The organism is Micromonospora sp. NPDC048887 (assembly GCF_040649715.1).
Lineage (GTDB): Bacteria > Actinomycetota > Actinomycetes > Mycobacteriales > Micromonosporaceae > Micromonospora.
Genome location: NZ_JBEZGA010000003.1, coordinates 274158 through 331828 on the forward strand (window position 1 = coordinate 274158; position 57671 = coordinate 331828).

Annotated in this window: 50 protein-coding genes, 1 tRNA gene and 1 pseudogene (2 of these 52 cut by a window edge); 34 read left to right on the forward strand and 18 right to left on the reverse strand. The window is 72.0% G+C overall.

The window, feature by feature from the left end; all coding sequences use genetic code 11:
- Window positions 1–812 carry the 3' end of a glycoside hydrolase family 48 protein gene (locus tag AB0C17_RS06820; protein WP_357477284.1) on the forward strand. 2086 nt of this gene lie to the left of the window's left edge, so the window shows 812 of its 2898 coding nt (coding positions 2087–2898); the start codon falls outside the window, past its left edge; the stop codon is at window positions 810–812.
- 287 nt (window positions 813–1099) lie between these two features.
- Here the strand turns inward: AB0C17_RS06820 and AB0C17_RS06825 are convergent, their stop codons facing one another.
- Window positions 1100–1780, reverse strand: coding sequence for a DUF3159 domain-containing protein (locus tag AB0C17_RS06825; protein ID WP_357386605.1), 681 nt, complete (start codon window positions 1778–1780; stop codon window positions 1100–1102).
- A gap of 92 nt (window positions 1781–1872) precedes the next feature.
- Between AB0C17_RS06825 and AB0C17_RS06830 the strand changes: the two genes are divergently transcribed.
- Window positions 1873–2754, forward strand: a complete 882-nt coding sequence (locus AB0C17_RS06830) for a phosphatase PAP2 family protein (protein ID WP_357477106.1) — start codon at window positions 1873–1875, stop codon at window positions 2752–2754.
- Between the two features lie 6 nt (window positions 2755–2760).
- Window positions 2761–3432, forward strand: a complete 672-nt coding sequence (locus AB0C17_RS06835; RefSeq protein ID WP_357386609.1) for a maleylpyruvate isomerase N-terminal domain-containing protein — start codon at window positions 2761–2763, stop codon at window positions 3430–3432.
- 2 nt (window positions 3433–3434) lie between these two features.
- Here the strand turns inward: AB0C17_RS06835 and AB0C17_RS06840 are convergent, their stop codons facing one another.
- A complete protein-coding gene (locus AB0C17_RS06840) occupies window positions 3435–4274 on the reverse strand; it encodes a DUF1028 domain-containing protein (protein WP_357477109.1) in 840 nt (279 codons plus the stop codon).
- A 125-nt stretch (window positions 4275–4399) separates the two neighbouring features.
- Here AB0C17_RS06840 and AB0C17_RS06845 point away from each other — a divergent pair, with 125 nt between their 5' ends.
- Complete coding sequence (locus tag AB0C17_RS06845; protein WP_357477287.1) at window positions 4400–5374, forward strand: LLM class F420-dependent oxidoreductase; 975 nt, start codon at window positions 4400–4402, stop codon at window positions 5372–5374.
- Between the two features lies 1 nt (window position 5375).
- Entirely contained in the window at window positions 5376–6176 is an 801-nt protein-coding gene (locus tag AB0C17_RS06850; protein WP_357477112.1) for an SDR family oxidoreductase, read from the forward strand.
- 96 nt (window positions 6177–6272) lie between these two features.
- On the opposite strand, the gene AB0C17_RS06855 is transcribed toward AB0C17_RS06850, so the two are convergent.
- From AB0C17_RS06855 to AB0C17_RS06880, 6 genes and pseudogenes are all read right to left on the reverse strand, one after another.
- Window positions 6273–8624: a DUF3488 and transglutaminase-like domain-containing protein gene (locus AB0C17_RS06855; protein WP_357477115.1), complete on the reverse strand. Its 2352-nt coding sequence runs from the start codon at window positions 8622–8624 to the stop codon at window positions 6273–6275.
- Window positions 8618–9772 (reverse strand): DUF58 domain-containing protein, encoded by a 1155-nt coding sequence (locus tag AB0C17_RS06860; RefSeq protein ID WP_357477117.1) that lies wholly within the window; start codon window positions 9770–9772, stop codon window positions 8618–8620. Before AB0C17_RS06860 ends, AB0C17_RS06855 begins: the two co-directional genes overlap by 7 nt.
- A 2-nt stretch (window positions 9773–9774) precedes the next feature.
- Window positions 9775–10770 carry a MoxR family ATPase gene (locus AB0C17_RS06865; protein WP_357386619.1) on the reverse strand — a complete coding sequence of 332 codons (996 nt, stop codon included), beginning with the start codon at window positions 10768–10770 and terminating at the stop codon, window positions 9775–9777.
- A gap of 19 nt (window positions 10771–10789) precedes the next feature.
- The gene (locus tag AB0C17_RS06870; RefSeq protein ID WP_357477289.1) at window positions 10790–13354 is read right to left on the reverse strand and encodes a fibronectin type III domain-containing protein; all 2565 of its coding nucleotides are present in this window, start codon (window positions 13352–13354) and stop codon (window positions 10790–10792) included.
- A 204-nt stretch (window positions 13355–13558) separates the two neighbouring features.
- On the reverse strand, window positions 13559–14995 hold the full coding sequence (locus tag AB0C17_RS06875) for a hypothetical protein (protein ID WP_357477292.1): 1437 nt from the start codon (window positions 14993–14995) through the stop codon (window positions 13559–13561).
- A gap of 1695 nt (window positions 14996–16690) precedes the next feature.
- A pseudogene (locus AB0C17_RS06880) lies at window positions 16691–16906 on the reverse strand (hypothetical protein); the annotation flags it as partial.
- 158 nt (window positions 16907–17064) lie between these two features.
- Here AB0C17_RS06880 and AB0C17_RS06885 point away from each other — a divergent pair.
- Window positions 17065–17148, forward strand: a tRNA-Leu gene (locus tag AB0C17_RS06885).
- Between the two features lie 5 nt (window positions 17149–17153).
- On the opposite strand, the gene AB0C17_RS06890 is transcribed toward AB0C17_RS06885, so the two are convergent.
- Window positions 17154–17750 carry a hypothetical protein gene (locus tag AB0C17_RS06890; RefSeq protein WP_357477120.1) on the reverse strand — a complete coding sequence of 199 codons (597 nt, stop codon included), beginning with the start codon at window positions 17748–17750 and terminating at the stop codon, window positions 17154–17156.
- A 224-nt stretch (window positions 17751–17974) separates the two neighbouring features.
- Between AB0C17_RS06890 and AB0C17_RS06895 the strand changes: the two genes are divergently transcribed.
- The 4 genes from AB0C17_RS06895 to AB0C17_RS06910 all read left to right on the forward strand — a co-directional run bounded on the left by AB0C17_RS06895 (window position 17975) and on the right by AB0C17_RS06910 (window position 23973).
- Window positions 17975–18361, forward strand: coding sequence for a hypothetical protein (locus AB0C17_RS06895; RefSeq protein WP_357477123.1), 387 nt, complete (start codon window positions 17975–17977; stop codon window positions 18359–18361).
- Complete coding sequence (locus tag AB0C17_RS06900) at window positions 18358–18885, forward strand: DUF6036 family nucleotidyltransferase (protein WP_357477126.1); 528 nt, start codon at window positions 18358–18360, stop codon at window positions 18883–18885. Before AB0C17_RS06895 ends, AB0C17_RS06900 begins: the two co-directional genes overlap by 4 nt.
- A gap of 1066 nt (window positions 18886–19951) precedes the next feature.
- Window positions 19952–21145 (forward strand): hypothetical protein, encoded by a 1194-nt coding sequence (locus AB0C17_RS06905; RefSeq protein WP_357386636.1) that lies wholly within the window; start codon window positions 19952–19954, stop codon window positions 21143–21145.
- The gene (locus AB0C17_RS06910; RefSeq protein WP_357386638.1) at window positions 21142–23973 is read left to right on the forward strand and encodes a right-handed parallel beta-helix repeat-containing protein; all 2832 of its coding nucleotides are present in this window, start codon (window positions 21142–21144) and stop codon (window positions 23971–23973) included. The genes AB0C17_RS06905 and AB0C17_RS06910 overlap by 4 nt, the downstream gene beginning before the upstream one ends.
- A gap of 39 nt (window positions 23974–24012) precedes the next feature.
- Here the strand turns inward: AB0C17_RS06910 and AB0C17_RS06915 are convergent, their stop codons facing one another.
- The 4 genes from AB0C17_RS06915 to AB0C17_RS06930 form a co-directional block, all read right to left on the reverse strand.
- On the reverse strand, window positions 24013–25446 hold the full coding sequence (locus AB0C17_RS06915; protein WP_357477128.1) for a GH1 family beta-glucosidase: 1434 nt from the start codon (window positions 25444–25446) through the stop codon (window positions 24013–24015).
- The gene (locus AB0C17_RS06920) at window positions 25443–26222 is read right to left on the reverse strand and encodes a carbohydrate ABC transporter permease (protein WP_357386747.1); all 780 of its coding nucleotides are present in this window, start codon (window positions 26220–26222) and stop codon (window positions 25443–25445) included. Before AB0C17_RS06920 ends, AB0C17_RS06915 begins: the two co-directional genes overlap by 4 nt.
- Window positions 26223–26352: 130 nt before the next feature.
- Window positions 26353–27285, reverse strand: a complete 933-nt coding sequence (locus tag AB0C17_RS06925; protein ID WP_357386642.1) for a sugar ABC transporter permease — start codon at window positions 27283–27285, stop codon at window positions 26353–26355.
- A gap of 64 nt (window positions 27286–27349) precedes the next feature.
- Window positions 27350–28621 (reverse strand): ABC transporter substrate-binding protein, encoded by a 1272-nt coding sequence (locus AB0C17_RS06930; protein ID WP_357468167.1) that lies wholly within the window; start codon window positions 28619–28621, stop codon window positions 27350–27352.
- 267 nt (window positions 28622–28888) lie between these two features.
- Between AB0C17_RS06930 and AB0C17_RS06935 the strand changes: the two genes are divergently transcribed.
- Entirely contained in the window at window positions 28889–29902 is a 1014-nt protein-coding gene (locus AB0C17_RS06935; protein WP_357386646.1) for a LacI family DNA-binding transcriptional regulator, read from the forward strand.
- Between the two features lie 149 nt (window positions 29903–30051).
- Here AB0C17_RS06935 and AB0C17_RS06940 read toward each other — a convergent pair whose 3' ends face one another.
- Complete coding sequence (locus tag AB0C17_RS06940; protein WP_357477131.1) at window positions 30052–31467, reverse strand: PLP-dependent aminotransferase family protein; 1416 nt, start codon at window positions 31465–31467, stop codon at window positions 30052–30054.
- A gap of 1007 nt (window positions 31468–32474) precedes the next feature.
- On the opposite strand from AB0C17_RS06940, the gene AB0C17_RS06945 reads away from it, so the two are divergent.
- The 6 genes from AB0C17_RS06945 to AB0C17_RS06970 are packed head-to-tail and all read left to right on the forward strand — an operon-like array spanning window position 32475 to window position 37031.
- Entirely contained in the window at window positions 32475–32777 is a 303-nt protein-coding gene (locus AB0C17_RS06945) for an urease subunit gamma (RefSeq protein WP_357477134.1), read from the forward strand.
- Window positions 32774–33139: an urease subunit beta gene (locus AB0C17_RS06950; RefSeq protein WP_357477136.1), complete on the forward strand. Its 366-nt coding sequence runs from the start codon at window positions 32774–32776 to the stop codon at window positions 33137–33139. The genes AB0C17_RS06945 and AB0C17_RS06950 overlap by 4 nt, the downstream gene beginning before the upstream one ends.
- On the forward strand, window positions 33136–34839 hold the full coding sequence (locus tag AB0C17_RS06955; RefSeq protein WP_357386652.1) for an urease subunit alpha: 1704 nt from the start codon (window positions 33136–33138) through the stop codon (window positions 34837–34839). Before AB0C17_RS06950 ends, AB0C17_RS06955 begins: the two co-directional genes overlap by 4 nt.
- Entirely contained in the window at window positions 34839–35531 is a 693-nt protein-coding gene (locus AB0C17_RS06960; protein WP_357477138.1) for an urease accessory UreF family protein, read from the forward strand. The genes AB0C17_RS06955 and AB0C17_RS06960 overlap by 1 nt, the downstream gene beginning before the upstream one ends.
- Window positions 35521–36291 (forward strand): urease accessory protein UreG, encoded by a 771-nt coding sequence (gene ureG / locus AB0C17_RS06965; RefSeq protein WP_357386656.1) that lies wholly within the window; start codon window positions 35521–35523, stop codon window positions 36289–36291. The genes AB0C17_RS06960 and ureG overlap by 11 nt, the downstream gene beginning before the upstream one ends.
- Window positions 36291–37031 carry an urease accessory protein UreD gene (locus AB0C17_RS06970; protein WP_357386658.1) on the forward strand — a complete coding sequence of 247 codons (741 nt, stop codon included), beginning with the start codon at window positions 36291–36293 and terminating at the stop codon, window positions 37029–37031. Before ureG ends, AB0C17_RS06970 begins: the two co-directional genes overlap by 1 nt.
- Before the next feature lie 8 nt (window positions 37032–37039).
- Here AB0C17_RS06970 and AB0C17_RS06975 read toward each other — a convergent pair whose 3' ends face one another.
- Window positions 37040–37504 (reverse strand): MarR family transcriptional regulator, encoded by a 465-nt coding sequence (locus AB0C17_RS06975; protein ID WP_357386660.1) that lies wholly within the window; start codon window positions 37502–37504, stop codon window positions 37040–37042.
- 96 nt (window positions 37505–37600) lie between these two features.
- Here AB0C17_RS06975 and AB0C17_RS06980 point away from each other — a divergent pair, with 96 nt between their 5' ends.
- The 15 genes from AB0C17_RS06980 to AB0C17_RS07050 all read left to right on the forward strand — a co-directional run bounded on the left by AB0C17_RS06980 (window position 37601) and on the right by AB0C17_RS07050 (window position 52204).
- Entirely contained in the window at window positions 37601–38683 is a 1083-nt protein-coding gene (locus AB0C17_RS06980) for a substrate-binding domain-containing protein (RefSeq protein WP_357386662.1), read from the forward strand.
- Between the two features lie 404 nt (window positions 38684–39087).
- A complete protein-coding gene (urtA, locus tag AB0C17_RS06985) occupies window positions 39088–40332 on the forward strand; it encodes an urea ABC transporter substrate-binding protein (protein ID WP_357386664.1) in 1245 nt (414 codons plus the stop codon).
- A 77-nt stretch (window positions 40333–40409) separates the two neighbouring features.
- Entirely contained in the window at window positions 40410–41297 is an 888-nt protein-coding gene (gene urtB, locus AB0C17_RS06990; protein WP_357386666.1) for an urea ABC transporter permease subunit UrtB, read from the forward strand.
- Window positions 41294–42424 carry an urea ABC transporter permease subunit UrtC gene (urtC, locus tag AB0C17_RS06995; protein WP_357386668.1) on the forward strand — a complete coding sequence of 377 codons (1131 nt, stop codon included), beginning with the start codon at window positions 41294–41296 and terminating at the stop codon, window positions 42422–42424. The genes urtB and urtC overlap by 4 nt, the downstream gene beginning before the upstream one ends.
- Window positions 42421–43197 (forward strand): urea ABC transporter ATP-binding protein UrtD, encoded by a 777-nt coding sequence (gene urtD / locus AB0C17_RS07000; protein ID WP_357386670.1) that lies wholly within the window; start codon window positions 42421–42423, stop codon window positions 43195–43197. Before urtC ends, urtD begins: the two co-directional genes overlap by 4 nt.
- Entirely contained in the window at window positions 43197–43889 is a 693-nt protein-coding gene (urtE, locus tag AB0C17_RS07005) for an urea ABC transporter ATP-binding subunit UrtE (RefSeq protein ID WP_357468146.1), read from the forward strand. Before urtD ends, urtE begins: the two co-directional genes overlap by 1 nt.
- A 182-nt stretch (window positions 43890–44071) precedes the next feature.
- Window positions 44072–45139 (forward strand): lytic polysaccharide monooxygenase, encoded by a 1068-nt coding sequence (locus AB0C17_RS07010; protein ID WP_357386674.1) that lies wholly within the window; start codon window positions 44072–44074, stop codon window positions 45137–45139.
- A 91-nt stretch (window positions 45140–45230) separates the two neighbouring features.
- A complete protein-coding gene (locus AB0C17_RS07015; RefSeq protein ID WP_357386676.1) occupies window positions 45231–45812 on the forward strand; it encodes a hypothetical protein in 582 nt (193 codons plus the stop codon).
- Between the two features lie 111 nt (window positions 45813–45923).
- Window positions 45924–46223: a DUF2277 domain-containing protein gene (locus AB0C17_RS07020; RefSeq protein WP_357386678.1), complete on the forward strand. Its 300-nt coding sequence runs from the start codon at window positions 45924–45926 to the stop codon at window positions 46221–46223.
- A gap of 567 nt (window positions 46224–46790) precedes the next feature.
- Complete coding sequence (locus AB0C17_RS07025; protein ID WP_357386679.1) at window positions 46791–48254, forward strand: AMP-binding protein; 1464 nt, start codon at window positions 46791–46793, stop codon at window positions 48252–48254.
- A complete protein-coding gene (locus AB0C17_RS07030; protein ID WP_357386681.1) occupies window positions 48251–48511 on the forward strand; it encodes a phosphopantetheine-binding protein in 261 nt (86 codons plus the stop codon). The genes AB0C17_RS07025 and AB0C17_RS07030 overlap by 4 nt, the downstream gene beginning before the upstream one ends.
- A 20-nt stretch (window positions 48512–48531) precedes the next feature.
- Window positions 48532–48909, forward strand: a complete 378-nt coding sequence (locus AB0C17_RS07035; RefSeq protein WP_357386683.1) for an ectoine synthase — start codon at window positions 48532–48534, stop codon at window positions 48907–48909.
- An 8-nt stretch (window positions 48910–48917) separates the two neighbouring features.
- On the forward strand, window positions 48918–50099 hold the full coding sequence (locus AB0C17_RS07040) for an acyl-CoA dehydrogenase family protein (RefSeq protein WP_357386685.1): 1182 nt from the start codon (window positions 48918–48920) through the stop codon (window positions 50097–50099).
- The gene (locus tag AB0C17_RS07045; protein WP_357386687.1) at window positions 50096–50809 is read left to right on the forward strand and encodes a transglutaminase domain-containing protein; all 714 of its coding nucleotides are present in this window, start codon (window positions 50096–50098) and stop codon (window positions 50807–50809) included. The genes AB0C17_RS07040 and AB0C17_RS07045 overlap by 4 nt, the downstream gene beginning before the upstream one ends.
- A 240-nt stretch (window positions 50810–51049) precedes the next feature.
- Complete coding sequence (locus AB0C17_RS07050) at window positions 51050–52204, forward strand: aminotransferase class I/II-fold pyridoxal phosphate-dependent enzyme (protein ID WP_357386689.1); 1155 nt, start codon at window positions 51050–51052, stop codon at window positions 52202–52204.
- 66 nt (window positions 52205–52270) lie between these two features.
- Here AB0C17_RS07050 and AB0C17_RS07055 read toward each other — a convergent pair whose 3' ends face one another.
- From AB0C17_RS07055 to AB0C17_RS07065, 3 genes are all read right to left on the reverse strand, one after another.
- Complete coding sequence (locus AB0C17_RS07055) at window positions 52271–53059, reverse strand: methyltransferase domain-containing protein (protein WP_357386691.1); 789 nt, start codon at window positions 53057–53059, stop codon at window positions 52271–52273.
- Between the two features lie 126 nt (window positions 53060–53185).
- Window positions 53186–54418 carry an MFS transporter gene (locus AB0C17_RS07060; RefSeq protein WP_357386693.1) on the reverse strand — a complete coding sequence of 411 codons (1233 nt, stop codon included), beginning with the start codon at window positions 54416–54418 and terminating at the stop codon, window positions 53186–53188.
- Complete coding sequence (locus tag AB0C17_RS07065) at window positions 54415–55446, reverse strand: GNAT family N-acetyltransferase (RefSeq protein ID WP_357386695.1); 1032 nt, start codon at window positions 55444–55446, stop codon at window positions 54415–54417. Before AB0C17_RS07065 ends, AB0C17_RS07060 begins: the two co-directional genes overlap by 4 nt.
- A gap of 162 nt (window positions 55447–55608) precedes the next feature.
- Between AB0C17_RS07065 and AB0C17_RS07070 the strand changes: the two genes are divergently transcribed.
- Window positions 55609–57210 (forward strand): PLP-dependent transferase, encoded by a 1602-nt coding sequence (locus AB0C17_RS07070; protein WP_357468134.1) that lies wholly within the window; start codon window positions 55609–55611, stop codon window positions 57208–57210.
- A gap of 11 nt (window positions 57211–57221) precedes the next feature.
- Window positions 57222–57671, forward strand: the 5' end (the start) of a protein-coding gene (locus AB0C17_RS07075; RefSeq protein ID WP_357468131.1) for an FAD-binding oxidoreductase. Its footprint extends 879 nt past the window's final position; 450 of the gene's 1329 nt are visible here — the first part of the coding sequence; its start codon is at window positions 57222–57224; the stop codon falls past the right edge of the window.

Below are 57671 nucleotides of genomic sequence, written 5' to 3' on the forward strand. Positions count from 1 at the left end.
AGTCCGCCGAGGGCGGCATCGCCGGTGGTGCCACGAACAGCTGGGACGGCAGCTACGCCCAGCCGCCGGCCGGCACCGCCACCTTCTACGGCATGTACTACGACGTCGACCCGGTCTACAACGACCCGCCGTCGAACCAGTGGTTCGGCATGCAGGCCTGGTCGATGCAGCGCATCGCCGAGCTCTACCTGGAGACCGGCAACGCGAAGGCCAAGGCGCTGCTGGACAAGTGGGTGCCGTGGGCGATCGCGAACACCACGCTGGGCACCAACTGGTCGATCCCGTCGGACATGAAGTGGACGGGCCAGCCGGCCAACTGGAACCCGAGCAGCCCGCAGCCGAACAGCAACCTGCACGTCGAGGTGACGGTCAAGGGCCAGGACGTCGGCGTCGCCGGCGCCTACGCCCGCACGCTCATCGCGTACGCGGCCAAGTCCGGCAACACCGCGGCGAAGGACACCGCCAAGGGCCTGCTGGACGCGCTCTCGGCGTCCGCCGACAGCAAGGGCGTCTCGACGCCGGAGAAGCGCGGCGACTACAAGCGCTTCGACGACGTCTACAACGCCGCCGACGGCCAGGGTCTCTACGTGCCCAACGGCTGGACCGGGAAGATGCCCAACGGCGACGCGATCGCCCCGGGCAAGAGCTTCCTGGACATCCGGTCGTTCTACAAGAACGACCCGGACTGGCCGAAGGTGCAGGCGTACCTGGACGGCGGTCCCGAGCCGGTCTTCAACTACCACCGGTTCTGGGCGCAGGCGGACATCGCCATGGCGTACGCCGACTACGGCACCTACTTCCCGCAGGGGTGAGGTGACCCCTCCTCCGCGGGCGGGCGCGAGCCCGCCCGCGGAGGAGGCCGACCCGGCCGATGGGGGAACGGAGCGGCCGGGTCGGCGAACGGCCTGACGCCCACGGTCAGGCCGGGTGGGCCGGCCGTCCGGCCGACGCAGCGGACCGGCCGGCCCACCACTCCGCCCGGCGACGACCCATGGCGCGAAAAGGCACGCGAAATTCAGCGGTCCAGGGATCACATCCGGGCCGTGGACGGAGTAACGTATTTGACGGAGAGGCCGCTCCCCCCGTGGCGGCCTCTCCATTATTCTGTGCGCGGCGCTCTACGGTCCGTGTCCATCGGGTGCCGCAGCCCCGGATGCCCGGCCGGCAGTGAGCGCCGGATCACCACCCAGCTCCCCGCCAGCGCCGCCGCGATCAGCGGCCAGGTCAGCGCTGCCCGCGCCACCGTCAGCGCGACCACCTGCCCGGACAGCCACAGCGGCACGAACACCGCGACGCGCAGCACGTAGCTGGCGGTCCACACCCAGCTGCCCCGGCCGTACGCCCGCAGCAGCGCCGGGTCGCGCCGCCACCGGGTCCGCTGGCCCAGCGCCGTGCCGACCACCACACCCAGCAGCGGCCACCGCACCACGATGCTCACCGCCCAGGCCAGCGCGCTCGCCGCGTTGGCGGCGATCTGGAGCAGGAAGAAGTCGGCGGCCCGGCCGGTCCGCAACGCGATCAGCGCGGCCACGCAGACCGCGAGCAGCCCGACCAGCACCGAGCGGGGCCGGTCGCCGCGTCGCCACCGCCAGCCGGCCACCGCCGTGCCGGTCAGCACCGCCGCGAGCACGCCGCCGCCCAGCCCGCCGAGCGCCCAGCCGAGCCCGAACGCCAGCGCGGGAAGCGTCGCGTCCACCGCCCCGCGCCGGCCGCCGAGCAGGTCGGCCAGCGACTCCGGCCGGGGCTCGCCCTCCGGTCGCGGCCCTGGCGTGCCGGTCACGGCCCACCTCCTCACATCGCCCGCCTCACCGTACGCCGCCGCCGCTGGCGCTCCGCCGCGCGCCGGAGCGGACCTACCGTTAAGTTGTCCGGGTGCGTGAGACGGCGAGGGGTTGGACGGCGGTCTGGTTGGTCGTACTGGCCCTACTCCAGACAGCCGCGTTCGGGCTGGTGTGGCGCTTCGCCGTACACACCGAACTGGGGCAGTGGCTGGACACGGTGGCGTTGACCGGCAACCGGATCGGCCAGGACCGCATCGACGGTCCGGTGGACACGATCCTCAACGCCATGTCGGTGGTGTCGCTGCTGGCCGCGACCGCCGTGATCGGTTTCATCGCGCTGATCCGGGGCCGCAAGGCGCTCGCCGTCACCGCGACGCTGCTGATCGCCGGCGCGAACGTGACCACGCAACTGCTCAAGCACTACCTGGTCCGGCCCGACTTCGGCATCGACCCGGAACGGGCCGCCGCCGGCAACAGCCTGCCCAGCGGGCACACCGCCGTGGCGGCCTCGGTGGCGATCGCGCTGATCCTGGTGCTGCCGCGCAAGGTGCGGGCGGCCGGTGCGTTCCTCGGCGCCGGGTACGCCGCCGCCGCCGGCGTCGCCACGCTCTCCGCCGGCTGGCACCGGCCCAGCGACGCGGTCGCCGCGTACCTGGTGGTCGGCGCCTGGGCCGCGGTCGCCGGACTGGTGCTGCTGTTCTTCCAGCGGGAGCAGGCGGTGGTCGAGCCGGGCGACGCGCACCGGGTGGCCGGCGCCGTGCTCGGCGGCATCGGCGTGGTGGCCCTGCTGGCCTGCGCGGTGGCGCTGTCCTGGCTGGTCGACCGCTCCACCGTCCCGGTCGAGGCGCTGGGCCGCCGCCCGCTGTTCGTCGGGTACGCGGGCAGCGCGGCCGGCATCGGCGGCACGGTCGCCGTGGTGGCCGCGCTGGTGCTGGTCGTGGTGCACCGGCTGGTGCCCCGCTGGAAGGGCTGACCCGCCGTGAGCGACGTACCGGCGGCGTTCCGGTCCGAGTGCGAGCGCCTGGAACGGGTGCTGCGCGACCTGGACGACGCCGCGCTGGACCGGCCCACGCCGTGCCCGCCCTGGTCGGTACGGGACCTGGTCGCGCACGTGAGCACCGGAGCCGGACGCCTGGCGGGGATGCTCGCCGAGCCCGCGCCGCCCCGGGCCGAGGTCGACGCGGCCGCCTACTTCGGCGCGGCCAAGTTCAGCCCGCCGGTCGACCTCGACCGCGTCGAGTCCGCGCGGCGGGCGGCGCGGGAGCACCCGGGCGCGGCCGCCGTGGCCGGGGAGTTCGGCCGGGCCTGGCGGGCCACCGGCGAGGCGGTCGCCGTCGCGCCGCCAGGCCGGGTGGTACGCACCCGGCACGGTGACGCGATGGCGCTGGCGGAGTTCCTGCGTACCCGTGTGGTGGAGGTCGCGGTGCACGGCCTGGACCTGGCCGACGCGCTGGACCGGCCGCCGTGGCTGACCCCGGCCGCGGCGGACGTGGTGGTCGGGGTGCTCACCGGCGGCGTGCCGGTGCCGCCGGGCCTGAGCTGGGACGCGCTGACCGTGCTGCGCAAGGCCACCGGTCGGCTGCCGCTCACCGGCGACGAGCGCGCCCAGCTGGCGCGGGCGGGCATCGGCCGGCTGGCCTTCGGCGGCTGACCTCAGCGCGCCGCGCAGCGCCGCAGGTGCGCCAGCACGATCGGGTCGATCCGGCCGGGCACGAAGCGTTCCTCCAGGTTCTCCAGGCCGCTCCAGGCCGCCAGCGCGTCGTCCAGGCCGGCCGGGCCGACCGGGTGGCCGGTGGCGGCGAGCAGCTCCGCCACCTCGGTCGCGAGCGGACCGGCGAGGTCACGCAGCGAGGCCGGGTCGGGGCGGCCGAACAGCATGTGGTGGATGTCGAGCAGGCGGCTCAGCTCGGAGACCGGGTCCACGTGGTCGTCCACGCGCAGGTCCACCAGCTCGTCGCCGGTGCCGGCGTAACCGCCGTGGCGCCGCACCACGAGCATCGCCGCGCTCTGCCGGCCGCGCCGGTCGCCGCCGGCCTGGTCACCGGCGATGAGCGCGGCCAGCAGGCGTTGCGGGAACGGCAGATCCACGCGGGCCAGCCAGGCGTCGCGCAGCGCGTCGATCACCTGCGGCCCGCTCAGGATGTTGCCCTGCGCGGCCCAGCCGTCGCCGGCCTGCCCACCGGCCCACGGGTGGCAGCGCGTCCCGGTCCAGGTCGCCCCGTCGCCGGCCGCCCCGACCACGGCGAGCTGCCGGTCGTCGCGGCCGGGGTCGGCGGCCACCAGCCCGGCCACCGCGTCGGTGGCGCTGACGCCGGTACGCAGCAGCGCGAGCGCCTGCGACCGGTAGGCGAGGTTGGCGTGCGCCTGGGTGGCGACCGCTCCCACCTGCGCCTCAGCCGCCGGCACCAGCGCCCCGGCGGCGAGGAACCGGCTGGCCACGACGACGCCGTGCAGGAGCCCGTCGGCGGAGCGGGCGACGAGCGAGAAGGTCACGCGCGGATCGTAGCCCGGGTGCGGCGTGCGGGACCGGCGTCGCCGCCCGATCGCCCATATCGGCCTGGATCTTGCTCCCGGCGGTGCCGGACGGGCACGATCGACGGGTGACGAACCGATGGGGCATGACCGTGCCGCTGGGCGGCATCCCGCTCGCCGACCACGCCGCCGTCTACGCGGCCCTCGACGACGCCGGGTTCACCGACGTGTGGTCGTCGGAGGTGGCCGGCGCGGACGCGTTCACCCCGCTGGCCCTGGCCGCGGCCTGGTCGCCGCGGCTGCGGCTGGGCACCGCGATCACGCCGGTGTTCACCCGCGGGCCGGGACTGCTCGCGATGAGCGCCGCCGCGCTGGCCGAGGCCGCGCCGGGCCGCTTCGCGCTCGGCGTCGGCGCGTCGTCGCCGGTGCTGGTGCGCGACTGGAACGCGATCGAGTTCGACGAGCCGTTCAAGCGCACCCGGGACGTGCTGCGGTTCCTGCGGGCCGCGTTGCGCGGCGAGACAGTCGACGGCGCGTTCGACACGTTCGCCGTCCGCAAGTTCACGCTGGAACGCCCGCCCGCCGTGCCGCCGCCGGTCGTGCTGGCCGCGTTGCGCCCCGGCATGCTGCGCCTGGCCGCCGCCGAGGCCGACGGGGTGATCCTCAACTGGCTGTCCGCCGAGGACGTGCCGACAGCGCTGGCCGAGGTGGGCGAGCGCCGGCCCGGCTTCGAGGTGGCCGCCCGCATCTTCGTCTGCCCGACCGAGGACGCCACGTACGCCCGCGCGCTGGGCCGTCGCATGATCACCGGCTATCTGACGGTGCCCGCGTACGCCGCGTTCCACAGGTGGCTGGGCCGCGAGGACTCGCTCGGCCCGATGTGGCAGGCGTGGGCGGCGGGCGACCGGCGGGGCGCCTCCGCCGCCGTACCGGACGAGGTGGTCGACGCGCTGGTGCCGCACGGCTCACCCGAGCAGTGCGTGGCCGCCGTCCGCCGCTACGCCGACAACGGCGTGGACGTGCCGGTGGTCGCGGTGCTGCCCACGCCCGAGATCACCGAGGGTGGCGCGGCGGCCTGGATGGACCTGCTGCCCCGGCTCGCCCCCGGGAAGGTGGCCTGAGATGAACCTGACCGACCGGGTTGTGGTGATCACCGGCGGGGCCGGCGGGATCGGTGCGGCGCTGGGCCGCCGGTTCGCCGCCGAGGGCGCCGCCGCTGTCGTCCTGGCCGACCTGGCCGCCGACGCGGCCCGCGCCACCGCCGAGGCGATCGGCCCGGTGGCCAGCGGCGTCGGGCTCGACGTCACCGACGAGGCGGCGGTACGCGCCCTCGTCGAGGAGACCGAGCGCCGCCACGGCCGGATCGACCTGTTCTGCGCCAACGCGGGCGTGGCCACCGGCGGCGGCATCGACGCGCCCGACGCGGAGTGGGACCGGGCCTGGCGGGTGAACGTGCTCGGGCACGTGCACAGCGCCCGCGCGGTGCTGCCCGGCATGCTCCGCCGGGGCCAGGGCCACCTGCTGCTCACCTGCTCGGCGGCGGGTGTGCTCACCGCGGTCGGCGACGCCCCCTACACCGCCACCAAGCACGCGGCGGTCGGTCTCGCCGAATGGCTGGCGATCACCTACCGGGACGCCGGGATCCGGGTCAGCGCGCTGTGCCCGCAGGGCGTGGACACCCCGATGCTCGCCGACGGCCTCACCGAGGGGCATCTGGGCGCCCGGGTGATCGCCGCGTCCGGGACGATCCTCACAGCGGACCAGGTCGCCGACTCGGTGATCGCCGGGCTGGCCGAGGAGCGGTTCCTGATCCTGCCGCACCCGGAGGTGGCCGACTACGCCCGCCGCCGCGCCGAGGATCCGGACGGCTGGCAGGCCGGGCTGCGCAAACTCGTCCGCAAGCTGCGCGCCGCCGACCGCTGAGCCCGGCCCGTCACTGCGGATTCCCGGGTACGGCGGGTCGCACCCGGCGGCGGGCCGCATCCGGCCGGTCGGCCGCCGTACGCCCGGCCGGGCCTGTCAGCGGCGCCACCGCAGCGGCCCCGGGTGGACCGTCCACAGCAGCCGGCCCCACCGCGACCGCGCCGCCCGCAGCGTATCGCCGAAGCCCTGACTCAGCCGCGCGGCCCGCTCCGCCTGTTCCGGCGTGACACTGCCCGGCGCGAAGCCTGCCTGGTTGAGCAGGGCGGCCAGCTCGTCGACCGCCGACTCGTCCGGACCGCCGGACGCCGTGCCGTCCCCGGCCCGGTCCGTGAGCCCGGCCGCGCCGTCCCTGATCCGGTCCGTGGGCTCGGCCGCGTTCCCTCTGGATCGGGCCGCGCGGGCATCGGCGAGCGTCCGGCGGGCCCGCTCGGCGACCTCGGCCGCCGTCAGGTCCGGCCCGACCGGGTGCCCGGCCAGGCGCAGCGCGTCCGTCAGCTCCCGCCACGCGCCCGCGACCCGCGCCTGCGGGTCACCGGCCTCGAGGCGGGAGCGGGTCAGCCGGCGGCGCATCGCGTACAGCACCGCCAGCACCGCGCCGACCAGCAACGCCAGCCCGCCGACGCCGCCGACGACCAGCAGCGGCGTACCGAGCCCGCTCTCGTCCCGGCCGGGGGCGGGCGCGGCGGCCGGGGGCGTGGCGCTCGGCTCCTCGGTGGGCGCGGGCACCTCCGACGGCGGCGGATCCTCCGGCTTCGGCCGGAAGTCCTCCTCCACCGGGCGGGGCTCGGAGTCCGGGCGCGGCATCGGGTCGAACGGCACCCAGCCGACGCCGTCGAACAGCACCTCCGGCCAGGCGTACGCGTCGGCGGCCCGTACCGGACCGTCGCCCCTCGGCTCGAACCCGACCACCACCCGGGTCGGCAGGCCGGCGAGGCGGCCGAGCACCGCGAACGCGGCGGCGAACTGCTCCGAGGTGCCCCGCTGCCCGCCGCCGTTGCGCGGTCCGAACAGGAAGAACGCCAGGTTCGGGTACGCGTGCCCGCTGGGCGCGTCAGCTGTCACCCGGTAGTGCTCGGCCAGGAACGCGGCGATCGCGTCGGCGCGCGCGTACGGGGCGCCGTTCGACTCGGCGAGCTGGGCGGCGAGCCGTCGCAGCGGCTCCGGCGCCCCGTCGGCCACCCGCAGCACCCGGGCCACCTCGTCACCGGCGGGCACGTTCGCCGTGCTCAGCAGGTTCACATCCGGGCGCTCCCGAATCGAGGACACCTCGTACCGCAGCCCGGGCGCGAGCCCTTCCGGCCGGATCAGCGTCCCGGTCGCCGGGTCGTACGCCACCCGCGCGCCGGTCACCTCGCGCGGCGTGGGCACCGCCGGTAGCAGCCGCCCGGTCAGGTCGCCGACGGTGATCTGCTGGCGCACCTCGTCGGTGCCCGTGCCCGGGGGCGGCTCGGCGGCGGGCAGGATCCGCCCCGCGTTGCGGTACGTCGCGCCGACCCGCCAGGTCACCCCGTCGTAGTCGCTGAGCACCGCCAGCCGGATCCGCGGCGGCCCGCCCTCGCCGGCGCCCGCGACGGTGCGCACGTCGAGCAGCCGCTGATCAGGGTTCAGCGCCCACCCGGAGATCCGGATCAGCGGGTTCTCGTCCAGCGACTCCACCCGCGGCGGCTCCACGTAGCGGCGTGGGTCGACCGGCCGCTCGTCGACCTGGGCGGCGACCACCGGGGCGAGCAACGCCGCCAGCGCCACCACCACCGCCAGCCCGGCCGCGCTCGCCGCCGCCAGCCGCAGGCGCACCGCCGCGCGTACCGCCGGGGTCAGACCGGCGACCGGATCGGGTGCCGGGCCGTCGCGGCGTCCGGGCGTCGCCAGGCCGGCCGCCGCGACGGCCGCGAACAGCACAGTCGGGCCGATCGCCGGATCCGCGTTCGGCCCGACCACGTAGAGCGCGCCGGCGTAGAGCAGCGCCGGCGGCAGGTAGCCCAGCAGCACCCGTCCGGCCCGCAACGCCACCTCGGCGGCGGTCAGCCCGGCCAGCCACGCGGCCACCACCGGGACCAGCACGGTGTCCGGTGCCGGCTCGACCGGGATCATCGCGGTGAGCAGCCGGGGGATCGCGTTGCGGGCCGCGTCGGCGGCCACCTCGCCGAGCCCGCCCGGCAGCGCCGCGTGCGCGGCGGCCAGCCGCAGCGACAGCAGCGTCCACCCGGCCAGCGCGGCCACCGACAGCGGCGCCACCAGCCAGGACGGCAGCCGCCGCGCGGCCACGCTGACCAGCACCGAACCGATTGCCGCACCGGCCATCAGCCGGGTCGGCAGCGGGTCCGCGTACACCCGGCCCAGCACCACGCCGGAGAGCGCGACCAGCACGACCAACGCGGCCGGCACGGGCACGGCCCGCAACACCCGGACCGCGCGCGCCGCCGCGCCGGTGCGCGGCGGCGTCACCACCGGCGGACCCCGTCCCACTCGGCGGCGAACGCCGCGCCGTCGGCCGCGTCCAGCACGGTGAGGCCCGCCGTGCCGGCCGCCGTCGGACCGTCCGCGCCGAACATCCCCACCACCACCGAGGGGTACGCGCCACGCAACGCGCCCACGTGCCCCAGGTCGTCGCGGCCACCCGGCCCGGTCAGGAAGACGAGCGTGTCGCCGAGCCGGTCCCGGCGCAGCCGCCCGGTCGCGGCGGGCAGCACGTTTGGCCCGGCGTCCGCCAGGTCCACCGCGGCCAGCCGGTCCAGCGACCCGGCCGCTCCGGCGGGCTCCACCTCGGCGGGTACGACGAGCAGCAGGTGCACCGGCAGGTCCTCCCGCACGGCGGCGGCCACCACCGACGCCGCCGCCTCGCACGCCGACTCGAACGACTCCGCGACGCCACCGGAACGGCCGGGATGCGCCGACGCCCGGTTGTCCAGCACCACCACCAGGCGCGGCAGGCTGGTGTCCACGTTCTCCCGAACCATCAGCTCACCCACCCGGGCGCTGGTGCGCCAGTGCACGCGGCGCAACTCGTCGCCCACCACGTACTCCCGCAGCGAGTCGAACGTGATCGACCCGTGCGGCACGCTGTCGGTGCGCCCGTCCAGGCTGCGCCCCGCGCCGGTGGGCACCGCGGAGAGGGGATGGATGCGCGGGTGCACCCACACCGGCACCGTGCCGCCGTAGCCGCGCGCCAGCGCCACCAGGCCCAGCGGATCCCGGCGCACCACCCGCAGCGGCCCCACCGGCACCACCCCACGCCGCTGCGTCGGCACGTCGTACCGCACCACGGTGTCCCGGCCCGGACGCAACCGCAGCAGCGGCACCGGCACCAGCGCCCCGGCGCAGCGGTCCTCGGCCACCAGGTTCGCCGCGCGCAGCCGGCCGGTGTTGCGCACCGTCAGCTCCATCGCCGCCGGCTCACCCCGGGCCACCCGGTCCGGGTCGGCCCGCCGCGCCACGCTCAGCCGGGGCCGCCAGGCCGCGTTCACCACGGCATAGCCGACCGCCACCCCGGCCGCCGCGCCGAGCACAGTCAGCTCCGGGTACGCGTACCGGAACCCCACGCCGAGCAGCACCAGGGCGGCGACAAGTAACCCGACCCCACGGGCGGTGATCCCCACGCTCAGCCGTGCACCGCTGTGGCCTGGCCCGTCGGCAGCGGCACCGGCACCGACGCGACCGCCTGGCGCAGCACCTCGGCGGGCGTGACGCCGCGCACCTGCGCGTCGGGGGTGAGCAGCAGCCGGTGCGCGAACACCGGTTCGACGAGCGCCTTCAGGTCCTCCGGCATGATCCAGCCCCGGCCGTCGATCAGCGCGTACGCGCACGCCGCGCGGGTCAGCGCGATCACCCCGCGCGGGCTCACCCCGACCCGCACCTGCGCATGGGTACGCGTCGCCGCGGCCAGTCGCACCGCGTACGCGTAGAGCGGCTCGGCGATGTGCACCCGCCGGGCCATCTTCACCATCTCGCCCACAGTGGCGGTGTCGGTGACCGGGCTCAGCGAGTCGGGGGAGCGGACCGTGGCGCCGCGCAGCACCTCCACCTCGACCGCCTCGTCCGGGTAGCCGACCGAGAGCTTCACCAGGAACCGGTCGAGCTGCGCCTCGGGCAGCCGGTAGGTGCCGTCCATCTCCACCGGGTTCTGCGTGGCCACCACCAGGAACGGCTGCGGCACCGGGTGCCGTACGCCGTCCACTGTGACGGTCCGCTCCTCCATCACCTCAAGCAGCGCCGACTGCGTCTTCGGCGACGCCCGGTTGATCTCGTCGGCGATCACGATGTTGGCGAACACCGGCCCCGGGTGGAACTCGAAACCCCGGCTGGCCTGGTTGAAGATGGTCACGCCTGACACGTCGGAGGGGAGCAGGTCCGGCGTGAACTGGATCCGCCGCCACTGTCCCTTCACAGTCGCCGCGATTGCCCGCGCCAGCGTGGTCTTGCCGACGCCCGGTACGTCCTCCAGCAGCACGTGCCCCTGCGCGAACAGCGCGGTCAGCGCCAGCCGCACCACCTGCGGCTTGCCCAGCACGACCGCGTTGACGTTGTCGGCCAGCCGGGCGGCCAGGGCGGCGAAGCCCTGCACCTCCGGCTGGCTGAGCGGTTCGTGCGTGTTCACTGATGCGCCTCTCGTGCGGTCAGCAGGTGGGCAGGACGCCGAGGTCGTCGCCGCCCTCCAGGTTGAGCCAGGCCCACGGGATGTACGTCTTGCCCTTGTAGTCCACCTGGATCCACCAGGTGCTCTTCTTGTTGTTGTTGTAGATCCAGGCGTCGACGTCCTCGCCCTTCACCTTGCAGTACGTGCGCAGCCGCCGGCCGTCCGGCACCCAGCCCGCCTGCCGGTCGTTGTCCTGCCTCGGCACCTCGAAGATCTCGTTGCCGTTGCGGCCGTCGACGTCCTTGTCGCAGTACGTCCGCTGGTCGCCGTCCGGACCGTTCTTGCAGGTGGCGATGCCGTACAGCGGGTCTGTGCCCTGCGCCCGGGAAGCGGTGCCCTTACCGGCGGCGTTGCTCGCGGTCAGCGTCACCGTGTACGCGGTACCCGGCGTCAGCCCGGTCACCCGCAGGCTGGAACAGCTTCCGCTGGCCGTCTTCCCGCCGGTCGCGGCCGTGCAGGTGGCCCGGCCGCCGCCCGCGTCCACGGTGAACGTCACAGTCACCGACGTGGCGTCCGCCGACGAACCGGTCACCGTGATCCGGGGCTCGGCCACCGTGCGCGCGGTCGTGCTCGCCTCCGGTCCCGGCCCGGCCTCGTTCACCGCCTTGACCTTCACCGTCACGTTCTGCCCGTTGCCCAGCCCGCCCACGGTGGCCCGCACGTCGGTCACCTCGACGGTCTTGCCGGCCGCCTCGACCAGGTACTTCGTCACCGGCCGGCCGTTGTCCAGGGCCGGGGACCACTGCACGGCGACGGTGCCCGGCTGGTCGGCGACTGTGGACGCGCGCAGCTCGGTCGGTGCCTTCGGCACGGTGAACGGCACCACCGTGTTGCTCACCGGTGACGCCTTCGACCCGGCGCCCTTCTCACTCACGGCGGTCACCGTGAACGCGTACTGGGTGCCGTACTCCAGTTGCCCGGCCGGCACCACCAGCTCCGTCTTCGGCGACTCGCCGGCCGGGGCGCTCGCGCCCGCCGAGGTCGCCGTCACCGCGTACTTCGCGATCTTGTTGCCCTGGCCGTCAGCCTCGGGCCAGCTCACCCGCACCGTGCCGTCCGGCCGCGCCTCGGCGGTCACCGACGCCGGTGGGTCCGGCACCTCGGCCGTCGGCACCACCGGGTTGCTGCGCCGCGCGGGCCCCTCGCCCTTGGCGTTCACCGCGTGCACCGAGAACGTGTACGTCTCCCCGTTCGTCAGGCCGGTGATCTCCAGTGCACGCTGGTTCGCGCCGACCTGGTGGGTCTGACCGGCGCCCTCCACCACGTACCGGGTGATCTCGGCGCCGTTCGACGCGGCGGCCTGCCAGCTCACCCGGGCCGACGCGTCACCGGCGGCGGCGGTGACCGACTTCGGGGCACCCGGCTTGGACACCTTCGGCTTCTTCGGCGGGGGCGGCGGCGGAGCGACCGGCGGCGGGTCGCCTCCGAGCACGTCGTTTGCGTACTTGTCGACCTCACGCACCTGGTTGCGGTCGTCGACCACCTGCGCCGTCGACGAGTCGGGCGGGTTGATGAACAGGTGGTTCTCGCGCACCTCCAGCTCGACCGGGCCGGGCCGGCCGGAGCCCTTGACGGTCTGCACGAGCTGACCCTCGGCGTCGAAGGCGTACACCGTGCCGGTGTTCTCGTCGGCGCAGTAGAACCGGCCCGCCCACGCCACCGCCGGGCTGAGCCGGACGCCGTCGCCCGGCACCGTGAACCGCTTCACCTCGCGGCTGTCCCGCACCACGTGCACCGACCGTTCACCGGGAACCGTCACCGGCACCTGCTGCCCGCTGGTACGCGTCGGCAGGTAGCCCGGCGCGGTCATGCTCAGCTGCGCCCGCTTCGTCTGCCCGCCGACCACAGTCACCAGCGACGCCGAGGTGCGGTCCAGCACCGCCACGCCCTCGTCCAGCGTGGACACCACCAGCTCGTGCGCCGGCTCGGCCACGTCGTACGTCTCCACGCGCTTCGGGCTGAGCCCGGCGGGCGGCGCGTCACCCGGCGTCTCCGGCAGCTCGGCGGCGGTCACCGCCGAGACGGTGCCCTCGCTCGGCACCGCGACCCACAGCTTGCCGGCGCCGTCGAGCGTGCCGCCGGTGATGCCCGGCGGGTAGCGGACCGGCTCACCCACAGGCGTCAGGGCCCGCGGGTCGAGCTGCCGCACGATGCCCTGCACCGCGTCCACCACGAACGCCGCGTCCTCGTGCAGCGCCACGCTCACCCCGAGCCCCGGCGCGGTCGGCGTGGTGGCGGTGATCTGCAACGTCGCCAGGTCCAGCGAGCTGACCCGACCGGTGTTGAGGTCGCGCAGGATCAGCAGCCGGTCGGTCTGGGCCACCTGCATCTGGTGCCGCCGCCCGCCCGGCACCTCCATCCGGGTGTCCACCCTCGCCGTGACACCGTTGACCCGGGCCAGCTCGCTGCGGGTGGTGCTCCACAACCAGGAGGACGCGTCGAAGCTCGCCACCGCGTTGTCGGCGGCACCCAGCCCGAGCACCGTCAGGCCCATCGCGGCCAGCAGCGCGGCCACCGTGCCGATGGTGACGAGTCCGCCGCGCATCCGCGGCCGTGGCCGGGCCGGCGCCGGCCCGGTGCCCGTGACGTCCTCAATGGTGGTCACTGCCGGCTGCCTCCCCGCGTCGGTGGGGGAGGGACACCGAGCACGGCCGACCCTCCCCAGAGCCGGGAGCCATCATAGGTGCCGCCCGGAGCCGGTGAAACCCGCACCGTCCTCCTGTGGACACCGAGCGTGTCGCCCGAGCGCTCAGTTCGCCGTGCCGCCGGCCTCCCGGTCCGTGCAGACCTGACCCGAGGTGGCGTACGAGTCGGTCGAGTAGACGGCCAGCACCGTGAAGCAGTAGTCCAGCTTCGCGCTCAACCCGTTCACCGTGTAGCGGGTCTGCCCGGCGTCGACAGTCGCCATCACCCCGAGCTTCTGCCCGGCCCGGCCACCCGCCACCACGAACGGCACCCCGCCGTTCGTCGGATCGGTCCAGGTCACTGTGACGGTGGTGGTGTCGTCGCGTAGCTTCAGGTCCCCCGGCGGCGGACCGGCCACCTTCGGCGACGCGGCACCGGACGCGGGCACGGGGGCCGGTGGCGGCGCTGCCTCCCGGTTCAGCAACACCGCGCCGATACCGACCGCGGCCAGCACCGCGAGCACCGCACCGCCGACGACCAGGGCCAGCACCGTCCGACCGGACCGCTCCGGCTCTATCGGGTACGCGTCCGGCGGCTGGACCGGCGGCGGCTGGTGGAACATCGGCGGGGTCGCCGGCCAGGCGCCCGGCTCCGGCTGGCCCGGCTCGCCCGGCGGCTCCGGCCGGGCGGGCTCGGGGAAGTCCAGCAGGTCCTCGTAGATCGTCATCTGCCGGTTCGGCTCCGCCGTGTCGGAGCCCGGCCCGTCCGCCGCGTCGGCGGGTGCCGGTTCGTCCTCGTCCGGCTCCGGGGCGGTGGGCCGGTCGACCGGCTGGGACGGGGCGGCGCTGCTCCACGGCGGCGCGACCATGCCCCACGGCGGTACGGAGGAACCGCTGACGGGTGCCGCGCTGACCGGTGCGGCGGGTGGTCCGCTGACGGGCGGTGGATAGGTGCCGGGGGGAGCGCTGACCGGCGGGTACCCGGCGGGCGGCGCGCTGACCGCTGGCGGGTAGGCGGGCGCGGGTGGTGCGCTGATCGGCGGTCCAGGAGGACCGCTGACGGGTGGTGCGCCGGCCAGCGACGGGTAGCCGGATCCGGGTGGCGCGCTGATCGGCGCAGCGCTGGCGTGTGGAGCGCTGATCTGGGGCGCGGCGGGCGGCGATGGCGCGTCTGCCGCCGGGGCACCGGCTGCGGGCGCGCCCACGGTGCTCGGCACACCCGGCGAGGGCGCGCTCGGCTGCATCACGCTCGCGGCAGCGTCGCCGTCACCCGTAGCCGGCGGTCCGCTGATCGGGGATGTGCTCGCCGGCGGCGCGCTCACCGCAGGCGTCACGGACGAGGCGGCCTCGGACGAGACGGCGGGCGGCGCGCTGATCGGCGGTGATCCCTCGGGCCGTCCGCTGGGCGAGGGCGCGCCGATCGGAGGGCTGCTGACCGGCCTTGCGCCGGCCGGGGTCTCGCTGGCGGCGCCGGTCACCGTGGGCTTGGCCGGGGCGCCGGGGGCCGCCGTCGCGGCGTTGCGCGCCGCCTCCTCTTCCAGCAGCGGGCCGATCTGCTGCACCTGGATCGTCGGCTTGTCCCAGCCCGGTCCACCCGGGACAGGCGGTGTCGTACCCGGGCCGGAAACGTCGGTGCCGGTGCCGGTGCCGGTGCCGACCGTCCGCTCCGCGGCAGGCCGTGGGGGAGCGGTTGCCTCGGCCGTGGGAGTCGCCCGCGGGGCGGGTGCCGGTCGCGGCGGTACAGGTGCGGAGGCCGGCGTCGGTGCGGTGGCAGCGGCCGGCGCCGACTCGGCCACCGGCTGGGGCGTGGGCGCCGGTGGCGCTGCCGCGGCCGGAGGGGTGACCGGTTGCGGAGCGGGCGGGGACGACACCGGCGGGACGACCGGAACGGCCGGTGGCGGAGGCAGGTCGCCGGCTGCCGGAGCCGGCACGCGAGGCGCCGGCGGCAGGACGGCCGGAGGCGGCGGCAGGAGTCCCGCCGAGGGCGCCCGCGACGGTGGCGGAGTGATCCCGGCAGGCGGCACCTCGGTGACCGGCGGCGCGGGCGGCGGCGGGATGACCGGCGGGGGCGGAAGTGGGGATGTGCCGGCGGTTCCCGGCATCGGCAGCGCGGGAGCGCCGATGGTTCCGGGCATCTGTGCGGGTGCCTGCGGAGGCGTGCCGGCGGTGGCCGGGTGCGAAGGCGTGACGGGGGTGCGGGGCGGCACCGGGGTCACACCGGGAGCGGCGGCCGGTCGGCCGTACGTCGCCGGTGGTGCCTGGGGGACACGCTGCGCCGGGGGAACCGGGATGACGCCCTGAGCCGGGGGCACGGGGCGGACACCGGGAACCTGCGGGGCTGTCCCGGCAGCCGGTGGCCTCGCCGGGGCGGTGGGTTCGACGGGCACTACCGGGAAGCGGGTCGTCGCCTCATCCGTGATGGGCGCGAACCGCGTGGTCGCCTCCTCGGTGATGGGCGCGAACCGGGTCGTCGCCTCGGAGGCAGGCGGCGAGGGCGGCGCCCACGGACTCGCGGGTCCGCTCGGTCCGGTTGCGGGAGGCTGCTGCGGCGGGGCAGGTGCCACAGGGGGTGGCGGAGCGACCCGCGGGTTCGGCGCGGACTGAGCCGGCTGCGCGGCGTGGGGCGCCTGCGGTGCCGGGCCCGGGCGGGGAGCCCACTGCGAACCGGGTACCGGCGGACTCGCCCCGGGCACACCCGGGGTGACGGGCCGAGGCGGTGCGGGCGGGTGCGGTGGAGTGACCGCCCGCAGCGAGACGGTGGGCTCGGACAGCCCGTGACCGGGGTACCCGGAGGAGGCGGGACCGGGCCGGGCCGGACCAGGGCTTCCCGGCAGCGCCGGATCGGGGCTTGCGGGCGGGCCCTGGTTCGGATGCCGGGGCAGGGACTGATCGGGGTGCCCGGGGCGGCCCGGATTCGGGTATCCGGGCAGGGTCGGAGCGGCGTGCGGACCGGCAGCGGCGGCGAAGCCGCCGGGGAAGGGGCCATAGCCCGCGGGAGCGGCGGCGGAGCCGCCGAGGTACTGGCGGGCCGCGCGTACCGCTGGGTGGTCCGGACCGAGCACGGCGGGCCCTACGGTCGCCACGCGGCTGTAGTTGCGGCGGGCCTCGTGCCGGTTGCCAAGCTCCTCGGACACCCCGGCCAGGTCGAAGCTGAGCGCGAGCATCAGCGGGTCGGCCTCGCCGCGGCGGCGCTCGCCGGCGGCGTAGGCCTCTTCGAGTACGCGCCGGGCGGCGGCCGGGTCGTCGGCCTCGCGGTGCAGCCGGGCCAGCAGGTGACCGGTGGCCATGACGTCCTGGTGGTCCTCGCCGTACGCCGGGCGTGCCGCGATGATCGCGTCGGCGAGCAGGCGGCGGGCGCTTGTCAGGTCACCCGCGGCGCGCAGCGCGAGGGCCTGGTGTTGAGTGGCGATCAACGGGGAGGGGTGGGACACGTGAGCAATGCTGCCCGGAATCGCCTGTTGCGCGCTACCCACGCGATTGTTGTGGCAGCTGACCTGCGCAAACGTGCCGCCCGGGAGCTGATGTGCATGATCGTTCTGGGCCGTGTACAGTAATGCCCCGTGCGGCCCGCCGGGCCGACCGATGCGGCGAGTAACTCACATTGGTCGACCAGGTAGGCTGGTACGTGCAGGTCCGGGTGGCGGAATGGCAGACGCGCTAGCTTGAGGTGCTAGTGCCCGTATAGGGCGTGGGGGTTCAAGTCCCCCCTCGGACACATCATTACCACATATCGATCATGATCCGCGCAGGTTGACCTGCGCGGATTTTTCTATGGTTGGTGTGCAGTGTTCCTGGTCGCAGACGATGGTGATCTTCCTCCCGTGTAGGAGTGTGACCCTGCTGCTCCATCGTCTTGGCAGCCCGCTCAAGTTGCTCATACAACTGCCCAACGGCGTGCAGGCGTCGAGCCTCGTCGGACCATGCCTGCCATTGCTCAACCCAAGCGTCGAAAGCACGCACAATCCGTCCAGGCGGTGCCTCGCGACTGTCATCGCCGCTCAGCCGAGCGTCCAACAGGCGCGGCACAGAACCAGCGAACCCGCCCACGGAGTCCATGTCGATCCACTCGTGCAGCACCTCCGGCGGCGCCGGCTCCGCTGGTGGCCGAGACGGACGCAGCCGCATGATCACATCATCGGCAGGGCTAGCCATCCACTGAACGCCCCGCGGCAGGGCATCGAGCCAGATGACGGGATCAGGCGCGTCCGGATCTTCCAGAATGTCACAAACTGGGTCCCGCTCGACTGCGGCCGTCACCTCAGCGAGAAACTCGACCAACTTCGTTGTCTTCTCGATCGCATCCTGACTGAGAGTCACGCTCGCATGCACCCCCTGTTAGTTGACGGGCAACGTCACAGACTGCGCTGCCTACAACCAAGATCACAAGGGTGATGCCGTGCGTGCAGCATGAGTGAACCCTCCGAGCAGGGCGCGGACCAAAATCGGGCGCCCGTCGCCACCTCACCTCTGCAGTGTTCGCGGGCGGTGCCGCGATAGTCTGCAACGGATGAAGCCGTCGGCTCGAAGGTGAGGCTTGCCCAATGGGTACCAGCTATGAACCGATGACTCTGACCAGGTTGGCCACCCATCTGGCATCCGCTGACACCGACCAGACTCGCTGGAAGCTCATATGGGAGTTTCTGGAGGAGTACCGCTGGGAGCCCGCCGACACCAGGGTCGACCTGTTGCGAGATGAGCCCGGGCTAACCGAGGACCCACGGTGGGACGCGCTGCTTGCCGCGCTCGCGGAGCACCTGCTAGCTCAGGCAGATCTTGCTCCGCCCGCATGGGTCGACGCACGTGTGCTGCGCCGGGCATGGTTCCCGGCCGAACTGGCCATTCACCGGGCCGACGCCCTGGCATGGGCCCCGGCTGCATTCCGGAAGCACGGTGTGTACCTGTCCGTTCACGACCTGGCCGCGGCGTGAGCGGATCAGACGGCGTCCTCATGGGGCGCGCGGAACTCGAACGCGCGTTCGCTCACCTGGGCGACCGGCTTGTCCGCCGCGGAGTCGTCGCTGACATCTTCATTGTGGGTGGTGCCGCGATGGCGCTCGCCTACGACGCGAAACGGGTGACCAGGGACGTTGACGCGATGTTCGTTCCGCACGGAGTTGTCCTCGATGAGGCGCGTGCAGTGGCCGACGAGCTGGGGCTACCGCCGTGGTGGCTCAACGAGCAGGCCAGCGTGTACGTGTCCGGCAAGGACGACCCGGGCAAGCGGCGGGTCTTCGACCACCCTGGCCTGCGCGTGATGGCGGCCTCTCCGGAGCACATCTTCGCGATGAAGGCGCTCGCGGCGCGAACCCGCGACGTGGACGACCTTCGCGCCCTGGCGGCGCTGGCCAAGGTGACGACGGTGGACGACGCTGTACGTCTGTGTGCCGACTTCTACCCCGACGAAGCGATCTCGCCACGAGCAATGGGAGTTATCCGCGAACTTTTCGGATGATGCGGACCCCCGGCAGCTCGGCAGTCAGATCACTTTCGATTGCTCAGGCATTTAAGCAGGATTCCCACCTGTCCGCGGAAAGCGCGTGAAACGTGACCGTAAAGCGGGCGCTTGCTCAGAATCCTATCTACGGTTGTTCGCCTCGGACATGGAACAGTTGGTGCCGTCGGGGGAGAGGTGCTGCGGGAATCTGCCGTTCCTGTCAGCGTCGTGCGACGACAGGAGGGGGCAGGTCTGACGGCCGTGGCCGTCTACTGCAGCTCCGACACCGCAGCGGTCCGGCGACTGATCTGGATCCAGACCCTCGCCCTGGCCCGCTACCGGAGAACGCGAGCGGCACGGGTTGCCGTCAACGCCGGTCGACTGAAACTCACCAGGACCCTGCGGTGGGGCTCAAGCTTGAGGCCTGCAGGTTCATTTCGGTCAGTTGATAACCGATCCAGCTGGCTGGCAAGATTGGACCATACGCAGCCCGACTTCGATTCATGCTCACGCCCGGTAATTAGCGCACGAGGTTGAGCCAACCCTGGACGTGCCGTAATCTATGAGCATGTGCACCCGAAATGGAGCACCGATGATACGTACAAGAGTTCAAGTCCCCCCTCGGACACGACCATTGCCCCACGGTGCGCGTTGAGATCCACTTCAGCGCGCACCGTTTGCGTTTCTGGCTGGTAGTTCAGTCGGAGGCCGAGTTGCCGGTAGACATCGACCTTGTCAGCGGTAGTATGCGTCGCCGTGGTTGTACTGGCCCTGCATGCGACGGTGGCAGGCTGCGCAGTAGATGAGGCCGCGGAACACGTAGGGGTAGCGGGTGCGCTGCCGGACGTGTTGTCCGCCGGCTCCTCGGCCCCGACGCTGCAGGATCGCTTGGGCCTGCTCGAAGGTCGCGTATACGAACACCAAGTATCGGTCCGCTGAACAGGGATGACATGGTGCACTCCCGAAGAGCCGACGACTTTCGGAGTCAGTCTTCACCGAGCGGCGGCGTAGGTCGGATCCTTGATCTGGCAGGGATCGGGTTCACGACTGCCTTGGGTGACCGAGGGCTCCTACGCTGAAATGTGTGGAAGATGTCGATGACGCCCGCGAGCTCGTTGAGCAGCGGATGCGCGCCACGGGGTTCGAGGAGGACATCCTCGACAAGGTCTTGGATCTGCTGGAACGCTTCGACACCGATCGGGAGAAGCTGTTCGAGGAGATGCTCTCCAAGCTGGAGCAACCGGGCTATGACGGCCTGACCGACCGGTGGGAGACCAACTGCGAGCAGGCCGACGCGCTGATGGAGCGCCTCGAATCGGACATCCGGTCGGTGCTGGAGGACAGCCAGGCCAACGCCATGTCCGTCGACGAACGGTGGACCGCGGTCGGCCCGCGTGACTTCCTCGCCGGGGAGCGCAAGATCTGGGCGCAGGTCGCCCGGCTCGACGTCCCCGAGGTCGCCACGCTGATGAGCAAGGTCCTGGAGGCCGACCTCGCGCTCATCAAGAAGTGCGAGGAGGACCTCAAGAACGCGCGCAGCAACGACGCGATCGTCGAGCAGCTGCTCCTCAAGAACTTCGGCTCCATCCAGGACACGGTCAAGAGCCTGCTCGTCAAATACCTCCCGACCTCGGGCGCCCGCCTGATCGTCCTCTTCATGAAGGACCCGTCGTCCAAGGAGGCCGCCAACGAGGCGATCAAGAACTTCGAGAAGCTCACCGCGGAGAACCTCATGGCGGCCAAGCAGAAGCGTGCCGCGAAGCAGACGGTGGTCGACAACATCAAGCTGCTGACCGCGGCCCGCGAACAACTCGACGAGGACTGGATCGACAAGCTCTTCGCCCGCGGCGCCGAGGCGGCGGGGAACTGGCGCGGCATCGGCGCGTCCGGCGACTACCGGGCCACCGACTGGGACTGGATGAAGGAGAACGTCCTCGACCGAGGGCTCGACACGCGGGCCGAGGCGGCCAAGGAGCAGTCCAGCAAGCTCTACGACGAGCTCTTCCCCACGCTCGTGGAGGAGAGCACCAACGCCTTCGCCCAGCTGACCGATGATCCGGGCACGCTGGCGAAGTTCAACGAGGAGCTGGCGAAGGCCTCGGCATCCCTGGAGTCGCTGCTGGCGACCGAGGAGGAATACGTCAGGGACCTGGCCGAGGGACCCTACAAGCAGACGGGTCTCGCCGCGTTCGCCCAGGTCAGAGACGCGGTCAAGGTGGGCTTCAAGCTGCTCGCGGACAAGACGGAGGAAGCCGACGACGAGGTGAAGAAGTCATGACCGACCTTTTCGTCGCGGCTGGCGGCCCGGTCGGAGACGGCACCCGGGCCCGGCCGTTCCACGACCCGTGGCTCGCCCTGCGGCAGGCTGCGCCCGGCGACCGCATCCACATCGCGGCGGGCACCTATACCGGGCGCGGTGAGCGCTCCTCGTGGGTCGTCGACACCCCCGAGCTGACAGTGCTCGGCGGATACAGCCCCGACTTCGCCCGCCGTACCCCCTGGCAGACACCGACGGTCTTCGCGGCAAAGGCCGGCCTGCGCGTCCCGAACGAGCCGAACATGCTCCAGGGCATCGGCGGCCACGACGGCCTCGTCCTGGACGGGCTGTTCTTCGACGGGGCCGGGCGCGACGACTACGACGAGCAGGGCGGCCTGCGGCGCGCCTCCTACGGGGACGGCCCGCTGGTGAGCCTGCGCGGCGAGCGCATCACCGTCCGCGACTGCGGCTTCGCCAACGGCAGCTCCGGCGGCGTCGAGCTCGGTGGCGACTCCGCGGTCTTCGAGAACAACATCGTCGTCAACTGCGTCGGCCTCAGCCTGCTCACCGTCCGTGACGGCGCCCCCGAGACCCCGGCCGCGGTAAGCCGCAACACCTTCGCCTTCGCCCACGACGACTCCGACCCGCCGCGCGGCTCCGGCGCCGACCGGGCCGTCGGCGTACGGGTCGGCGGCGCTGCCGCGATCGCCGACAACGTGTTCGTCGGCTGCGGCAACGCGGCCATCGCCTGCCTGCGCGACGTCGGACAGATCGCCATCGACCGTAACCTGTTCTTCGCCACACCGCGCGACATCGTGCGCAGCCGGGTGCCGGGCGCGGAGGCCGAGCTCACCGAGGAGTACGCCGCGGAGCTCGAAGACGTCGGCCTGCGCTCGGCGGCCGGCAACACCGTCGGCGACCCACAGCTGACCGGGCTCCCGGCGGCGTGGCTCGACACGTACACGGTGGACGTCGCCGTCACGTACGAGCGCCCGCCGATCGCCGCCCTCAACGCGCTGCGGGAATCGGCCGGCCTCGGTGAGCTGCCGTCCACATCAGACTTTGATGTTCAGCGGCCCGTCATGCGCCGGCTCGCCCCGGCCGAGGTGCTCACCCTCGCGGTCGGCGCGGCGCCGGGCGCGCATCCCGCCGACCTGGCGGCGCCGGAGCCGTTCACCGAGCTCCCGGCCGGTCCGGCGTACCAGGCCGTCGACTGGGCGCGGCTCTACGAGGCCGACCCGGCGCTCGCCGGAGCCCCGGTGCAGGTGCGGGCCGGGGTCGGCTTCGACCAGAACACGCAGATCCTCCCCGAGCTCGCGGAGACGCACATCGGCGTCGCCGTCTACGAGCCCGGCACCGACAACAGCCCGTGGTGGGCGCTCGCCCCGCGCTACGGCCTCGTCCATCACCAGACTGAGGAGGCCGTACGGTATTCGCGCGGCCTCGACGTCGAGTCCACGTACCTGCTCCGCGGCACGTACCGCCTCACGCCGCCCGGCGGGCGTCAGAGCGCCACCATCGTCCTCGACTCCCTCGCGCCCGTGCTCGACGTCACGGCCCCCGAGCCGCCCCGGCCGGCCGGGCGCGACTGGTTCGTGCGGGCCGGATCCTCCGGCGGGGACGGCAGCCGCGAGGCGCCGTTCCGCGACCCGTTCCAGGCCCTCGAAAAGGCCGCCGAGGGCGACCGCATCCTCGTCGCCGCGGGTGAGTACACGAGCCGCCTGCGGTCGGGCACGTGGCGCATCCCCGTACGCAACCTGACGCTGCTGGGCGGGTGGGACGCCGAGTTCGCCGCGCGCGACCCCTGGCGACACCCGGTGCGCTTCGTGCTCACTCCGGAGACCAAGGCGAAGGGCATCTTCGGCGATCCGGTGCTCACCGGCGAGGACTCGGGGGAGGGCCTCATCCTCGACGGGTTCATGTTCGACGGGGCGACCTACAACGCGTACGCCGACAGCGGCGCCCTCGACGCGGGCCATTCCCAGTCGGCGGCGCTGCTCGACCTGCGCGGCGGCAGCGGCGGCATCACCGTACGCAACTGCGTCTTCGCCAACGCGGCGTACTGCGCCGTGCGGCTCAGCGCGGCGTACGGGACGTTCGAGAACAACGTGGTCGTCAACACGAGCGGCACCGCCGTCCGTATCCAGGCACCGGGCGCGGGCCCCTGGGCCATCCGCGGCAACACGGTCCTGTTCGCCGCCGACCCCACCGGCCGGGCCTCGACCGGGCAGTCCACGACCGGCTGCCTGCTGGACATCTCCGGCCGGGGTGTCATGCGGGTCGAGGCCAACGTGCTCGCCTTCGCCGACAGCATCGCCGTCCGCGCGACCGTGCCCGGCCAGAACCTGCTGCTCGACGGGAACGTGCTCGCCGCCAACCTGTACGCCGACCTCCACGACGGCCGCCACGTGCTCGTCGACGCCGAGAACCGCGACCGGGTGTTCCGCGACGCCCCGTTCGGCGCTCAGACCGGCACCCGGTTCGAGCTGCCGGCGGTGCCGGTCGACGCCGCGTACGCCCACCAGGCCGTCGGCCGCCTCTCGGCGCTGGCCGCCGCGATGCCGAAGGACGGGCTCAACGCCGCCGCGGCGGCGCTCGGCGTCTCAATTGCGGCGCCGAAGACGGAGGCACCCGTCGAGGCGGCGCCCCCGGAGCCGAAGAAGGAGCCGTCAGTCGCCGACCTGCTCGCGGACCTCGGCCGGGCCCGCGAGGCGTTCGAGGCGAAGGACGCGTCCCCGCCGGCCACAGACACTCCGCTGTACTGCCCGGTCTATCCGGTCGAGGCGGCGCTGAGGCTGGCCCTCGACGCCCCGCCAGGCGAACCCGGTGCCCACGCCCCGCCTTCATGATCGAAGAGCTTGTTCCGGCCACAAGCCGCGGGCGGCGCTTCAGGTGGAGGTGCGTTTCCGCCACGCCCGCAAGCGGTCACGCAGCCAGTGGTAGCTGGCCTTGGGCGTACGGGATCCGGTGCCGTAGTCGACGTGGGCCAGACCGAAGCGGGGCCCGTACCCGCGGGCCCACTCGAAGTTGTCGATGAGCGACCAGTAGAAGTACCCCCGCAGATCGAGCCGGTCGTCGACGGCGGCCGCACGGGCCGCCGCCGCCAGGTGCCCGGCCACGAACGAGATCCGTTCCGGGTCCGGCTCGGGTCCGTCCCGCAGGTCGGCGCAGCCGTTTTCCGTCACGTACACGGCAGGCAGGCCCGGGTAACGGTCCGCGAGCCCGGTCAGGGTGTCGAACAGCCCTTGCGGCTCCACCGGCCAGCCCAGGTCGGTGGTGGGCAACCCGTCCGGCCGTAGCTGCCGGACCCCGATGTCGAACGCGCTGCGCAGCGCCGGGTCGGGCTGCTCGTACGGGGCGTCGGCGACGTGCACCCGGTAGTAGTAGTTGACACCGAGGAAGTCCAGCGGCGTGGAGATCACCGCCAGGTCACCGTCCCGGCGAAACGACAGATCGCTCACCCCGGCGTAGAGCCGCTCGAACCCGGGCGGGTACGCGCCGCCCAGCACCGGATCCGTGAACTGCCGGTTGAGCATGAGGTCCTGCCGATCCGCCGCCGCCCGGTCGGCCTCGGTATCGCTGGCCGGCACGGCGGGGGAGAGGTTGAGCGTGATGCCGACGCGCGACCGCGGGCCGGCGGCGGACCGGACTGCGGCGACCGCCCTGCCGTGCCCGAGCAGCAGGTGGTGGGCGGCGGCCAGGGCACCATGTCCTTCGGCGGTGCCGGGAGCGTGCCGGCCCTCCGCGTAGCCGACCATCGACGAGCAGTACGGCTCGTTCAGCGTGATCCAGTCCTGGACCCGGTCGCCGAGGACGCCCGCCACCGCGGCGGCGTACTCGGCGAACCACTCGGCGGTGTCCCGTACCCGCCAGCCACCCTCGTCCTCGAGCGCCTGGGGCAGATCCCAGTGGTACAGCGTGACGAACGGCCGGATGCCGTGCCCGCACAGGGCGTCGACGAGCCGGTCGTAGTAGCCGAGGCCCCGCCGGTTCACCGCGCCCCGCCCGGCCGGCATGACCCGTGGCCAGGCGACCGAGAAACGGTAGGCGTCCACGCCGAGGCCGGCCAGCAGGTCCACGTCCTCCCGCCAGCGGTGGTAGCTGTCGCAGGCGACCGAGCCGGAGGTGCCGTCGTCGACGGCACCGGGGCGGCGGCAGAAGGTGTCCCAGATCGACGGCCCGCGGCCGTCCTCGTCGACCGCCCCCTCGATCTGGTACGCCGCTGTGGCCGCGCCCCAGATGAAGCCGGCCGGCAGGTCCGGCAGCTCGGGCAGGTCCGGCCGGGCTGCGGGCGCGGCGGCGCCTTCGGACGTGGTGGTCATCCCTTCACCGCCCCCTGCATGATGCCGTCGACGAGGTGCCGGCCGAGGAGCATGAAGACGACGAGGATCGGCAGCGTGGCGAGCAACGTGCCGGTCAGCGTCAGGGTGTAGTCGGTGGTGTAGCCGCTGGCCAGTGCGGAGAGCGCCACCTGCACGGTCGCGTTGTTCTGCAGCACGACCAGCGGCCAGAAGAAGTCGTTCCACGCCTGCATGAAGGTGAACAGCCCGAGCACCGCCGCGGCGGGGCGGGCCGCCGGCAGGACGATGTGCCAGTACAGGCCGAACGTGCTGGACCCGTCGACGCGGCCGGCCTCCAGCAGTTCGTCGGGCACGGCGCGGCCGAGGTACTGGGTCATGAAGAAGACGCCGAACGCGGTTACCAGCCCAGGCACGATCACGGCGGTGAGGCGTCCGGTCCAGCCGAGGTCGGCCATCAGGATGTACAGCGGGATGATGCCGAGCTGGTGCGGCACCATCGAGGTCGCGATGGCCACGACGAGAAGCGCCTTTCGGCCTCGGAACCGCAGTTTGGCGAAGGCGAACCCGGCCAGGGTCGAGAAGAACACCACGGAGACGGTGATCGAGCCGCTGACGATGAAGGAGTTCACCAGGGCCCGGCCGAAGTCGGTCGTGTCGAACACGCGCGCGATGTTGTCGAAGAGGTGCCCGCCGGGCACCAGGGCCGGCGGCACCTTCGTGACGGCTTCGCTGGTCTGCGAGGACACGACGATGGACCAGTAGAGCGGGAAGACCGACCCGGCCACGACCGCCAGCAGGGCGCCGTAGCTCCAGACCGAGCCCTTGCGTGGATACCCGAAGCTCCGGCGCCGGTGGGACCGGCGTTGCGGCGGCGAGGGTGTGGTGCCGGTCTGTGTGGGGTCCGCGAGGGTGGTCACGGCATCCTCCTCAGTCCTCGTCCTTGGCGATGCGCCGGGTGAGCAGGAAGTTGATGATCGCGAAGATGGCGATGACCAGACAGAGCGTCCAGGCGACCGCCGAGGCGTAGCCGAAGCGGAACTCCCGGAACCCCTGCTCGTACATGAACAGGGCGACGGTCTGGAACTGCCGGTCGGAGCCGCCGGTGGGCGTCTGGGAGCTGGCGAACAGCAGGGGTTCGGCCATGATCTGCAGGCCGCCGATCGTCGAGATCACCGTGGTGAAGATGATCGTCGGCCGCAGCATCGGGACGGTGATCCGCCTGAACTGCTGACCCTGCGACGCACCGTCGAGGTCGGCGGCCTCGTACAGGTGGTGCGGGATCGCCTGCATCGAGGCGAGGTAGATGAGGGCGTTGTAGCCGGTCCACCGCCAGGCGACGATGAACGAGATGGCCAGGTGGGAGCTCCAGGTGTTGGCCTGCCAGTCGATCGGGCCGATGCCGACGAGGCCGAGCGCCCAGTTGACCATGCCGAAGTCGCGGCCGAACAGCTGGGTGAAGACGATCGTCACCGCCACGATCGAGGTGACGTTGGGCAGCAGCACGCCCATCCGTAGCGCGGTGCGGGCCCGCAGCCGGTGGTTGAGCAGGTGGGCGATCCAGAGCGCGGCGAGCAGTTGCGGCACGGTGGACAGCACCCAGATGCTGAGTGTGTTGCCCAGGGCGTTCCAGAAGTACGCGTCCTGCAGCATCTCGCGGTAGTTCGCGAGGCCGACCCAGCGGTGCGACCCGGAGTCGAGCAGGTCCCAGTCATTGAACGAGACGTACGCCGTGTACAGCAGCGGGAACAGCCCGAACGCGGCGAACAGCAGGAAGAACGGCAGGATGTAGAGGTAGGGCGAGCCCTTGGTGTCGAGCCGGCTCAGGCCGGCCCGCCGGGCCTGGTGGAGGTAGGTGGCCATCGTCGATCCTTCGTCGCCGGGGGCCGCCGGCGGTCAGGGGCGACCGCCGGCGGCGCGGGTCGAGTTACTTGGCGAGGCGCTCGACGTCGCTGACCATCTGCTTCCAGGACTCGTCGGAGCTCTGCTTGCCCTGTTCGATGCGGACGAGGGCGTCGCGGATGGTGGTCTGCACGTCTCCGGCTCGCGGGCCCTGGTACTGGGGCTTGAGTTGCTTTGCCGCGGTGGTGAAGAGCTGGCCCACCGGTGCGTTGTTGAAGAAGGCGTCCTTGTACTGGGCAATGTCGGGCTTGTCGTACAGAGCCGGGATGGACGGCAGGTTGCCCCGCGCGGTGAACACCTTGGCCTGCTGTTCCGGGGCGGTCAGCCACGCCGCGAGCTTCTTGGCCTCCTCGACGTGCTTGCCCTGCTTGGGAACGGTGAGGTACGAGCCGCCCCAGTTGCCGCCGCCGCCCGGCACGCTCGCCACGTCCCACTTGCCGGCGGCGTGCTTCGCCTGGTCCTTGATCTTGGTCATCATCCAGGCCGGACACGCGATGGTGGCGAACTGGTCCTTCGCGAAGCCGTTGTTCCACTCCTGCGAGCTGCCGATCAGCTTGGCCGACAGGTTGCTCTGGATCGCCTTCACCGTCAGGTCCCAGGCCTTTCGGACATCGGGGCTGGTGCCCACGACGATGGCGTTGTCCTCGTTGTAGTACCCGACCGGGGCCTGGCCGATGATGGCGTTGAACAGTTGGCCTCCGCCATCGAAGAAGGCGCTGCCGGCCGGGGCCTTCGCCGCGTACCGCTTGCCGAACTCGATGTACTGGTCCCAGCCGCTGCCCCAGGCGGCCGACACCTGGTCGCGGTCGAACGGCATGCCGGCCTTCTCGAACAGGTCACGCCGATAGCAGATGGCCAGGCCGCCGACGTCGGTGCCGTACCCGATCTGCTTGCCGTCCTTGGCCAGCGACGCCGCCCACTTCCAGTCGAGGTACTCGGACTGGCGGTCCTTGCCCAGGTCCACGAAGAGGTTGCCCCGCTCGCGCATCTGCGCGATGAAGCCCGTGTCGACGCCCTCGATGTCGCCCGCGCCGGAGCCGGTGGCCAGGTGGGTGATCAGGTCGCGATGATGGTCGTTGTAGGCGGCCGTGCGCTCCTGGATCGTGATGTTCGGATGCGCCTTCTGGTACTCGGCGTACAGGTCCTGGTACCCGAAGTTGCCGAACAGGTTGACATTCAGGGTGATCTTTTCGTTGCCGCCGCCGGAGCCTCCCTCGGTGCCGGTGCCACACGCGGTCAGCAGTACTCCGGCGGCCAGGGTGGCCGCCGCCAGTCGCAACAGTCGGTTTGGGTGCATGTGAGGGAACCCTTTCGTGCGATGTAACCGGTTACCTGAAACCGGTTACATTGTCGGCGAAGCGATGGTGGTAGGGGTGGGTGGAATTGGATGAAGATCGGATGCCGGCCGGGTTGCGGGTGACCGCCGGTGAGCGCCTTTCCTGGGAAGTGTGAACGGGTTCGGCTAGGGGGTGTCAAGTTACAAAACGGTAACGGTCGATGCGTCTTGACCAGCGGACATCGCTGGCGCTACGGTCGTGAAACCGGTTACAGAGAAGGCACCACATTGACCACTATCAGGGAGTTGGCGCGCCGCTCCGGCGTGTCCGTCGCCACCGTGTCCCGCGTCTTCAACACCCCCGAGGTCGTCAGCCAGCACACCCGCCAGCGCATCCTCGACCTGGCCGCCGAGATCGGCTACCTGCCGAACGGGTCGGCCCGGACGCTCGCCACGAAGAAATCCAACATGGTGGGCCTGGTGTGGGACACCGACCATCGCCGCCCTGGATGGCGCCACCCATTCCTGCAGGAGATCCTCGTCGCGCTCAAGACGGCGCTCAGCGCGCACGGGCTGAACCTGCTCATGCTCGCCGGCCACGACGCGGCGGGGCCCGACGACGGGCAGCGATACGTGCGCGCCGTCCGCCAGCACAACCTCGACGGCGCCGTCATCATCGACAACGGCACCCGGGACCCAGCCGTGCTCGCCCTCGTCGAAGCCCAGGTGCCGTGCGTCGCTCTCGACCTGCGGGTCGACGGCCCGGCGTCGACCTACATCACCTCGGACAATGCCGGCGGCGCGGCGCTCGCCGTGCGCCACCTCGTCGAACGCGGCCACCGGCGCATCGCCACCATCACCGGCCCGCTGCGAACCTGGCCGGGAGCCGAACGGCTCGTCGGCTTCCGGGCCGCGCTGGCCGGGGCCGGCCTGCCGCTCGCCGACAGCCACGTCATCGAGGGAGACTTCTATCTCGACGGCGGTCACGCCGCGATGAACCGGCTGCTCGCCCTCGACGACCGCCCCACCGCAGTGTTCGTCGCCGGTGACGAGATGGCTGTCGGCGCGATGCGGGCGGCCCAGGCGGCCGGCCTACGGATCCCCGACGACATCGCGATTGTCGGTTTCGACGACATCGAGGTGGCCGCGCTGATCCCGCCCGGGCTCAGCACCGTCGCCCAGAACAAGCCCGGCTTCGGCACGGCCGCCGCCGAGGCGCTGGTCGCCATGCTGCACGGCGGCGACGACCCGCCCAAGCCGACCGTGTTGCCGACGACGCTTGTCGTCCGCGGCTCCACCTGACCCGAACCGCGCGACGTCGGCGCCGTCCCGCTCTGGATCGTGCTGCTGCTCGCGGTCGCTGTTGCCGGAGCCGCTGTCACCGACCCGCAACCGGGCCTGCCTCGGCGTCACACCTGTGCCTGTGCCTGGGCGAGGTCGCGGCCGGCGGTCTAGCCGGCGGCCAAACAGTGATGTAGTCGGGCCATCCCTTCGTCGATGCGGTGCGCGTCGATCATGCCGTACCCGAAGATCACTCCCGGCGGATCGGGTGCCGCGGCGGCGATTTCCGGAAAGCTCGCCACGACGACGCCGGCAGTCCGGGCCCGGACGAGCGCATCGGCGGCGGTGGCTCCCCGCACCATCGCGCTCAGGTGCAGGCCGGCCGCCGACGGCACGACCCTGAGGTACGCCGACAGCGGGCCGGCGAGCGCAGCCGCGATGCGTTCGTGACGCTGCCGGTACACCCGGCGGACCCGCCGCAGGTGCCGCGTGAACATGCCCTGCTCGAGGAAATCCGCCATGGCAGCCTGCAGGGGCAGGTTGGTGTGCCAGTCGGTGACGAATTTGGCGGCGTGCAGGGCGTGGCGTAGCGACGGCGGATGGATCAGGAAACCCAGTCGCAGCGTGGGCAGCAGAACCTTGGAGAACGATCCGACGTAGAGGACCCGGCCGCTGCGGTCGAGGCTGTGCAATGGTTCCAGCTGCTGTCTGGTGTAGCGGAACTGGCTGTCGTAGTCGTCCTCGACGATGGCCGCGTCATGCCGCCGGGCCCACGCGAGCAGCTCGACGCGCCGCCGCAGCGACAGCGCCACGCCGGTCGGGTACTGGTGGGACGGCGTCACATAGACGAGCCGAGCGTTCGCGGGCAGCGCGTCGACGATCAGGCCCTCCTCGTCGACCGGGACGCCGGTGACCCGGACGCCCTGGGCTTCCCACACGAGTTTCGCAGGTTCATAGCCGGGATTCTCGATCGCCGCCGTGGCGCCAGGTTCGAGCAGCACCCGCCCGACCAGGTCGAGCGCCTGCTGCACGCCGCAGGTCATCAGCACATCCCGCGGATTAGCCCTGATGCTCCGGGCCGTGCCCAGATGACGGGCGATGAGGGTACGCAGTCGGAAGTGGCCGGCCGGCTCGACAGGCATCCCGGTGCCGACGGCCGTCGGCCGGAACTGGTTGCCCAGGAGCCGGCGCCAGGCCGCGTACGGGAACAACCGCGTATCGGGCGCACCGACCCGGAAGTCGAACTCCGGTGCGTCGCCGAAATCGGGCGGCACCGGGATCGACGGCCACACGGCGAGCGGCGTGAGAGGTCCGGACGGCAGCATGGGCGCGGTCGGCTCTGCGAGGGGCAGGGCGTTGACGAACGTTCCGGAGCCCGGCCGCCCGGTCAGATAGCCCTCGGCCACCAGCCGCTCATAGGCGGTCGTCACGGTGTTGCGCGAAACCTGGAGCTGCTCGGCCAGATCCCGGCTGGAGGGCAGCGCCTCGTCCGGGCGAAGCCGCCCGTCCAGGACAGCATCGCGTAGCTGCCGGTAGATCTGCCCCGCCAGGATCCCGTTCCGGTCCAGCCGCACGGCCACATCCACGTTCCGAGATCCTAAGTGGCACCGTCAAGGTGCCGGCGAATTGGCTCTGGGCGACGACCACCGCGGCTTCTACGGTGATGACGAGGGCAGGGAAGCAGAATGCGATCGGCATTCCGCCGGACTGTGACCGTCCTGGATCGCAGGACGATTGAGCGCACAGTCCACCGTGAACATCTGTGCCCGGTCGGTAAGAAAAACCACCGGAAGGAAGAACCATGGTGCGATCCGTAAGACGTATGACCGTGATCTGCGTGGCGCTGGCGGCAATGGCGACCGCCCTGGCAGCTCCAGCTCAGGCGGACCAACGTGGCGTTGGTGCGGAGGCCGCAACTACCGAGCCGGCGACCCGGACCAGCAGCATTACCACGATCAGCAGCGATATGGCGCTGCTCTCGACGAGCTGCCGTACCTTGAGGGATTTGAACCCCTGGACGTACCTCAGCGCGAGTTGCACGCGTAGCTCGTTGTACCCCTCCGCGGCCTACAGCGTCTGGCTGACATGCTGGGACGTGAGCGCTGGGGTGTCGTACACCGCGTTCGGGCGGGTTTACACCGCACCGTGGACGTCGTACGGACCCACGTCGACGGCACAATGCGACTCTGGCGACTATGCGACCAGCGGCTTTGTTCACACGTCCTGACGCCGAAAGCGCGGGCTGAGCAGCCGGCGGCCGGGACGGTTCGGGAGCCGCTCGGGGGGCTTCCGAACCGTCCCACGTTCAAGCCGTAGGTGCGGCAGCTGACGGCGCGAACGTGCCAGAACCTGTTGCCCCCGCCGGTGACGATCCTCTACGGTCTGCTCAAGCGGTGGGCGGTGCGGTCCGCATCCGACCGACACCGCCGGGTGCTCGTCGCGCGGGCCGGGACGGTGGAGTCCCGGGCCACCCCGTCGGCGGCGTCGCGGCGGTCGTGTGACTCCCAGCTCGTACTCCGGGTGGTGCTGCCCGGTGTGGCTCCGCGCGGAGCCGACGGCGAGCGGGCCACGCCGATCCCCACCGGAGAATCCCGTGTTCCTCACCCCGCACGAGCAGGACCGCCTGCTCGTCCACGTCGCGGCCGACGTCGCTCGCCGCCGCCGCGAGCGCGGCCTGCGACTCAACTATCCCGAGGCCGTCGCGATCATCGTCGCCTTCCTGCTGGAAGGGGCCCGCGACGGACGGTCGGTGGTCGACCTCATGTCCGCCGGCCGGACGGTGCTCGGCCGCGAGGACGTCCAGGACGGCATCCCCGAGATGCTGAGGGAGGTGCAGGTGGAGGCGACGTTCCCGGACGGTACCAAGCTCGTGACGGTGCACCACCCGATCCCGTGATCCCGGGGGAGATCCTGCCGGCGGCCGGCCCGGTCGAGATCAACGTGGGTCGGCCGGTGACCACAGTGGTCGTGGTAAACACCGCCGACCGTCCGGTGCAGGTCGGCTCGCACTACCACTTCGCCGAGGCCAACCCGGCCCTGATGTTCGACCGGAACGTCGCCTGGGGTCAGCGTCTCGCCGTTGCGGCGGGTACCTCCGTCCGGTTCGAGCCGGGCGTGAGCCGCACCGTCGAGCTGGTCCCGCTCGGCGGCGCACGCGTCGTGCCCGGTCTCCGCGGCGAGTGCGCCGGACCGCTGGACGAGGCGCCACCGACCGCCCCGGGAACGGAAGCGCCGACGACCGACGGGCCGGCGCGGTGAGCGCCGTACGGCGGGACCGCTACATCGACCTGTACGGGCCGACCACCGGCGACCGCATCCGGCTGGCCGACACGAGCCTCCTGATCGAGGTGGAGACCGACCACTGCGTGGGCGGCGACGAGGCGGTCTTCGGCGGCGGGAAGGTGATCCGCGAGTCGATGGGCCAGTCGCGGGCCACCCGCGCGGCGGGCGCCCTCGACACCGTCGTCACCGGCGCGGTGGTGCTCGACCACTGGGGCGTGGTCAAGGCCGACGTGGGTCTGCGCGACGGGCGGATCGTGGCGCTGGGCCGGGCCGGCAACCCGGACACCATGCCCGGCGTCCACCCCGAGCTGGTCATCGGCCCGGCCACCGAGGTCATCGCCGGCAACGGCCGGATCCTCACGGCGGGCGCCGTCGACACCCACGTGCACTTCATCTGCCCGGAGATCGTCACCGAGGCGCTGGCCAGCGGCGTCACCACACTCGTCGGCGGCGGCACCGGCCCCGCCGAGGGCACCCGGGCGACGACTGTCACCCCGAACGCCTGGCACCTGGCCCGCATGCACGAGGCGCTGGACACGCTGCCGGTAAACGTGCTGCTGCTCGGCAAGGGCAACACCGTCTCTCCGGAGGCGCTGTGGGAGCAGTTGCGCGCCGGCGCGGGCGGTTTCAAGCTGCACGAGGACTGGGGCACCACACCGGCGGCGATCGACGCCTGCCTGCGGGTGGCGGACGCCTCCGGGGTGCAGGTGTCCATCCACACCGACACCCTCAACGAGGCCGGCTTCGTGGCCGACACGCTGCGGGCGATCGCCGGCCGGGCCATCCACTCGTACCACACCGAGGGCGCGGGAGGCGGGCACGCGCCGGACATCATCACGGTGGCCGGCGAGCCCAACGTGCTGCCGTCGTCGACCAACCCGACCCGGCCGTACACCGCCAACACCCTCGCCGAGCACCTGGACATGCTGATGGTCTGCCACCATCTCAACCCGTCCGTGCCGGAGGACCTGGCCTTCGCGGAGAGCCGCATCCGGCCGTCCACGATGGCCGCCGAGGACCTGCTGCACGACCTCGGCGCGATCTCCATCATCGGCTCCGACGCCCAGGCGATGGGCCGCGTGGGCGAGGTGATCCTGCGAACCTGGCAGAGCGCGCACGTCATGAAGGAGCGGGTCGGCGCGCTGCCGGGCGACGGCGCGGCCGACAACCACCGGGCCCGCCGGTACGTGGCGAAGTACACCATCTGCGCGGCGATGGCGAACGGACTGGACCGGGAGATCGGCTCGGTCGAGCCGGGCAAGCTGGCCGACCTGGTGCTGTGGGATCCGGCGTTCTTCGGCGTACGCCCGCACCTGGTGCTCAAGGGCGGCATGATCGCGTACGCCCAGATGGGTGACGCCAACGCGTCCATCCCGACGCCGCAGCCGGTGCTGCCGCGCCCGATGTTCGGGGCGTACGGCGCCGCGGCGTCTGCCACCAGCCTGGCGTTCGTCGCGCCGGCCGCCCTCGACGCCGGGTTGCGCCTCGACGTGCGGCGGCGGGTGGTGCCCGTGGCGGACGTGCGCTCGCGGGGCAAGGCCGACCTGCCGGAGAACGACGCGATGCCCCGGATCGAGGTGGACCCGGACACCTTCACCGTGCGGATCGACGGTCAGGTGGTGGAGCCGGAACCGGTGCCACGCCTGCCGATGGCCCAGCGGTACTTCCTGTTCTGATGGCGACGTCGAGTCTGCTCCTGCTGCTGGCCGACGGTCGATTCCCGGCCGGCGCGCACGCCCACTCCGGTGGCCTGGAGGCCGCCGTCGCCGCCGGCCGGGTCACCGACCTGGCCACGTTGGAGGCGTTCCTGGCCGGCCGGCTGGCCACCGCCGGGCTGGTCGGCGCGGCGTTCGCGGCGGCGGCGCACCGGGCGGTGACGTCGGCCGGTTCCGCCGTACGCGGTTCCGCGCTGGTGTTGCTCGACGCGGAGCTGGACGCCCGGACGGCGGCACCGGCGCTGCGCACCGTGTCCCGTCGCCAGGGACGGGCTCTGCTGCGCGCGGGCCGGGCCGTCTGGCCGGAGGCGTCCTTCGACGACCTGCCCTCCACACCTGGCGGAGCGCACCAGCCGTTGGTGCTCGGGCTGCTCTGCGCCGCCGCCGGCCTGAGCCGCGCCGAGACCGCCACTGTCGCCGTGCACGGGACGGTGACCGGTGCGGCCAGTGCGGCCGTACGCCTGCTCGGCCTCGACCCGTACCGGGTCCAGTCCCTGCTGGTCGGTCTCGCCGGCCTGTGCGACGGCACCGCCGCCGCGGCGGCCCGGGCCGCCGACGACCCGCCCGAGCGGCTGCCCGCGGCAGCCGCGCCCCTCGCCGACATCCATGCCGAAGCTCATGCCACCTGGGAGGTGCGTCTCTTTGCGTCCTGACACCGCTGTGCCGACCGCTGCGCCCACTGCCGGCCAGCATCCTGCCCCGCACGACGAGACCGTTCCGCACACCCACCCCGAACCGGGGGTGGACCCGCATCCGCCGCTGGCGCGAGCCGGCCGGGCGCTGCGCGTCGGCATCGGCGGGCCGGTCGGATCCGGCAAGACCGCCCTGGTGGCGGCCCTGTGCCGGGCGTTCGCCGGCGAGCTGCGACTCGGCGTGGTCACAAACGACATCTACACGACCGAGGACGCCGACTTCCTCAAGCGGGCCGGCGTGCTGGACCCGGCCCGGATCCGCGCCGTGGAGACCGGTTGCTGCCCGCACACCGCCATCCGGGACGACATCGGGGCCAACCTCGACGCCGTGGACGAGCTGGCCGAGGCGGTCGGCCCGCTGGACCTGGTGCTGGTCGAGAGCGGCGGGGACAACCTGACCGCCACGTTCAGCCGGGGCCTGGTGGACCGGCAGATATTCGTGGTCGACGTGGCCGGCGGGGACAAGGTGCCACGCAAGGGCGGACCGGGGGTGACGTCCGCCGACCTGCTCGTGATCAACAAGACCGACCTGGCCCCGATGGTGGGCGCGGACCTGGCCGTCATGGACCGGGACGCGCGGGCCCGGCGCGGCGACCTGCCGACCGTGTTCCTGTCGATCGTCGGCGACCCGACGGCGGGGCGGGTCGCCGACTGGGTCCGCCACGAACTCGCCCACCACGCGGCAGTGCACCCGACCGCCGCGCGGGTCGGCCCGGCCTGATGCGCGCGTACGCCCGGCTGGTGGCCCGGGCCGACGGCCGGGGCGGCACGGTCCTCGCCGAGCTGCGCGGTGAGACGCCGCTGCTGCTGCGGCAGACGCCCGGCGGCGGTCGTGGCGTGACCGTGTACGTCGTCGGCGGTGCGGCCGGCCCGCTCGCCGGCGACGACCTGCGGCTGGAGATCGACGTGGGACCGGGGGCGGCAGTACGGCTGCACACCGTCGCCGCCTCGGTCGCCCTGCCCGGCCGGCCCGGCGTCGTGTCGCGGATGGCGGTCCGCGCCGTGGTGCGCGACGGCGGCGTACTGCACTGGCTGCCCGAGCAACTGGTCGCGGCCGCCGGCTGCGCCCACCTCGCCGAGTCCCAGGTGGAGCTGGCCGCGGGGGCGAGGCTGACCTGGCGCGACGAGGTGATCTGCGGCCGGTACGGCGAGGCGCCGGGCGGCGCGGTCGTCCACACCCGGGTCGACTACGACGGCCGGCCGCTGCTGCGTCAGTCGCTCGCAGTGGGACCGGGCGCGCCCGGCTGGGCCGGCCCCGCGGTGCTCGGCGGCGCGTCGGCCACCGGGTCGCTGCTGGTGGTGGACCCGTCGCTGCCCCACGATCCCGCGACGGTCGAGGGCACCGTCGCCCGGCTGCCCCTGGCGGGTGGCCCGGCAACACTGTGGACCGCCACCGCTGCCGACGCGCACACGCTGCGCGCCCACCTCGAAGGTAAGCCGCTGCTCACCGAGGTGGAGTGAGGCGGGGGTCAACGGCGAAGGCCGGCCGCCTCGGCGTCGTCGCGGCGACCGGCCGGGTCGAGCCGGGCGATCAGGTCGGTGAGGTGGTCGAGCAGGGCGGTGTCGGCCGGTACGCCCGCCTCGGCGAGGCTGGCCCGGACCCGCTCGTCGAGGCGGGCGTGCTCGCGGCGGCCCCGGGCGGTCAGGTAGGCCCGGATACGCCGGCGGTCCAGCGGGTCGATCCGCCGGAACACCAGGTTACGGTCGACGAGCTGGTCGACCAGCTTGGTGAGGGTCCCCGGCGGCAACGACGCCTCGGCGGACACCTCGCTCATCGGATGGCCCTGACCGTCGGCCAGCAGGCAGAGCACCCGCCACGCCTCGGCGGTCAGGTCGTCGTCGGCCAGAACGGCGGCCAGCCGGCGGGAGAGCAGCCGTTCGGCACGGGTGAGCGAGCGCAGCAGATCGGCTGGCGCCCCGGGCACGTCTGACATGGGACTCCCTGGGCCGGTGGCCCTGCCATGGTAGCGACTCGTCCCGGTCCGTGGAGAGCTATGGTTTTCCCACGTCGGCCGGGCAATCATGGGCTCATGTCCGCGCCGGCACCGCCGTGGCTCACCGTCGATCGGGCCGTGGTCAGCATCGCGCTGGTCTACCCGATGCGCGGGCCGGCGGGGATGTTCGGCCCGACCTGCGAACTCTGCGCCCAGCTCGCGGTCGAGGAGATAAACGCCGCCGGCGGGGTGCTGGGCCGCGAGGTGCGGCTGGTGCCGGTCGACGGTGGGGCCCCGCCGGCCGAGGTGGCCGCCCAGGTGGAGGCGCTGGTGTCGGTGGGCGCCGTGCAGGGCGTGACCGGTTGGCACATCTCCTCGGTGCGGCAGGCGCTCGCGCCCCGGGTCGCGCACCGCGTGCCGTACGTCTACACCGCACTGTACGAGGGCGGTGAGCGTACCGAGGGGGTCTATCTGACCAGCGAGACGCCGGACGCCCAGCTGTGGCCCGCGATGCGGCTGCTCGCGGGGGAGCAGGGCGTGCGCCGCTGGTTCGTGGTCGGCAACGACTACGTGTGGCCCCGGCGTACCGCGCGGGCGGCCCAGCGGTACGCGCTGCGCGGCGGTGGCCGCGTGGTGGGGCAGGCGTTCCTGCCGTTGGAGACGCACGACTTCGACGACGTGTTGCGCCGGATCGAGCGCAGCGCGGCCGACGCCGTGGTGATGCTGCTCGTCGGCGCGGACGCGGTGCGGTTCAACAGGGCGTTCGCGCGTGCCGCGATGGACCAGCGCTGCCTGCGGCTCAGTACCCTGATGGACGAGAACATGCTGCTGGCCAGCGGGGCGGGCGCGACGCGGCGGCTCTACAGCACGGCGGGTTTCTTCGCCGGCCTCGTGACGCAGGAGAACCTCGACTTCCACGGCGAGTTCGCCCGCCGGTTCGGGGTGGAGGCGCCGCCGCTGGGCAGCCTGGGGGAGTCCTGCTACGAGGGCGTGATGCTGCTCGCCGCCCTGATCGGGCAGGCCCGCACCCTCGACGTACGGGCGATCGAGACGGCTGCCGACACGGTGGCGTACCACGGGCCGCGAGGTCGGCTGGAGCTGCGTCGACGGCACGTGCGCCAGCGGATCTACCTCGCCGAGGCCGACGGTCTCGACTTCACAGTGCTCGCCCAGATCTGACCGTCAGGTATCGACCCTTGACACGTCCACCCGGCCCGGCCCTAAGATGCTTCCTGCGTGAAGTATCTACCTCCGGGGCGGATACCGCGAATGCCTGTCCACCGTCGGCGGAATCTGTCCGCCGGCCATTGTGGTGGCGCAATTCTTCGGCGAAATAATCACGGCTGACACCGTTTCCCGTGGGGCGGTGTCAGCCGTTCTCGCACGCGTTCTCTCCGGGTGCCCGGGAAACAGTCAATTAAGGACTGGGAAACCTCCGCGCAATCATGCCGGTCAACGCTTTGCGTGCCCGTATCCGATGCGATGACCACAGGCGACGTCCACCCGTCGACCTCGGCATCGCCAACTCCACCGGACCGCACCGACCGTCCTTTCGCTACTTGAGTGCACCGCAGGGAGACTAGATGCCACTTCTTCGGGGCCGCCGCATCCTGGCGGGTGCCATGACCCTCGTCGCCGCGGCGGCCATGACCGCGTGCGGCAGCAAGACCAGTGACGCGGGCGGCGCGGCCGGCGTCACCGCCGACGTCTCCGGCGACACCGTCAAGGTGGGCCTGCTCAACTCGCTCTCCGGCACCATGGCGATCAGCGAGGTCACCGTCCGCGACTCCATCATGCTCGCCGTCGAGGAGATCAACGCGGCCGGCGGCGTGCTCGGCAAGAAGATCCAGCCGGTCGGGGAGGACGGCGCCTCGGACTGGCCCACCTTCGCGGAGAAGGCCGAGAAGCTCATCTCCGAGGACCGGGTCGCAGCCGTTTTCGGCTGCTGGACGTCGGCCAGCCGCAAGGCGGTCAAGCCGGTGTTCGAGAAGAACAAGGCGCTGCTGTTCTACCCGGTGCAGTACGAGGGGCTGGAACAGTCGCCCTACATCTTCTACACGGGCGCGACGACCAACCAGCAGATCGTTCCCGGGCTCGACTATCTCAAGGCTCAGGGAACGAAATCGGTCTACCTGGTCGGCAGCGACTACGTCTTCCCGCGAACGGCGAACAAAATCATCAAGGCGTACGCGGCGGCGAACGGCATGACGGTGGTCGGCGAGGATTACGCGCCGCTCGGGTCCACCGAATTCGGCACGATCGTCAACAAGGTCAAGTCATCCGGCGCGAAGGCGGTCTTCAACACCCTGAACGGCGACAGCAACGTGGCGTTCTTCAAGGAGTACAAGTCGGCCGGGCTGACCGCCGCCGCGATGCCTGTGGTGTCGGTGTCCATCGCCGAGGAGGAGGTCAAGAGCATCGGCACCCAGTACCTGGAGGGTCAGCTGACCGCCTGGAACTACTACCAGACCACGCCCGGCACGGCGAACGGCAAGTTCGTGGCCGCGTACAAGGCGAAGTACGGCGCGGACAAGCCGACGAGCGACCCGATGGAGGCCGCCTACGTCAGCGTCTACCTGTGGAAGGCGATGGTCGAGAAGGCCGGCGCGTTCGACGTCGAGAAGGTCCGCGGCGCCTCCGACGGAATCACCTTCGACGCGCCGGAGGGCCTGGTCACCGTCGACGGCAAGACCCAGCACATCGCCAAGACCGCCCGCATCGGCAAGGTCGGCGCGGACGGCCTGATCAGCGAGGTGTGGAACTCCGGCAAGCCGATCGCGCCGGACCCGTACCTCAAGACCTATCCGTGGGCGAGCGGCCTGAGCTGACGACGCCGGCCCCGGGCGGGCACCGCGACGCCGCGCCCCGCCCGGGTCCCTCGACCAGCAGTACGGGAGTACCCACCGTGACAGTCCTCTTCGGTCAACTCTTCACCGGCATCAGCATCGGCGCGGTGCTGCTGCTCATCGCGCTCGGGCTGGCGCTGACCTTCGGCCAGATGAACGTCATCAACATGGCGCACGGCGAGTTCATCATGGCCGGCGCCTACACCACGTACGTGCTGCAACAGAGCATCACCGGCGCCGGCCTGTCGCTGCTGGTCGCGCTGCCGGTGGCGTTCGCGGTCGCCGGCACGATGGGGGTGCTGCTGGAGATCCTGCTGATCCGCCGGCTCTACGCCCGTCCGCTGGACACCCTGCTGGTCACCTGGGGCGTGTCCCTGATGCTGCAACAGCTCGCCCGGGACATCTTCGGCAGTCCGAACGTGCAGACCCGCGCGCCGGACCTGCTCACCGGCAACGTGGCGGTGCCCGGCGGGCTGACGGTCGCCAACAACCGGCTGTTCATCCTGGCCCTGGCCCTGGCCGCGGTCGCCGCCCTCACCCTGGCGCTGCGGCTCACCCCGCTCGGGCGTCGGATCCGCGCGGTGGTGCAGAACCGCGACCTCGCCGCGGTGTCCGGCGTCCCCACCGCCCGGGTCGACCGGACGACCTTCTTCCTCGGCTCGGGCCTGGCCGGGCTCGCCGGGGTGGCGCTCACCCTTCTCGGCCCGATCGGCCCGACCATGGGCACCAACCTGATCATCGACGCCTTCCTGGTCGTCGTGGTCGGCGGGATCGGTCAGCTGAAGGGCAGCGTGATCGTCGCCTTCGCCCTCGGGGTCCTCCAGGCCACCGGGGAGTACCTCACGACCCTCAGCGTCGCCAAGGTGATCGTCTTCGTGGCGATCGTCGCGTTCCTCCAGTGGCGGCCACAGGGCCTGTTCACCCTGCGGACCAGGAGCCTCGCATGACCGCCGTGACACCCGCGCCGCCGAGCACCGCCGGCGCACCGGCCCCGGCCGGCATCGCGCCTCCGAGCCGGCCGGGTGGCCGGTCCCGGCTGCGTGCGGCGGCGGGGTTCGCGTTCGGCGCGGCGCTGCTGTTCGCCGTCGCGCCGCTGGCGCTGTCGGACTTCCGGCTGGCCCTGCTCGCCAAGTACCTCTGCGTCGCCATGGTGGCCGTCGGCATCGGCATCGCCTGGGGGCGCGGCGGCATGCTCACCCTCGGCCAGGGCGTCTTCTTCGGCCTGGGCGGCTACGCGATGGCCATGCACCTCAAGCTCGCCGACGCGGGTCCCGGTGGGATGCCCGACTTCATGCAGCTGTACGGGCAGCTCGACGAACTGCCAGTCTGGTGGCGGCCGTTCGCCAGCCCGTGGTTCGCGCTGCCGGCCACGGTTCTGCTGCCGATGGCAGTCGCCTTCGGGCTCGGCTCACTGGTGTTCCGCCGCCGGGTGCGGGGCGCGTACTTCGCGATCCTCAGCCAGGCTCTCGCCGCCGCCATGGTGATCCTGCTGATCGGCCAGCAGGGGACCACTGGTGGCACCAACGGGCTCACCGACATCCAGGGCTTCTTCGGCTACGACCTGGACGACCCGGTCAACCAGCGGATGGTCTACTTCATCATCGCCGGCGTCCTGCTCGCGCTGCTCGCGCTGGCCCGCCAGCTCATCCACAGCCGCTACGGGGAACTGCTCGTGGCGGTACGTGACAGCGAGGAGCGGGTCCGTTTCCTCGGCTACGACCCGGCGTCGGTCAAGCTCGTCGCGTACGTGGTGGCGGCGGGTATGGCGGGCCTCGCCGGGGCACTGTTCGTGCCGGCGGTGGGCATCATCTCGCCCGCCCTCATCGGCATCGTCCCGTCGATCGAGTTCGTCATCGGTGTGGCGGTGGGCGGCCGGGCCACGCTGCTCGGGCCGGTGCTCGGCGCGGTGGCGGTCGCCTGGGCGCGTACCGCCCTGTCCGAACGTTTCCCGGGCACCTGGACGTACCTGCAGGGTCTGCTCTTCGTGGTGGTGGTGGCGTTCCTTCCCGGCGGCCTGGCGTCGCTGTGGGCGCTGGCCCGCCGCCGCGCCGAGCGGGCGGAGGCGCACCGATGAGCGACGACCGGCTGGACGGGCTGTCCGTCCGTGACGTGCGGGTCAGCTTCGACGGCTTCACCGCCGTCGAGGGCGTCTCGCTGGAGGTTCCCGCCGGTGACATCCGGTTCCTGATCGGGCCGAACGGCGCCGGCAAGACCACAGTGGTCGACGCGATCACCGGTCTGGTGCGGGCCACCGGCTCGGTGCGCTTCGGCGACCAGGAGCTGCTGGGTCGCCCGGTGCACCGGATCAGCCGGCTCGGCATCGGCCGGACGTTCCAGACGTCGACGATCTTCGAGGAGCTGTCGGTCGTGCAGAACCTCGACATCGCTGCGGGCGCCCGCCGCGGCTGGGCCACCCTGGCCCGGCGTCGGCGGGGGATCCCCGACGAGGTGGCGGCCGCGCTGGAGACCATCGGGTTGACCGGCCGCGCCGACCAGCTCGCCGGCACGCTCGCGCACGGCCAGAAACAGTGGTTGGAGATCGGCATGCTGCTGGTGCAGGACGCGCGGCTGCTGTTGCTCGACGAGCCGGTCGCCGGGATGAGCCACGAGGAGCGCGACGCCACGGGCGCCCTGCTGGAGACGGTGAGCCGGGATCGCACGGTGGTGGTGATCGAGCACGACATGGACTTCCTGCGTCGCTTCGCGCGCAGCGTCACAGTGCTGCACGCGGGGAGGGTGCTCAGCGAGGGCACTGTGGCGCAGGTCCAGGCGGACCCGCGCGTGCAGGAGGTCTACCTCGGCCACCCGGTCGATGCCGGGTCGGTCCCCAGCGGTCTGGAGGCATGATGCTGACCCTGCGTGGGGTGCACGCCGGATACGGGCGTTCCCGGGTGCTGCACGGCGTGGACCTCGCCGTCCCGCCCGACGGGGTGGCCGCGGTGCTCGGGCACAACGGCGCCGGCAAGAGCACCCTGTTGCGGGTCGCGGCAGGCCTGCTGCGCCCGACCGCCGGCACCGTCGAGCTGGACGGCGAGGACGTCACCCGTCTCGCGCCGCACGAGCGGGTGGCGCGCGGCATGGCGTACGTCCCGCAGGGCCAGCAGTGCTTCCCGCACCTGACGGCGGCGGAGAACCTGCGCCTCGTCGCCGACGGCCGGCGCGACGGCGCGGAGGCGACAGCGGAGGTGCTGGACCTGTTCCCGGCGCTGCGTCCGCTGCTGCGGCGGCGCGCCGGGCTGCTCTCCGGTGGTCAGCGTCAGCAACTCGCCATCGCCCGCGCGTTGATCACCCGGCCGCGGCTGCTCATGCTCGACGAGCCGACCGAGGGCATCCAGCCGTCGGTGGTCGCCGAGATCCAGGAGCGGATCGTCGAGCTGACCCGGCAGTCCGGCTTCAGCGCGCTGCTCGTCGAGCAGCACCTCGGGTTCGCGCTGCGGGTGGCGAACCGCTACCACGTCCTCGAATCCGGCCGGGTCACCTCGCACGGCGACGGGGGAGTGACGGCGGAGCGGGAGGTGCGCGCGGCCCTCGCGGTCTGACCGATACGTCGGTATCGATTTACATTGACGGCTGTCTTTACTAAGATCGTGGCTGGGAGTCGCCAAGCGCTGCTGGGCAGCAGTGCCGTCCACCTGGTGGGCGGCTTGAATCGATCGGCGTCCTTCTCCGGGGTGGGCACCCAGCGAGGGCCACTGGGCGTCGGCGCATCCACTGGAGCATCATGAGAATCTCACGGACAGCACGCCGTCTGGGACTGGCCGCGGTCGCAGTTCTCGTCGCCTCGTTCACGATGGTCGTGGTCAACCAGGCCGGTCCGGCCTCGGCGCACGGATCGGTCACCAACCCGCCGTCACGCAACTACGGATGTTACGAGCGCTGGGGTGCCGACCACCTCAACCCCACGATGGCGCAGACCGACCCGATGTGCTGGCAGGCGTGGCAGGCCAACCCGAACACGATGTGGAACTGGAACGGCCTGTACCGCGAGAACGTCGGCGGTAATCACCAGGCCGCGGTGCCGGACGGGCAGCTGTGCAGCGGTGGTCGCACCCAGAACGGCCTGTACGCCTCGCTCGACGCGGTCGGCGCGTGGACCGCGAAGCCGATGCCGAACAACTTCACGCTGACGCTGACCGACGGTGCCAAGCACGGTGCCGACTACATGTTGATCTACATCACCAAGCAGGGTTTCGACCCGACCACTCAGCCCCTCACCTGGAACAGCCTCGAACTGGTGCTGCGCACCGGCAGCTACCCGACCACCGGGCTCTACGAGGCGCAGGTGAACGCGGGCAACCGCACCGGGCGGCACGTCGTCTACACCATCTGGCAGGCGTCCCACCTCGACCAGCCGTACTACCTCTGCAGTGACGTGATCTTCGGTGGCGGCGGCAACCCGCCGCCGACGACCCCGCCGCCCACCACGCCGCCGCCCACCACCCCGCCGCCGACGACTCCGCCGCCCACGACCCCGCCGCCGGCCGGGAACGGTGCCTGCACCGCCACCTTCCGCAAGACGAACGAGTGGTCCGGTGGATTCGGCGCCGAAGTCACCGTCCGGGCCGGCAACGCCGCCATCTCCGGATGGACGGTGGCGTGGACGTGGCCCAACGGCCAGAGCATCACCAACTCCTGGAACGCGACGGTCACGTCGAGCGGCTCGTCGGTCTCCGCGTCGAACGTCGCCTACAACGGCTCCCTGAGCGCCAACGCCACCACCAGCTTCGGCTTCAACGCCTCCTGGAACGGCACCAACTCCACACCCAACCTCACCTGCACCGCTCGGTAACAGCGTCTGCGGTGGGGTGGCGCGTGCCGCACCACCCCACCGCCGGCGCCCTCCGCCACCATCAGGAACCGCGACGAGGTGAGGAACGAGCATGATTTCCCGGGTGAGCGTCAGCGGCTGGTACCGAAGCCGCTTCGTGTGGATCGAGGTGTGCCTGCTGGCCGCGTCGCTCGGCGCGGCCGCCGTGGTCACCTCGACCACCCCGAAGACGGACCCGGCAGTTCTCCGCCAGGAGATCCTGACCCGGATGCGTACGACCCTCGAACAGGCGGACCCGGCACAGCACCAGCACGCCGGGCACACCCCACAGGTGCCAACCGGAGAGCAGGCCGTGCCGGCGGTCGTCTGCGGAGTCCATGTCTACGGCCACGAGCCCACCGGGGCCGCCACGTTGGCCGACGTCCAGACGGTCTACGGCTTCCACCTCTGCGGCGTCGCCGAACAGAAGCGCCATTGGGACGGGGCGGTCAAACTCGTCGGCCCGGTGATCATGGACATGACCACCCGGCCTCCCGGCATCAAGGTGGTCGAGGCGACCGCCGGCGTCAGGTTCGTCGACCGGCTACGGGAGATGTTCCCCGACAAGTACGAGGAACTGGCACTCAGGGAGGCGTTACCCGAATCGGAGATGGCTGACCTGCGGCGCCGGTACGACGCCGCCGCCGGCCTCTGACCACGCCGACCGGCCGGCTGGGGCGGCACGCGGCGGCCAACGCGCGACGTACGCGCTCGGTGAGCGGAGCGAAGCCTGCCGATTGTCGCCCCGGCCTGGCATGGTGGAGGCATGTGCCGGAACATTCGCGTGCTTCACAACTTCGAACCACCCGCGACCGACGACGAGATCGAAGCCGCTGCCCTTCAGTATGTTCGCAAGGTCAGCGGCGCGACTCGGCCGTCGGCGGCAAACGAGGAGGCGTTCGCCGAGGCGGTCCGCGTCGTGGCGGAGGCCACCCGGACCCTTCTCGACAGCCTCGTGACGAAGGCGCCGCCCCGCGACCGGGAGATCGAGGCCGCCAAGGCGAAGGCGCGCGCGGCCGAGCGCTACGGGCGTCGAGAGGATGATGGTCCCGCCCTGGCCGGATGACCGCCTTCGTGGTGCGGCACGGGGCCGAGCCGATGATGTCCGCGCAGCGCGACCGACGTGCTGCTTCGTGGTCGCGTGTCCGTCGTCGCTGCCGCGCGGTCTCGTCGTGGCCTCGCGGGCTTCGTGACCGATGAGGAATATCTGACCCGGCCGGGTACCTACCGTGGCGTCGCGCCGTCCGCCCGGCGAGTGGGGAGCCGGCGACGAGCGGCGGGGCGGCTCCTCGGTGTCTGTCCTGGGTCGGCGTTCGCGGCCGTTCGTGCACGCGCATCGCGGTCCGCGCCGTCGTACCCCGCGCCGTCGTGCCCCGCGCCGTCGTGCCCCGCGTAGCGCGGGTGACTCCGTGCCGCCCCGGCCCGGTCAGCCGACCCGGCGCCGTGTCCCCGGGCACGGATCCCATCGATGTCAAGAAATACCAGCATGTCGCGCCGATGTCGGGCGGCTCGTCGGCGCACCCGCGGCCCTGCGCATTTTGGAAGATGCACATCTGCCCGGCGGACTCGAAGATCGGTGCGTCGGGTCGGTCGGGGGGAGATTGCCGGTCGGCACATGCGAGAGGGGGAAGCGGTGTCGAACGGTTCCATCGCGTCCCGCATCCACGAGCAGGCTGAGCGGACGCCCACGGCGACGGCGTTGCGCTGGCGGGACCGGCTGGTCAGCTACGCCGAGTTGGTCGAGCTGGCCGCGAAGGCGTCCGCCCATCTGGCCGGCGTGCCGACGGGCGAGGCTCCGGTGGCGGTGCGCGCCACCAAGTCGCCGGAGTCGGTGGCGGCGGTGCTGGCCTGTCTCGCCGCCGGGCAGCCGGTGCTGCTGCTCTCCAGCGACCTGGGTGCGCAGGTCTTCGACGCGCTCGTCGAGCGGGCGGGGTGCGCCGCGGTCCTCGCGGTCGACGACGGGGGCCTGCGGGTCCGGCCGGTCCCGGTCGCCCGGACGGCGCCCGCGCTCCCGCCGGGCACCTGTCTGCTGCTGACGACCTCCGGATCCACCGGGCTGCCCAAGATCGTCCCGCTGCCGGCCGCCGGCGTGGGCCGGTTCGTCGACTGGGCCGCCGGCCAGTTCGGCGTCACCGCGGGCACCCGGGTGCTCAACTACGCGCCACTCAACTTCGACCTCTGCCTGCTGGACGTGTGGGCCACCCTGTGCCACGGCGGCGAGGTGGTGCTGGTCGACCCGGCCCGGGCGGCCCAGCCTCGCTACCTGCTGGAGTTGTTCGCGCAGGCCGGGCCGGCTGTCGTCCAGGCGGTGCCGATGTTGTTCCGGCTGCTCACCGAGGCGGGCGACGGCAGTGCCTTCCCAGAGGTCCGGCACGTCCTGCTGACCGGCGACCACACCCCACGCCGGGTCCGTGCCGCGCTGCCGGCCGTGTTCCCCCGGGCGACCTTCCACAACGTGTACGGGTGCACCGAGACCAACGACAGCTTCCTGCACACTTTCGGCCCCGAACAGGCCGCGACGGACGACGTGCTGCCCCTGGGCCGGCCCATCCCCGGGGTGGAGGTCGCACTGCTCGACCAGGGGCAGGTGCTGACCGGCCCCGGCACGGGCGAGCTCGTGGTGGCCACGCCCTTCCAGGCCGACGCCTACCTCGGTGACGAGGCCCCGGGGGACCGGTTCTTCCGCCGGGTCACCGACCGGGGCGAGCGCACCTGGTACCGCACCGGGGATCTGGTCCACCGGGGCGCCGACGGCCGGCTCACCCTGGCCGGTCGCAACGACTTCCAGGTCAAGGTCCGCGGCGTACGGGTCAACCTCGAGGAGATCGAGCGGGTCATCCAGACCCACGACCAGGTCGTCGAGGCGGTCGTCGTCGCGTTGCCCGACCCGGCGGCCGGCACCCGGCTGTACGCCGTGGTCCGTACCGGAGGCGACGGCCCGAGTGGCCTCGCCCTGCGCACGTACTGCGCCGCCCGGCTCACCCGGGTGGCGATCCCCGAGATTTTCCGCCTGGTCACCGAACCGCTGCCGGTGGGACCCACCGGCAAGGTCGACCGCCGTCGGGTCTGTGACCACCTGATGAGGGAGCTGATATGAGCCTCGCCGACGAGATAACCCGGTACGTGGTGTCGGAGTACCTTCCGGGCACCGCTCCCGAGGAACTCGATTCCAGCTACGACCTGCTCGACACCGGTGTGGTGGACAGCCTGCGGCTGCTCCAGCTCATCGCCTGGCTCGGCGAGCACTACCGGATCCCCATGGACGACCTGGACATCTCGCCGGACAACTTCCGGTCGGTCGACGCCATGGCCGCCTTGGTCACCACCGCCCGAACCCACGCCGCCATCGGCTGACCGGACGAGGACTGAAACTGATGATCGTTCGCACGAGGGAAGAGATCGAGCCCGTGGAGTGGGGCAACGGTCTCAGCTACCGGTACCTGCTCACGACCGACAAGATGGGCTTCACTGTGTGCCACACGGTCGTACGCGCAGGGACCAAGTCGCGGCTGGAGTACCGCCGCCATCTCGAGGCATGCTTGTGCGTCGGCGGTCAGGGCTCGGTGGTGACCGCGGACGGCTCCCAGACCTGGGAGCTGCGGCCCGGGGTGCTCTACGCGTTGAACGAGCACGACGCCCACTTCCTGATCGCCGCGCCCGACACCGATCTCGAGCTGATCAGCATCTTCAACCCGCCGCTCGTCGGCACGGAGCGACACAACCTGGACTCCGTCGAATTCTCGCAGTACTGAGGCCGGGCATGCGCTGGAATGACGAACAGCGGGCTTTGCGCGACGCGGCCGAGCAGGTCGGACGGCAGGTCGGCGCGGACCATCTGGAGCGGGACGCCAGCGGCGAGTTCTCCTGGGACGGGTGGAAGCGCCTCCGCGCGACCGGGTTGTTCGGACTGCCCTTTCCCGAGGCGTACGGCGGCCTCGGCCGTGACCTGCCGACCACGATGTACGTCCTGGAAGGGCTCGGTTACGTCTGCCGCGACGCCGGGCTGACCTTCTCCGCCTGCACCCACCTGGTCAGCACCGGAGTCCCGTTGCAGCGCTTCGGCTCTCCGGCGCTGCGGGAGCGGTACCTGCCGGAGATCGCCGCCGGCACGATGATCGGCGCGCACGCGATCACCGAGCCGGCCGGCGGCTCCGACGTGACCAACATGGCCACCACCGCGACCGCGCAGGACGACCACTTCGTGCTGCGCGGCAGCAAGGCGTTCGTCAGCAACGGCCCGATCGCCGACCTGGTGGTCGTCTACGCCCGTACCGGCCGCCCCGGTAACCCGACAGCGGTCACCGCGTTCCTGGTCCGGCGGGACTCGCCCGGACTGAGCGTCGGCGGGCCGATCGGCAAGATGGGGCTGCGCACGTCCCCGCTGTCGGAGGTGTTCCTCGACGACGTGCGGGTGCCGCGCGACCATGTCGTCGGATCGGTCGGCGCGGGCCTGCTGGTGCTCGACGCGGTGATGCGGTGGGAGATCCTGTGCGGTTTCGCCGGGGTGCTGGGCGAGATGCAGCACCGCCTGGAGCGGTGCGTCGAGTACGCCCGCACCCGCGTCCAGTTCGGGGCCGCGATCGGTTCCTACCAGTCGGTGTCGAACCGGATCGTCGACATGCGCATCGACCTGGAGACCTCCCGCAAGTGGCTCTACGACACCGCCGAGCGGATGGCCGCCGGGGAGAACGTCGCCACCGATGTGGCGATCGCCAAGCTGGTCGTCAGTGAGAGCAACGTCCGGTCCGCACTCGCCGCCGTGCAGGTATTCGGCGGATACGGCTACACCACCGAGTACGGGCTGGAAAAGGACCTGCGCAACGCGGTGTCCGGAACCATCTACTCCGGTACCTCGGAGATCCAACGTCAGCGGGTGGCGGCCCTGATGGGGCTGGGTCGGACCGCCCCGGCGGCCGGCTCGACAGGGGGGCGCACGACATGAGTGACATCGACCCGGCACTGGTACGGGCCACCGAGTTCCTGGACTACGACTCGCCCGTGGTGCGCGGCTTCGTCCGAGATGCCCTCGGCGACGACGCGGGCGGCTCGGACGTCGACAAGGCGGTCCGGTTGTACTACGCCGTGCGGGACGGCATCCGCTACGAGGTGTACGGCGCGGACCTCTCCCGCCGTGGGCTCACCGCCAGCGGGGTGATCGAGCGCGGCTTCGGTTTCTGCGTACACAAGTCGATCCTGTACGCGGCGGCGCTGCGCGCGGTCGGCGTGCCGAGCCGGATCGTCTACGGCGACGTCCGCAACCACCTGGCCTCGCCCCGGCTGCGGGAACTCGTCGGCGGCGACATCTTCCGCTTCCACAGCCTGACCTCGGTCCACCTGAACGGCACCTGGGTCAAGGCGACTCCGGTGTTCAACAAGATGCTCTGCAAGCTCTACCAGATCAGGCCGCTGGACTTCGACGGGCTGTCCGACAGCCTGTACCACCCCTTCGACGAGCAGGGCCGGCAGCACATGGAGTTCCTGCTCATGCGGGGGGAGTTCGACGACGTCCCCTACGACCTCGTGGTGGAGGGCATCCGTTCGGCCCATCCGCTGCTGTTCGCCAGCTCGCACACGACGGCCGCGGGCTCGCTGGTGGCCGAGGCGACGGCGCCGGACGGCTCCCGTGCCGGGGGTGACCAGGTCCCCGCCTGAGTTCCGGTCCGGTCGGCGGATCCGCGCGGCGTTCGCGCGGATCCGCCGTTCGGCGTGCCGTCGCGCCGCTTCGTCGCGTGGTGGCCGGGGCCGGCAACGTGAGAGAAGACAACGGAAGGCCGGCCTGGCGATCATGGAAGCAGCGCCGGCCGCTGCGACGCCCGCCACGAGCCGTGCGGTCAGCTGAACCGTTCACCCTCGCTGCCGGCAGCGTCAGCTACCGGAGTTCGGAGACCAACCATGGCGAAGATCGGCAAGAGGATGCGCGGCATGCAGCAGTCCTCGATCAGGGCGATGACCGCGCGGTGCCAGGAACTCGATGCCATCAACCTCGCGCAAGGGCTGTGCCAGGTGCCGCCGCCGCCGTCGTTGCTGGTCGAGAGCGCCCGCGATTTCGGGAAGGTGGACCACTCGTACAGTCCCGCCGAGGGCCTGGGCGTCTTCCGGGACGCGGTCGCCGACCGCCTCAAGCGGCACAGCGGGCTCAGCGTGGACCCGTCCACCGAGGTCGTGACCACGATCGGCGCGACGGGCGGTCTGCTGGCGACGCTCACGGCGCTGCTGGACGCCGGTGACGGCGTGCTCGTCTTCGAGCCCTTCTACAGCTACCACCTGTCAGCGCTGAAGGTGCTGAACCTGCGCCCCGAACCGGTGCGGCTCGCCGCGCCGACGTTCGAGATCACCGAGGAGGGCCTGCGGGCCGCCATCACCGAACACACCCGCGCGATGATCGTCTGCACGCCGAACAACCCGAGCGGGCGACGGTTCACCGAGGCGGAGCTGATGATCGTCTCGGCCGTCGCCGAGGAACACGACCTGCTCGTCATCAGCGACGAGGTGTACGCGGACATCTACTTCGGTTCCGACCCGCACCTCGCCCCGGCGACCGTCGGCGGCCTCGGCGAGCGGACGCTGACGATTTCCTCGCTGTCGAAGTCGTTCAGCATCCCCGGCTGGCGGCTGGGCTACGTCTGCGGCCCGGCCCCCCTGATGAGTACGGTGCGGCTCGCCGCCGACGCGCTGGTGGGATGCGCGGCCACCCCGTTGCAGGAGTTCGGCGCGCGGGCGCTGCGGATGGGTGACGACTACTACCGCGACCTGCGTGCCACGTACGACGGCAAGCGCCGTGCCCTGGCGGCCGGCTTCACGGCCGCCGGGCTGTCGCCCAACGAGCCCGAGGGTGCCTACTACCTGCTGGTCGACTGTTCCGCCATGGGAGTGGCGAGCGGGACGGAGGCAGCCGAGGTCCTGCTGGAGAGGACCCGCATCGGCACGGTGCCCGGCGAGGCGTTCTACCTCAACCCGCCGGAGCGGCCGTACGTGCGGGTGTCCTTCTCCCTCTCGAACGACGTGATCACCGAGGTCGTCACGAGACTGGCGAACGGGGTGCTGTGACAGGGCCGGGCCGGCGGCCCCGCACGGGGCCGCCGGCCCGGGCGCTGCCGTGCGTTCCGGCCGGCCTCACCGCTTGGTGACGGCGAGCACCTGACTGTAGTAGCGGGTGAGGTGCCGGTCGTAGTAGAGGAACTCGTAGGGCACGCCCTCGTGCTGGCCGACCTCCGACCACTCGTCGCTGTCCACCAGCTCGTGCAGGTCGCTGACCCAGTTCGCCTCGTCGGTGTACTGGCTCTCGAAGGCCAGCGGGCTGGAGAGCACGAGCAGGCCGCCCGGACGCAGCAGCCGCGCCGCCGCCGACACGACCTGGCGTGGGTCCGGCACCCGGTCGACGACGTTGAGCACGCTGACGAGGTCGAAGTGGCCGGCCTCCCGGGGCACCTGTTCGGCCGGCACCGGGTAGACGGTGGCCTTGTCGTCCGGCTTCGGGATGTCCGCGGCGTCCACGAGGCGGAAGTCCGGCCGCTCGGAATCACGCGGTGGCATGGGGAACCAGCCGTCGAACGGCTCGCCGCACAGCAGGCGCCGCGCCCACACGTTGAACATGTCGGCCGGTTCCGACAGCACGCGCTCCTCGTCGCCGAAGCCGCGGCGGGCCATCTCGTACAGGAAACGGCCCGTGCCGCCACCGACGTCGAAGACCCGGGCCGGCGGCTCCGCGGACGGCCACCACTGCACCACGAGGTCGGCCGTCGCGCGGGCGAAACGCCCCGCGACCGGCGGCTCGGCCCGCGCGAGGCGGCGGTCCGGCAGGGCCTCGGGCAGGACGACGTCCCCCCAGTCGGTGTACAGGTAGCTACCGAGGAAGGCCTGCGAGGCGTAGTTCTCCATGACCTTGGGTGAAACGGTCGACACGTCACTCTCCTGGTCGGCCCGGCGATTGGTCAGGCCAATGCTGCCCGCCGGAGATCGACCAGTCATCTCCCATGTTGCTTCATGCCGGCACGATGTGATGTTCCGTCCGCGCTCCCTCGGCGCGGGTCATCGCTCCGCCCGCACCGGCTCGCCGCCGGCAGGACTCCCGACGCTCTTCTCGGACACGAAATCGCTCCGGACGACCCGAAGCAGCGCGACACCCAGTCCCGCCGCGGCGGCGACGCCGGCCATGACGAGGAAGGCGGAGATGCCGAGCTGGGTGTAGGCGAGAGCACCCAGCAGCGGGCCCACGACCATTCCGGTGTCGGACACCATTCCGAAGGCCCCGAAGGCGCGCCCGAGCAGATGCCGCGGCACGCGGTTCACCCCTTGCCGGGTCACCAGGTACAGCACCGGCTGAGCCGTCATGAACAGCAGCAGGCCGGCACCCATCGCCACCACGCCGTCGAACAGGCCGACCGCGGCGAGACCGACCGCCTCGGCGCCGAGGGCGTACGCGGCGATCACCAGCAACGGCCGGGACTCCACGAACCCGGCGCAGGTCATGGCCACGACCATGAACATCGCCAGCCCGGCCGTGTAGATCGCCGAGGTGTAGGCGACCCCGTTGCTCGTGAACGTGTCGAGGTGCAGGGGGACCACCGGTTCCAACGCCGAGAACAGCGCGTTGTTGATCAGGTCGAGCACCGCGAAGAGAGCCACCAGGAGAACCAGCGGGCGGACGGCTCCCGTGCTCCATCGCTCTGCCTCGGCGGCCGGCGGCTCGGCCTCCACCGGCTCGGTCCGGAGGCCGAGCAACAGCACTCCGCCGGCGGCGGTCACCACCGCGCCGGCCAGGAACACCCCGGTGAATCCGAGTACGGGGTGCAGCAGACCGACCACGGCGGGACCGAGCACCATGCCGGCCGTGCAGCAGCCACCGAACCAGCCCAGCACGCGGGCTGATCCGTAGCGCGAACGGGCTCCCAACGAGCTGGCCAGCTGGTAGAGCACCGGCATGGTGAGCCCCTCGGCCACACCCCAGGCGAGCCGCCAGGCCAGCACCTGCCAGCCCGCGGCGGCGAAGGCCAGACCGAGCACTGCGGCTGCCGTCAGGCTCATCCCCAGGAAACCCAGCACCTGCGGACGTGGCGTGCGGTCGACCAGGATCCCGCCGATCGGCTGCGTCAGTGCCTTGGCCACGGCGAAGCCGCTGAACGCGGCGGCGATCTCCAGGGCGGACATCTGGAACCGCCCGGTCAGCTCCGGCACCAGGGGCACCAGCATGGTGTACGCGATGTTCATCATCACCGCGGACAGCAGCAGCGCCGCGATCCCGGTCCGTCTGCCGGTGGTCATGGATGCTGCGCTAGTCCCTCGTAACCGGCCACTGTCAGCAGGCCTTCGTGCACGGTCGTCAACCGCGGGCGGTAGACGTCGACGTCCTGCGGGTCGGCCGCGTACCACAGCCCCCAGAGGTGGGTGCCCTTGAAACCGTGCTGCTTCTTGAACGTGTCGTTGCCCCGGCCGAACTCGATGACGTCCCAGCCGCGCTCCACACCCTGCGCGAGGAGTTCGTACAGCATGAACGGATAGGGGCTCACCTCGTGGTAGACGCTGGCGTCGGTGCCGGCGCCCCAGATGTAGAGCCGGCGGTCGTGCTCAAGCGACACGGACACCCCGATCGTCCGGTCCTCCCAGACGGCCCGGATCAGACTGGCGTACGGCGTGGACAGCACCGCCTCCAGGGTGGTGCTGTCGTACAGCGCCGGCCAGCCGTGCTTGACCGACGAGCCGTTCGTCAGCTCGAGAACCCGGTCGATCTGCGCCACCGCGTCAGGGCCCGTCTCCTCGACGAGTTTGACGCCCTTCTCGGTGGCCCGGCGCCAGCGGCGTCGCCAGTCGGTCCGCTTCCTCGTCTTGACCTCGCCCATCACCGGGTCCGGTCCGCTGCCCGGGTTCTTGTAGTAGGCGGTGTCCAGGCGGGCGAAGACGTCGGGCGGCCGGACGGCGGCCCACTGGCGGGCCGGACCGGGTGGCAGGTTGAGCACCAGGACCCCGGCCGCACCGAGGTCTCGCGCCTGCTCGCGGGTCTCGTCGACCAGGGCGGCCACCGCCGACTCGTCACCGGCCAGATATGCCGGGCCGTAGACGGAGTAGATCGAGCCGACAGTGAGTACCGGCCGGTCCCAGACGACGCCGCTGCCGGTGTCGTTCTCGAGGCCCTGCCAGAACGGCGAGTATTCCAACAGGTAGCGCGGCGCCCGACCCGGGTGGATGACACGTCGCCGCTCGATGGTCGCCCGTGTCCACGCGTCGAGCCATTCCTGGGTGTCGAACACCGTCGGCCGGTGGGACTGCGCCTCAGAGGACGGCGTGACGGTCATGGAAACTCCTCCGTACCGCGGACATTCCACCTCTCAAACTAGGCCCGGACCGCGCTCGCGGGCGAGAGCCGCTTCCGAAGAGCGCATTTTCCGAGATGGATGTCCGAACACCCGCACGATCGAAGATGCTCATCGCGCCGGGCGGTTGCGACGATGGCGCTCATGACGCGATCCATCGCCTGGCATGACGGCATGACGGGCGGGGACCACGGCTTCGGCGGCCCTGCGGGCTCCGTGACGGCACCGGGCCTCGGCGCCGGCGCGCCGCTCGACGACGTGCTGCCCGAGCAGGTGAAGGACCTGAGCGAGCAGTTCGACGGCTACCTCGTCGAACTACGTGCCGCGCGGCGCGAGATCGACGAGTACGCGACGTACTGCGTGCGCAACGAGCTGCCGGTGGACGAGCCGGTGCTCGCGCAGCTGGTAGCCGCGACGCACCAGGTCGGTATGCGGATGGCCCGGCAGCAGCAGGCCCTGCTCGCCGCCTCCACCACGGACGCGGCGGACCTGCTGGGCGCGAGCGAGGCGGTCCTGCGGTTCGGCGTGGCGACGCTGGCCTATGTGCGGCACTCGCTCGACTGGTCCGCGAAGTCCTACGGGCAGTCGGCCCAGGTGCAGTTCTTCGGCACCCAGTCCGAGGCGTGGCCGACGATCCACTACGACCGCAACGGTACGCACGCGTCCGTGATCCGGGTCGAGCGCCAGCTGCTGGAGTTGCTCGGCCTCCCGCCTGACCGGTTCGCAATCGGGGTGACCTCCTCCGGCATGGCGGCGTACACCTGGATCGAGGCGTTCCTGCTGCGGGACCGGCTCCGTGCGGGCGACACGATGCTCCTGGCGCCCTACATCTACTACGAGGCGGCGCAGCAGCTCCACGCGCTGCCCGAGATTCGGGCCGAGCGGGCGACCGGGTACACCGTCGAGGAGTTCATCGCGGACGTCGTCCGGCTCCGCCCGAAGGTCATCTTCGTCGATCCGCTGGCGAACAACGTGCGGCAGCGGATGTTTGACCTCCCCGAGCTCTTCCGGCGGCTGCGCGAGGTGGTGACCGAACGCTGCACCGTGGTCGTGGACGGGACGATGACCGGCGCGTCGCTGCAGCCGGCACTGCTCGCCTCCGACGACCGGCTGGAGGTCATCTACTACGAGAGCTGCACCAAGTACCTCCAGTTGGGCATGGACTTCGCCCTCGCGGGTCTCGTGGCGTACCCGATCGAGCTGGCCGAGCGGATGGACATGCTGCGCCGCAACACCGGCCTGGTGCTCGCCCGGCACAACGCCGAGCTTTTCCCGCGCTACGAGGTCTCGGTGCACCGCAGGAGAATGCGACGGATCTGGGCCAACGCCGAGAGGGTGGCGACCCTCCTGCACGCCGATCCTCGGGTCAGCTCGGCCGGGATGGTGCACCACCCGGTGCTGCCGCACCACCCGGACCGGCGGCTGGCCGCCGACCTGCCCTACGGCAGCGGCATCGTGACGTTCCTGTACCACGATCACGTACGCAACGAATGGGACAATCTCGACACTGTGGTCGACCACATCCTGGTGCGGGCCAGGACGCGTGGCATCCAGGTCACCAAGGGCGTGAGCTTCGGCTACTCCGTACCGAGGGTGTGGGCGCAGAGCGTCAGCACCACCGAGGAGGAGTACAGGTATGTGCCGATCCCCGACGACGAGCCGCGGTTCCTCCGGCTCTACGTGGGGGACCGGATGCATCAGGTGGAAGGCCTCGTCGAGGCCATCGCCGAAGCCATCGTGGGATGACAGGAGGCGGTATGGGTGACCTGATTGACGGCTTGGACGGATGGGTGCTCCGGCCGGGGGACCGTGACTACGACGACGCACGCGCCGCCTGGAACGGGATGGTCGACCACCGGCCCCGGATGATCGTCAAATGTGCGAGCGTGCGGGACGTGGTGGCCGCCGTGCGCACCGCGCGCGACGCCGGGCTGGAGATCGGCGTGCGGTGCGGCGGACACGCCGCACTCGGGCCGGCCGTGCCGGAGAACGGTCTGCTGATCGATCTCCGGCCGCTGCACGGTGTACAGGTCGACCCGGCACGTCGCACCGCCGTCGTCAAGGGCGGAACACTGCTCGGCGCGGTCGACCGCGGATCACTTCCGCACGGTCTGGCGACCACGACCGGAAGTGTCTCGCACACCGGGGTCGGCGGGTTCACGCTCGGTGGCGGCATGGGCTGGCTGGCCAGGCAGTACGGACTGGGC

Bases quoted from the DNA above. Each gene is read 5' to 3' on its own strand.
- AB0C17_RS06845 (WP_357477287.1), top strand. From the start codon at position 4,400: ATGACCGTGCCGCTGGGCGGCATCCCGCTCGCCGACCACGCCGCCGTC.
- AB0C17_RS06850 (WP_357477112.1), top strand. From the start codon at position 5,376: ATGAACCTGACCGACCGGGTTGTGGTGATCACCGGCGGGGCCGGCGGG.
- AB0C17_RS06870 (WP_357477289.1), bottom strand. From the start codon at position 13,354: ATGCGCGGCGGACTCGTCACCATCGGCACGGTGGCCGCGCTGCTGGCC.
- AB0C17_RS06895 (WP_357477123.1), top strand. From the start codon at position 17,975: ATGGGTACCAGCTATGAACCGATGACTCTGACCAGGTTGGCCACCCAT.
- AB0C17_RS06910 (WP_357386638.1), top strand. From the start codon at position 21,142: ATGACCGACCTTTTCGTCGCGGCTGGCGGCCCGGTCGGAGACGGCACC.
- AB0C17_RS06915 (WP_357477128.1), bottom strand. From the start codon at position 25,446: ATGACCACCACGTCCGAAGGCGCCGCCGCGCCCGCAGCCCGGCCGGAC.
- AB0C17_RS06925 (WP_357386642.1), bottom strand. From the start codon at position 27,285: ATGGCCACCTACCTCCACCAGGCCCGGCGGGCCGGCCTGAGCCGGCTC.
- AB0C17_RS06930 (WP_357468167.1), bottom strand. From the start codon at position 28,621: ATGCACCCAAACCGACTGTTGCGACTGGCGGCGGCCACCCTGGCCGCC.
- AB0C17_RS06960 (WP_357477138.1), top strand. From the start codon at position 34,839: ATGGCGACGTCGAGTCTGCTCCTGCTGCTGGCCGACGGTCGATTCCCG.
- AB0C17_RS06970 (WP_357386658.1), top strand. From the start codon at position 36,291: ATGCGCGCGTACGCCCGGCTGGTGGCCCGGGCCGACGGCCGGGGCGGC.
- AB0C17_RS06975 (WP_357386660.1), bottom strand. From the start codon at position 37,504: ATGTCAGACGTGCCCGGGGCGCCAGCCGATCTGCTGCGCTCGCTCACC.
- AB0C17_RS06980 (WP_357386662.1), top strand. From the start codon at position 37,601: ATGTCCGCGCCGGCACCGCCGTGGCTCACCGTCGATCGGGCCGTGGTC.
- urtA (WP_357386664.1), top strand. From the start codon at position 39,088: ATGCCACTTCTTCGGGGCCGCCGCATCCTGGCGGGTGCCATGACCCTC.
- urtC (WP_357386668.1), top strand. From the start codon at position 41,294: ATGACCGCCGTGACACCCGCGCCGCCGAGCACCGCCGGCGCACCGGCC.
- urtD (WP_357386670.1), top strand. From the start codon at position 42,421: ATGAGCGACGACCGGCTGGACGGGCTGTCCGTCCGTGACGTGCGGGTC.
- urtE (WP_357468146.1), top strand. From the start codon at position 43,197: ATGCTGACCCTGCGTGGGGTGCACGCCGGATACGGGCGTTCCCGGGTG.
- AB0C17_RS07010 (WP_357386674.1), top strand. From the start codon at position 44,072: ATGAGAATCTCACGGACAGCACGCCGTCTGGGACTGGCCGCGGTCGCA.
- AB0C17_RS07015 (WP_357386676.1), top strand. From the start codon at position 45,231: ATGATTTCCCGGGTGAGCGTCAGCGGCTGGTACCGAAGCCGCTTCGTG.
- AB0C17_RS07020 (WP_357386678.1), top strand. From the start codon at position 45,924: ATGTGCCGGAACATTCGCGTGCTTCACAACTTCGAACCACCCGCGACC.
- AB0C17_RS07030 (WP_357386681.1), top strand. From the start codon at position 48,251: ATGAGCCTCGCCGACGAGATAACCCGGTACGTGGTGTCGGAGTACCTT.
- AB0C17_RS07035 (WP_357386683.1), top strand. From the start codon at position 48,532: ATGATCGTTCGCACGAGGGAAGAGATCGAGCCCGTGGAGTGGGGCAAC.
- AB0C17_RS07040 (WP_357386685.1), top strand. From the start codon at position 48,918: ATGCGCTGGAATGACGAACAGCGGGCTTTGCGCGACGCGGCCGAGCAG.
- AB0C17_RS07045 (WP_357386687.1), top strand. From the start codon at position 50,096: ATGAGTGACATCGACCCGGCACTGGTACGGGCCACCGAGTTCCTGGAC.
- AB0C17_RS07050 (WP_357386689.1), top strand. From the start codon at position 51,050: ATGGCGAAGATCGGCAAGAGGATGCGCGGCATGCAGCAGTCCTCGATC.
- AB0C17_RS07060 (WP_357386693.1), bottom strand. From the start codon at position 54,418: ATGACCACCGGCAGACGGACCGGGATCGCGGCGCTGCTGCTGTCCGCG.
- AB0C17_RS07065 (WP_357386695.1), bottom strand. From the start codon at position 55,446: ATGACCGTCACGCCGTCCTCTGAGGCGCAGTCCCACCGGCCGACGGTG.
- AB0C17_RS07070 (WP_357468134.1), top strand. From the start codon at position 55,609: ATGACGCGATCCATCGCCTGGCATGACGGCATGACGGGCGGGGACCAC.